The organism is Actinomadura opuntiae, from assembly GCF_030283205.1.
Taxonomy (GTDB): Bacteria; Actinomycetota; Actinomycetes; order Streptosporangiales; family Streptosporangiaceae; genus Spirillospora.
On the sequence record NZ_JASNWF010000010.1, the window covers coordinates 1 to 56,516 of the forward strand.

Annotated in this window: 49 protein-coding genes, 3 tRNA genes, 1 rRNA gene and 1 pseudogene (1 of these 54 running past the window's edge); 27 read left to right on the forward strand and 27 right to left on the reverse strand. The window is 74.0% G+C overall.

The genetic code is table 11. From position 1 onward, the window contains the following. Both rrf and QP089_RS49130 read left to right on the forward strand, forming a co-directional pair. Positions 1-75 (forward strand): 5S ribosomal RNA (rrf, locus tag QP089_RS49035); the annotation flags it as partial. A gap of 181 nt (positions 76-256) precedes the next feature. After that, positions 257-586 carry a hypothetical protein gene (locus tag QP089_RS49130; protein ID WP_512699682.1) on the forward strand — a complete coding sequence of 110 codons (330 nt, stop codon included), beginning with the start codon at positions 257-259 and terminating at the stop codon, positions 584-586. On the opposite strand, the gene QP089_RS22175 is transcribed toward QP089_RS49130, so the two are convergent. Together QP089_RS22175 and QP089_RS22180 are read right to left on the reverse strand one after the other, a co-directional pair. Next, positions 501-1,334 (reverse strand): SCO6745 family protein, encoded by an 834-nt coding sequence (locus QP089_RS22175; protein ID WP_285913667.1) that lies wholly within the window; start codon positions 1,332-1,334, stop codon positions 501-503. The two genes, QP089_RS49130 and QP089_RS22175, sit on opposite strands and share 86 nt — an antisense overlap. Positions 1,335-1,919: 585 nt before the next feature. Next, positions 1,920-2,219 carry a YciI family protein gene (locus tag QP089_RS22180; RefSeq protein WP_285913668.1) on the reverse strand — a complete coding sequence of 100 codons (300 nt, stop codon included), beginning with the start codon at positions 2,217-2,219 and terminating at the stop codon, positions 1,920-1,922. A gap of 55 nt (positions 2,220-2,274) precedes the next feature. Between QP089_RS22180 and QP089_RS22185 the strand changes: the two genes are divergently transcribed. Both QP089_RS22185 and QP089_RS22190 read left to right on the forward strand, forming a co-directional pair. Continuing rightward, positions 2,275-2,535 carry a methyltransferase domain-containing protein gene (locus QP089_RS22185; protein WP_285913669.1) on the forward strand — a complete coding sequence of 87 codons (261 nt, stop codon included), beginning with the start codon at positions 2,275-2,277 and terminating at the stop codon, positions 2,533-2,535. 18 nt (positions 2,536-2,553) lie between these two features. Beyond that, positions 2,554-2,697, forward strand: coding sequence for a hypothetical protein (locus QP089_RS22190; RefSeq protein WP_285913670.1), 144 nt, complete (start codon positions 2,554-2,556; stop codon positions 2,695-2,697). A 15-nt stretch (positions 2,698-2,712) separates the two neighbouring features. Here QP089_RS22190 and QP089_RS22195 read toward each other — a convergent pair whose 3' ends face one another. Then, complete coding sequence (locus QP089_RS22195) at positions 2,713-3,324, reverse strand: TetR/AcrR family transcriptional regulator (protein WP_285913671.1); 612 nt, start codon at positions 3,322-3,324, stop codon at positions 2,713-2,715. 99 nt (positions 3,325-3,423) lie between these two features. Between QP089_RS22195 and QP089_RS22200 the strand changes: the two genes are divergently transcribed. The 5 genes from QP089_RS22200 to QP089_RS22220 all read left to right on the forward strand — a co-directional run bounded on the left by QP089_RS22200 (position 3,424) and on the right by QP089_RS22220 (position 10,371). Then, the gene (locus QP089_RS22200) at positions 3,424-5,319 is read left to right on the forward strand and encodes an acyclic terpene utilization AtuA family protein (protein ID WP_285913672.1); all 1,896 of its coding nucleotides are present in this window, start codon (positions 3,424-3,426) and stop codon (positions 5,317-5,319) included. Between the two features lie 56 nt (positions 5,320-5,375). Beyond that, positions 5,376-6,908 (forward strand): acyl-CoA carboxylase subunit beta, encoded by a 1,533-nt coding sequence (locus QP089_RS22205; RefSeq protein ID WP_285914039.1) that lies wholly within the window; start codon positions 5,376-5,378, stop codon positions 6,906-6,908. 4 nt (positions 6,909-6,912) lie between these two features. Then, a complete protein-coding gene (locus QP089_RS22210) occupies positions 6,913-8,913 on the forward strand; it encodes an acetyl/propionyl/methylcrotonyl-CoA carboxylase subunit alpha (protein WP_285913673.1) in 2,001 nt (666 codons plus the stop codon). Next, positions 8,910-10,064 (forward strand): acyl-CoA dehydrogenase family protein, encoded by a 1,155-nt coding sequence (locus tag QP089_RS22215; protein WP_285913674.1) that lies wholly within the window; start codon positions 8,910-8,912, stop codon positions 10,062-10,064. Before QP089_RS22210 ends, QP089_RS22215 begins: the two co-directional genes overlap by 4 nt. Before the next feature lie 112 nt (positions 10,065-10,176). Beyond that, complete coding sequence (locus tag QP089_RS22220) at positions 10,177-10,371, forward strand: hypothetical protein (protein ID WP_285913675.1); 195 nt, start codon at positions 10,177-10,179, stop codon at positions 10,369-10,371. Between the two features lie 100 nt (positions 10,372-10,471). Here QP089_RS22220 and QP089_RS22225 read toward each other — a convergent pair whose 3' ends face one another. From QP089_RS22225 to QP089_RS22245, 5 genes are all read right to left on the reverse strand, one after another. Further along, complete coding sequence (locus tag QP089_RS22225; protein ID WP_285913676.1) at positions 10,472-11,035, reverse strand: P-loop nucleotide/nucleoside kinase family protein; 564 nt, start codon at positions 11,033-11,035, stop codon at positions 10,472-10,474. Continuing rightward, positions 11,035-12,102 (reverse strand): enolase C-terminal domain-like protein, encoded by a 1,068-nt coding sequence (locus QP089_RS22230; RefSeq protein WP_353070605.1) that lies wholly within the window; start codon positions 12,100-12,102, stop codon positions 11,035-11,037. The genes QP089_RS22225 and QP089_RS22230 overlap by 1 nt, the downstream gene beginning before the upstream one ends. A 109-nt stretch (positions 12,103-12,211) precedes the next feature. Next, complete coding sequence (locus QP089_RS22235) at positions 12,212-13,729, reverse strand: LCP family protein (RefSeq protein ID WP_285913677.1); 1,518 nt, start codon at positions 13,727-13,729, stop codon at positions 12,212-12,214. Positions 13,730-13,839: 110 nt separating this feature from the next. Continuing rightward, a complete protein-coding gene (locus QP089_RS22240; protein ID WP_285913678.1) occupies positions 13,840-15,210 on the reverse strand; it encodes an LCP family protein in 1,371 nt (456 codons plus the stop codon). 135 nt (positions 15,211-15,345) lie between these two features. After that, positions 15,346-16,782, reverse strand: a complete 1,437-nt coding sequence (locus QP089_RS22245; protein ID WP_285913679.1) for a GuaB1 family IMP dehydrogenase-related protein — start codon at positions 16,780-16,782, stop codon at positions 15,346-15,348. A 719-nt stretch (positions 16,783-17,501) separates the two neighbouring features. On the opposite strand from QP089_RS22245, the gene QP089_RS22250 reads away from it, so the two are divergent. Further along, a complete protein-coding gene (locus QP089_RS22250; RefSeq protein ID WP_285913680.1) occupies positions 17,502-18,413 on the forward strand; it encodes an Lrp/AsnC family transcriptional regulator in 912 nt (303 codons plus the stop codon). 42 nt (positions 18,414-18,455) lie between these two features. On the opposite strand, the gene QP089_RS22255 is transcribed toward QP089_RS22250, so the two are convergent. The 5 genes from QP089_RS22255 to QP089_RS22275 all read right to left on the reverse strand — a co-directional run bounded on the left by QP089_RS22255 (position 18,456) and on the right by QP089_RS22275 (position 24,047). Beyond that, a complete protein-coding gene (locus QP089_RS22255; RefSeq protein ID WP_285913681.1) occupies positions 18,456-20,048 on the reverse strand; it encodes a Na+/H+ antiporter in 1,593 nt (530 codons plus the stop codon). Positions 20,049-20,124: 76 nt separating this feature from the next. Continuing rightward, on the reverse strand, positions 20,125-21,012 hold the full coding sequence (locus QP089_RS22260; protein ID WP_285913682.1) for a LysR family transcriptional regulator: 888 nt from the start codon (positions 21,010-21,012) through the stop codon (positions 20,125-20,127). Positions 21,013-21,083: 71 nt separating this feature from the next. Next, complete coding sequence (locus QP089_RS22265; protein ID WP_285913683.1) at positions 21,084-22,670, reverse strand: MFS transporter; 1,587 nt, start codon at positions 22,668-22,670, stop codon at positions 21,084-21,086. 46 nt (positions 22,671-22,716) lie between these two features. Then, positions 22,717-22,947 carry a ubiquitin carboxyl-terminal hydrolase 14 gene (locus tag QP089_RS22270; RefSeq protein ID WP_285913684.1) on the reverse strand — a complete coding sequence of 77 codons (231 nt, stop codon included), beginning with the start codon at positions 22,945-22,947 and terminating at the stop codon, positions 22,717-22,719. A 65-nt stretch (positions 22,948-23,012) separates the two neighbouring features. Continuing rightward, positions 23,013-24,047 (reverse strand): GDP-mannose 4,6-dehydratase, encoded by a 1,035-nt coding sequence (locus QP089_RS22275; protein WP_285914044.1) that lies wholly within the window; start codon positions 24,045-24,047, stop codon positions 23,013-23,015. 242 nt (positions 24,048-24,289) lie between these two features. On the opposite strand from QP089_RS22275, the gene folP reads away from it, so the two are divergent. Further along, a complete protein-coding gene (folP, locus tag QP089_RS22280) occupies positions 24,290-25,132 on the forward strand; it encodes a dihydropteroate synthase (RefSeq protein WP_285913685.1) in 843 nt (280 codons plus the stop codon). Between the two features lie 176 nt (positions 25,133-25,308). Here folP and QP089_RS22285 read toward each other — a convergent pair whose 3' ends face one another. Next, a complete protein-coding gene (locus QP089_RS22285) occupies positions 25,309-25,866 on the reverse strand; it encodes a CGNR zinc finger domain-containing protein (protein ID WP_285913686.1) in 558 nt (185 codons plus the stop codon). A gap of 264 nt (positions 25,867-26,130) precedes the next feature. On the opposite strand from QP089_RS22285, the gene QP089_RS22290 reads away from it, so the two are divergent. Then, a complete protein-coding gene (locus QP089_RS22290; RefSeq protein ID WP_285913687.1) occupies positions 26,131-27,708 on the forward strand; it encodes a Na+/H+ antiporter in 1,578 nt (525 codons plus the stop codon). A gap of 18 nt (positions 27,709-27,726) precedes the next feature. On the opposite strand, the gene QP089_RS22295 is transcribed toward QP089_RS22290, so the two are convergent. Then, the gene (locus QP089_RS22295; protein ID WP_285913688.1) at positions 27,727-28,299 is read right to left on the reverse strand and encodes a hypothetical protein; all 573 of its coding nucleotides are present in this window, start codon (positions 28,297-28,299) and stop codon (positions 27,727-27,729) included. Between the two features lie 328 nt (positions 28,300-28,627). Here QP089_RS22295 and QP089_RS22300 point away from each other — a divergent pair. The 3 genes from QP089_RS22300 to QP089_RS22310 all read left to right on the forward strand — a co-directional run bounded on the left by QP089_RS22300 (position 28,628) and on the right by QP089_RS22310 (position 28,914). Beyond that, positions 28,628-28,699: transfer RNA gene (locus QP089_RS22300), tRNA-Trp, on the forward strand. A 15-nt stretch (positions 28,700-28,714) separates the two neighbouring features. Then, positions 28,715-28,785, forward strand: a tRNA-Ala gene (locus QP089_RS22305). 41 nt (positions 28,786-28,826) lie between these two features. After that, positions 28,827-28,914: transfer RNA gene (locus tag QP089_RS22310), tRNA-Ser, on the forward strand. 95 nt (positions 28,915-29,009) lie between these two features. On the opposite strand, the gene QP089_RS22315 is transcribed toward QP089_RS22310, so the two are convergent. Continuing rightward, positions 29,010-30,434 carry a pyridoxal phosphate-dependent aminotransferase gene (locus QP089_RS22315; protein WP_285913689.1) on the reverse strand — a complete coding sequence of 475 codons (1,425 nt, stop codon included), beginning with the start codon at positions 30,432-30,434 and terminating at the stop codon, positions 29,010-29,012. A gap of 141 nt (positions 30,435-30,575) precedes the next feature. On the opposite strand from QP089_RS22315, the gene QP089_RS22320 reads away from it, so the two are divergent. From QP089_RS22320 to QP089_RS22335, 4 genes are all read left to right on the forward strand, one after another. Then, positions 30,576-31,502: a LysR family transcriptional regulator gene (locus QP089_RS22320; protein WP_285913690.1), complete on the forward strand. Its 927-nt coding sequence runs from the start codon at positions 30,576-30,578 to the stop codon at positions 31,500-31,502. A 251-nt stretch (positions 31,503-31,753) separates the two neighbouring features. Beyond that, positions 31,754-32,470 (forward strand): VC0807 family protein, encoded by a 717-nt coding sequence (locus tag QP089_RS22325; RefSeq protein ID WP_285913691.1) that lies wholly within the window; start codon positions 31,754-31,756, stop codon positions 32,468-32,470. A gap of 181 nt (positions 32,471-32,651) precedes the next feature. After that, positions 32,652-33,824, forward strand: coding sequence for a L,D-transpeptidase (locus tag QP089_RS22330; protein ID WP_285913693.1), 1,173 nt, complete (start codon positions 32,652-32,654; stop codon positions 33,822-33,824). A gap of 163 nt (positions 33,825-33,987) precedes the next feature. Further along, the gene (locus QP089_RS22335) at positions 33,988-35,211 is read left to right on the forward strand and encodes a L,D-transpeptidase (RefSeq protein WP_285913694.1); all 1,224 of its coding nucleotides are present in this window, start codon (positions 33,988-33,990) and stop codon (positions 35,209-35,211) included. Positions 35,212-35,273: 62 nt separating this feature from the next. On the opposite strand, the gene QP089_RS22340 is transcribed toward QP089_RS22335, so the two are convergent. After that, a complete protein-coding gene (locus QP089_RS22340) occupies positions 35,274-35,783 on the reverse strand; it encodes a mycothiol transferase (protein WP_285913695.1) in 510 nt (169 codons plus the stop codon). A 98-nt stretch (positions 35,784-35,881) separates the two neighbouring features. Between QP089_RS22340 and QP089_RS22345 the strand changes: the two genes are divergently transcribed. Next, entirely contained in the window at positions 35,882-36,325 is a 444-nt protein-coding gene (locus QP089_RS22345; RefSeq protein ID WP_285913696.1) for a phosphatase domain-containing protein, read from the forward strand. 27 nt (positions 36,326-36,352) lie between these two features. Beyond that, positions 36,353-37,465 (forward strand): DUF3533 domain-containing protein, encoded by a 1,113-nt coding sequence (locus QP089_RS22350; protein WP_285913697.1) that lies wholly within the window; start codon positions 36,353-36,355, stop codon positions 37,463-37,465. Between the two features lie 77 nt (positions 37,466-37,542). On the opposite strand, the pseudogene QP089_RS22355 reads toward QP089_RS22350, so the two are convergent. From QP089_RS22355 to QP089_RS22375, 5 genes and pseudogenes are all read right to left on the reverse strand, one after another. After that, positions 37,543-38,766 (reverse strand): annotated as a pseudogene (locus QP089_RS22355) (nitrilase-related carbon-nitrogen hydrolase); the annotation flags it as partial. Positions 38,767-38,841: 75 nt separating this feature from the next. After that, positions 38,842-39,525 carry a response regulator gene (locus QP089_RS22360; protein ID WP_285913698.1) on the reverse strand — a complete coding sequence of 228 codons (684 nt, stop codon included), beginning with the start codon at positions 39,523-39,525 and terminating at the stop codon, positions 38,842-38,844. A 4-nt stretch (positions 39,526-39,529) separates the two neighbouring features. Beyond that, the gene (locus tag QP089_RS22365) at positions 39,530-40,585 is read right to left on the reverse strand and encodes a sensor histidine kinase (protein WP_285913699.1); all 1,056 of its coding nucleotides are present in this window, start codon (positions 40,583-40,585) and stop codon (positions 39,530-39,532) included. 34 nt (positions 40,586-40,619) lie between these two features. Beyond that, entirely contained in the window at positions 40,620-41,909 is a 1,290-nt protein-coding gene (locus QP089_RS22370; RefSeq protein ID WP_285913700.1) for a sensor histidine kinase, read from the reverse strand. Beyond that, positions 41,906-42,562, reverse strand: a complete 657-nt coding sequence (locus QP089_RS22375) for a response regulator transcription factor (RefSeq protein ID WP_173091589.1) — start codon at positions 42,560-42,562, stop codon at positions 41,906-41,908. Before QP089_RS22375 ends, QP089_RS22370 begins: the two co-directional genes overlap by 4 nt. Positions 42,563-42,725: 163 nt before the next feature. Here QP089_RS22375 and QP089_RS22380 point away from each other — a divergent pair, with 163 nt between their 5' ends. Genes QP089_RS22380 through QP089_RS22395 form a run of 4 tightly spaced genes read left to right on the forward strand, consistent with a single transcriptional unit; the run spans position 42,726 to position 46,202 of the window. Then, entirely contained in the window at positions 42,726-43,262 is a 537-nt protein-coding gene (locus QP089_RS22380; protein ID WP_285913702.1) for a hypothetical protein, read from the forward strand. Then, the gene (locus tag QP089_RS22385) at positions 43,259-44,302 is read left to right on the forward strand and encodes a peptidoglycan-binding protein (RefSeq protein WP_285913703.1); all 1,044 of its coding nucleotides are present in this window, start codon (positions 43,259-43,261) and stop codon (positions 44,300-44,302) included. The genes QP089_RS22380 and QP089_RS22385 overlap by 4 nt, the downstream gene beginning before the upstream one ends. Then, positions 44,299-44,988, forward strand: coding sequence for an ABC transporter ATP-binding protein (locus tag QP089_RS22390; protein ID WP_285913704.1), 690 nt, complete (start codon positions 44,299-44,301; stop codon positions 44,986-44,988). The genes QP089_RS22385 and QP089_RS22390 overlap by 4 nt, the downstream gene beginning before the upstream one ends. Continuing rightward, a complete protein-coding gene (locus tag QP089_RS22395; RefSeq protein WP_285913705.1) occupies positions 44,985-46,202 on the forward strand; it encodes an ABC transporter permease in 1,218 nt (405 codons plus the stop codon). The genes QP089_RS22390 and QP089_RS22395 overlap by 4 nt, the downstream gene beginning before the upstream one ends. A gap of 171 nt (positions 46,203-46,373) precedes the next feature. Here QP089_RS22395 and xylA read toward each other — a convergent pair whose 3' ends face one another. Then, positions 46,374-47,531, reverse strand: coding sequence for a xylose isomerase (gene xylA / locus QP089_RS22400; RefSeq protein ID WP_285913706.1), 1,158 nt, complete (start codon positions 47,529-47,531; stop codon positions 46,374-46,376). 11 nt (positions 47,532-47,542) lie between these two features. Beyond that, positions 47,543-48,931: a xylulokinase gene (gene xylB / locus QP089_RS22405; protein WP_285913707.1), complete on the reverse strand. Its 1,389-nt coding sequence runs from the start codon at positions 48,929-48,931 to the stop codon at positions 47,543-47,545. An 88-nt stretch (positions 48,932-49,019) separates the two neighbouring features. Between xylB and QP089_RS22410 the strand changes: the two genes are divergently transcribed. Continuing rightward, positions 49,020-50,222: an ROK family transcriptional regulator gene (locus QP089_RS22410; RefSeq protein ID WP_285913708.1), complete on the forward strand. Its 1,203-nt coding sequence runs from the start codon at positions 49,020-49,022 to the stop codon at positions 50,220-50,222. Here the strand turns inward: QP089_RS22410 and QP089_RS22415 are convergent. Genes QP089_RS22415 through QP089_RS22425 form a run of 3 tightly spaced genes read right to left on the reverse strand, consistent with a single transcriptional unit; the run spans position 50,219 to position 55,127 of the window. Next, the gene (locus QP089_RS22415) at positions 50,219-51,742 is read right to left on the reverse strand and encodes a glycoside hydrolase family 43 protein (RefSeq protein WP_285913709.1); all 1,524 of its coding nucleotides are present in this window, start codon (positions 51,740-51,742) and stop codon (positions 50,219-50,221) included. The genes QP089_RS22410 and QP089_RS22415 overlap by 4 nt on opposite strands. Beyond that, positions 51,739-54,057, reverse strand: coding sequence for a glycoside hydrolase family 3 N-terminal domain-containing protein (locus QP089_RS22420; protein ID WP_285913710.1), 2,319 nt, complete (start codon positions 54,055-54,057; stop codon positions 51,739-51,741). Before QP089_RS22420 ends, QP089_RS22415 begins: the two co-directional genes overlap by 4 nt. Next, on the reverse strand, positions 54,054-55,127 hold the full coding sequence (locus QP089_RS22425; RefSeq protein ID WP_285913711.1) for a LacI family DNA-binding transcriptional regulator: 1,074 nt from the start codon (positions 55,125-55,127) through the stop codon (positions 54,054-54,056). The genes QP089_RS22420 and QP089_RS22425 overlap by 4 nt, the downstream gene beginning before the upstream one ends. 237 nt (positions 55,128-55,364) lie before the next feature. Between QP089_RS22425 and QP089_RS22430 the strand changes: the two genes are divergently transcribed. After that, a protein-coding gene (locus QP089_RS22430; RefSeq protein WP_285913712.1) for an extracellular solute-binding protein crosses the window boundary here: on the forward strand, positions 55,365-56,516 show its 5' portion. The gene runs 150 nt beyond the window's last position; only the first 1,152 of its 1,302 coding nucleotides appear in the window; it begins with the start codon at positions 55,365-55,367; the stop codon falls past the right edge of the window.

The following is a 56,516-nucleotide window of genomic DNA, read 5'->3' on the forward strand; positions in this document are numbered from 1 at the left end:
AACCCGGAAGTTAAGCCCTTCAGCGCCGATGGTACTGCATGGGAGACTGTGTGGGAGAGTAGGACACCGCCGGACTCATATTATGGAAGGCCCCGCCGAATTTCGGCGGGGCCTTCCGCATTTCTAGGCTCTGCTGTCGGCCCGTATATTCGGGTTGCTTACCTTCGGCAGGGGTATCAGCAACTCGCATTAGCCGGCCCGGGGTAGAACGGTTCGAGGCATCCCAAGGATCGGTGGCCGGCAAGCTGCCGGCCGGATGGCCTTGACGACTGTCCAGGGCCTTCATGGCAAGGTCGGCAGCAACGATGTGCTCACCGACGTCCCCGTGCTGGCTCTCGACCTTGTTGAGAGCCAGCACGGCGGTCGTTGCCAGTTTCGATGGACCATCGTGCTGTATCGCGGTGGCGCCTTCGGTTTTGCCGTGCGGGTGATCCCGCGCGATGACCTGCTCAGCTCGGTGGCCGAGCTGTGGGTCGTGGCCGTCGCCCGCATGCGCTCGCTCAGTCGACGGCCGCGACCGCGGTCTCGACCGCGGCGGCGATCGGCTCGAGGCCCGCGATCAGCTCGTCGAGCTCGGCCGCGCTGAGTACGTCGTACGGCGGCGCCGCCAGCTCGTCGGTGAGGGCCTCGATCCGCTCTTTGGTCTCCCGCCCGGCATCGGTGAACCCGCCCGCGGCGTCTACGAGACCGCGGCCGCGCAGCCCGTCGATCACAGCAGCCAGCTGCGCCTTGGGCAGGTGGTGGATCCGGCCGAACTCCTCGGCCCTCATGTCGAGGGAGAGGGCGAGGAGGACGTGGGCCTCGGTGCCGCCGATGCCGTGGGCGACCAGGGCGGCGTTGTGGCCGTCCCCGCGGTACTCGCGCAGCAGCGTCGTCGCATGCCAGAGCCTGGCCACCGGCTCCTCGGGAACCTCGAGCGCCCGAAGCCCGGCGTACAGCGCTCGGCCCTCGGTCGGCGCACTGACCGCTGCTCGGGCGGCAAGGTCGGCGACCTGCGCCAGAGCGGGGGAGTCGGCGAGCTCCCCGATCATCTGCCGCAGGGCGGTGGCGCTGCTCCGCTCGCGCACGGCGATCGCCTCCTGCGGGGTGATCTTCCCCCAGACCCACGGGATGTGGCGCGCCACCTCGCCGTCGGCGAAGTTGTAGAAGACCGCGTGGACCACCTCGGCCGGTGCCAGTCCCAGCGGCGCGGCCCGGCCTGCGAAGTATCCGTCCCAGTAGTTGCGCATGCCGAGTGCCAGGAACGCCTCGTTCGGCACCTCGGAGAAGGTGACGGTGGCGATCGGCTCGATGAGCTCGAACATGCGGTGGACCTTGGCCTGTGGGTGCGGCATCGGTCGGCACCTCCTGTGGTCGCGGCCGCGCCCTCGTGGGCGGCCTCTCACTCTTGCTACGAACAGCGCGGCCCGGATCCGACAACTCTCGTCGATTCTGTCTGGAAGCCTCGGGGTGCCACACGGACTCGGTCGCCGCTCGGCCGCCGTGATCTGGTTGGTGGCTGGGCCAGACTCGGTTCCTGCCCACATCGCGGATCCCCGGATCCGTACTGACCGACCACATGGGGGAGTGCCACGCGACCGCGGTGCCCGACGACGGGTACATGATCGACATGTTCACGCGCGAGGTGGTCGCTTCGGGCGCGCCCAAGATTGCGCCTGCTGGCCTACACCCACCGTTCGACCGCCGGGTGCAACGTCGCGGACCGATTTGATGTCCTGCCTGATCGTGCCCCTGCTCGGAACGCTGGATCGCTGACTAATTACTGGACCAGGAGTCGGAGCGCTTGGCGGCTGACGGCTATGACCGTGCTTGCTATCCCATTGGGACCTGGCGGTAGGTACCCGCTTCGCCGAAAGGGCTTTAGAGCCAGGGTGCGGTGAATCGCCGGGCCGGTGGGAGATGTACCGGAGATTTGGTGGTCATTTTGGTGGTAGGAGGTCGGTGAGGGCTGGGTGGGTGCGGGCGGGGGTGATCGTGGTGATGGTGTAGCGGCCGACGCCGGCGCGTACGAACGGGTCCTCGGCGGAGATCTTTTCGGCGGTGGCGCGGTCGACGCCTGCTGCGATGATGAGGCCGCCGTCGTCGGACGGGACCGTCTGGCCGGAGACCAGGAAGGTGCCGACCGCGTGGTGCCGGTCGAGGAACGCCACGTGATCCTTGATGTGGGGCTCGGCCGCCTGCTCCGACTCCGTGTACTCCAACCGCAGCAGATGCAGCATTCCTGTCCTTTCCGTGTGGTGTATCGGGACCGCCATGATGCATTACGGTCGGGCCATGCCGCCGCTCTCTCCGCGTCTCGCCGCGCTCGTGGCGGCTTTGCCGCTCGCGCCGGACATGTGGGTGCTGGAAATCGGCTGCGGGCCGGGCGCGGCGGCGCGCGCTGTCGCGAGCAGGCTCGACACCGGCCATGTGGTGGCGATCGACCGGTCGGCGAAGGCGGTCGCGCAGGCACGTGCGGCGTCGTCCGCCGAGATCGTGTCCGGGCGGATGAGCGTGCGGCAGGCGGCGATCGAGGAGTTCGTGCTGGGGCCTTAGGAGGCGCCGTTCGACCTGGTGTTCGCGGTGCGGGTCGGGGCGCTCGACGGCCGCGATCCGGAGGCCGGCCGTCAGGCCGTGCGCCGGATCGCCGCCGTGCTGGCTCCGGGAGGCCGCGTCTTTGTCGATGGCGGTGACCCGCTGCGGGAGCTGGCGGTGTGATCCTGGCGCGGGGTTTCAGCGGGAGGCGAGGGCCATGTCGAGGGTTGTCGCCCACTGGCGGAGCAGGCGGGTGCGGCGCGCGGAGTCGTCGGTGAGCAGGTCGGCGAGGCCGAGGCCGCGAACGAGGTCGAGGGTGGCCTGGACGGTCTCGCGGACGCCGGGGACCGACTCGTCCGCGCCGAGCGCCTCGACGGTGAGGCGGTGCGCCTCGCGGCCGACGCGGGCCTCGAGCGGCAGGACCTGGGCGCGCAGCTGCTCGTCGGAGCTGGCCGCGACCCAGAGCTGGAGGGCGGCCCGGAACAGCGGCGTGGTGTACATCTCGCCGAGCAGCGTCACGACGTCGAGGGTGGACGGGCGGCGGTCGGCGAGGGCGTCCAGCCGGTCGCGCATCTGGTCCATGCGCACCTCGGTGCCGTATTCGACGGCGGCGGTGACGAGTTCCTCGCGGGTCCTGAAGTGGTGCTGCGCGGCGCCGCGGGAGACGCCGGCGCGTTCGGCGACGACGGCGACGGTGGTGCGGGCCCAGCCCATGGACGCCAGGCAGTCGACGGCCGCCTCCAGGAGGCGCTGCCGGGTGGCCCGGCTGCGGTCCTGTTGCGGTTCGCGGGGAGCGGCCTGCGTCGTCATCGTGTCCTCGGGATCGGTGGGACTGTCCAGTCAACCAAAGCGGCACTGAAACAATCAAGCGCGATTGATTTTTTCAGGGCGGGCTGGCAGGGTTCAGCCATGAGCCAACCGCTGCGGGTCGGCAACGCCTCCGGCTTCTACGGCGACCGCTTCTCGGCCGTCCGCGAGATGCTGGAGGGCGGGCCGCTCGACGTCCTCACCGGCGACTATCTCGCCGAGCTGACGATGCTGATCCTGGGCCGGGGCAGGCTGAAGGACCCCGGCGCCGGGTACGCCTCCACGTTCCTGCGGCAGATGGAGGAGTCCCTCGGGCTCGCCGCCGAGCGGGGCGTCAAGATCGTCACCAATGCCGGCGGGCTGAACCCGCGCGGGCTGGCCGACCGGCTGCGCGAGCTGGCCGGACGGCTCGGCGTCGAGGTCCGGATCGCGCACGTCGAGGGCGACGACCTGCTGCCCCGCGCCGGTGAGCTGGGGCTTTCCGATGCGCGGTACGGCGATCCGCTCACCGCGAACGCCTACCTGGGCGCGTGGGGGATCGCCGAATGCCTGCGGGCCGGTGCGGACGTGGTGGTCACCGGGCGGGTGACGGACGCGTCGCTGGTCGTCGGCCCGGCGGCGGCGCACTTCGGGTGGGCGCGCGACGACTGGGACGCGCTGGCCGGCGCGGCGGCCGCCGGGCACGTCCTGGAGTGCGGCGCGCAGGCGACCGGCGGCAACTACGCCTTCTTCGAAGAAATCTACAATGTAAAGCCACTGGGCTTTCCGCTCGCCGAGATCCAGGCCGACGGCTCCAGCGTGATCACCAAGCACCCCGGGACGGGCGGTGCGGTGACCGTCGAGACCGTCACCGCGCAGCTGCTCTACGAGATCGGCGCGCCCGCCTACGCCGGCCCGGACGTGACCACCCGCTTCGACACCGTCCGGCTGGCGGAGGACGGCCCCGACCGGGTGCGGATCAGCGGGGTCGAGGGCTCGCCGCCGCCCGCCACGACAAAGGTGTGCCTGAACCACCTCGGCGGCCACCGCAACGAGATGACGTTCGTCCTCACCGGGCTCGGGATCGAGGCCAAGGCCGCGTTCGCGCGCGCCCAGCTGGAAGCGGCGTTCGGTGACGCGCCGCCTGCCCGCGTCGAATGGACGCTCGTCGGCGGCGCCAAGCCCGACCCCGCCACGCAGGGCGAGGCGACGGCGCTGCTGCGATGCGCCGTGCTCGACCCGGACGCGGAAAAGGTGGGGCGTCGGTTCAGCGGCGCGGTGGTGGAGCTGGCGCTGGCCGGATACCCCGGGTTCACGATGACGTCGCCGCCCGGCAAGGGCAGCCCGTACGGGGTGTACAAGCCGGCGTTCGTGCCGAATGGGGAAGTCGAGCACGTCGCCGTCCTGCCGGATGATGCGCGGGTACCGATCCCTCCGGCTCCGGTGGTCGCGGAACCGGACGTTGACGTTGCCGAGAAACAACCCCCGCCCGCCCAGGGGGGCGACCCCACTTCCAGTGTCCAGCCCGCAGGTCAGGGCGCGGAAGGCGAACCACGTTCTGTGGAAAACCCGCCCTCCCGGCTCGCGGCGCAAGGCGAGGTCCCGGTGCCTGCTGCGGCTTCGCCCGGAAGCGAGGTCCGGGTGCCGTTGGGACGGGTCGCCGGGGCGCGGAGCGGGGACAAGGGCGGGGACGCCAACATCGGCGTCTGGGCCCGCACCGACGCGCAGTGGCGGTGGCTCGAGCCCTTCCTGACCGTCGAGCGACTGAACGAGCTGCTGCCCGAGACCCGCGACCACCGCGTCCACCGCCACGTCCTGCCGAACCTGCGCGCCGTCAACTTCGTCATCGAGGGACTGCTCCAGGAGGGCGTGTCCGCGTCAACCCGGTTCGACCCGCAGGGGAAGGCGCTGGGGGAGTGGCTCCGGGCCCGCCTCGTCGACGTCCCCGAATCCGTTCTCGGCCAGGAGGACACGACCGCGGCCTCGGAGAGCACCCAGAAACCGGAGGGAGTCCGTTGACGCTCAAGAGCACGCTCGATACCGGCGGCCCGGAGTACCGGGAGCGGCGCGCGGCCATGCTGGAGAAGCTGGCGGCGCTGGACGCCGAGCACGCCAAGGCCCTCGAAGGAGGCGGCGAGAAGTACCTCACCCGGCACCGCAAGCGCGGCAAGCTGCTGGCCAGGGAGCGCATCGAGCTGCTGCTCGACCCCGACTCGCCGTTCCTGGAGCTGAGCCCCCTCGCCGCGTGGGGCAGCGACTTCCCCGTCGGCGCGAGCGTCGTCACCGGCATCGGCGTCGTCGAGGGCGTCGAATGCATAATCGTGGCGAACGACCCGACGGTGCGCGGCGGATCCAGCAACCCGTGGACGGTGAAGAAGAGCTTCCGGGCGTCCGACATCGCGCTGGGGAACCGGCTGCCCGTCATCAACCTGGTCGAGTCGGGTGGCGCGGACCTGCCGACGCAGAAGGAGATCTTCATCCCGGGCGGCCGGATGTTCCGCGACCTGACCCGGCTGTCGGCCGCGGGCATCCCGACGATCGCGCTGGTGTTCGGCAACTCCACCGCCGGCGGCGCGTACATCCCGGGGATGTGCGACCACGTCGTCATGGTCAAGGAGCGCGCGAAGGTGTTCCTGGGCGGGCCGCCGCTGGTGAAGATGGCGACCGGCGAGGAGGCCGACGACGAGGAGCTCGGCGGCGCCGAGATGCACGCCCGCACGTCCGGCCTCGCCGACTACATGGCGGCCGACGAGGCCGACGCCCTGCGCATCGGCCGCCAGATCGTCAAGAATCTCAACCACCGCAAGCTCGGCCCCGCGCCCGGCCCGGTCCGCGAGCCGCTGTACGACGCCGAGGAGCTGGCCGGGATCGTCCCCGAGGACCTGAAGGTCCCGTTCGACCCGCGCGAGGTGATCGCCCGGATCGCTGACGGCTCGGAGTTCGACGAGTTCAAGCCGCTGTACGGGACGAGCCTGGTGACCGGCTGGACGCGCGTCCACGGCTACCCCATCGGGATCCTCGCCAACGCCCAGGGCGTGCTGTTCGGCGCGGAGGCGCAGAAGGCCGCGCAGTTCATCCAGCTCGCCAACCAGGCGGACACGCCGCTGCTGTTCCTGCACAACACCACCGGCTACATGGTCGGCAAGGAGTACGAGCAGGCCGGCATCATCAAGCACGGCGCCCTGATGATCAATGCGGTGGCGAACAGCAAGGTCCCGCACATCACCATCGTCATGGGCGCCTCGTACGGGGCGGGCAACTACGGCATGTGCGGCCGCGCGTACGACCCGCGGTTCCTGTTCACCTGGCCGAGCGCGAAGTCGGCGGTGATGGGGCCGCAACAGCTCGCGGGCGTGCTGTCGATCGTCGCGCGGCAGGCCGCCGAGGCCCGCGGCCAGGCCTACGACGAGGAGCAGGACCGCGCGATGCGCGAGCTGGTCGAGGCGCAGATCGAGGCGGAGTCGCTGCCGTTCTTCCTGTCCGGCCGGCTCTACGACGACGGGGTGATCGACCCGCGCGACACCCGCACCGTCCTCGGCCTGTGCCTGTCCGTTGTCCACAACGCGCCCGTGCGCGGAGCCGACGGCTTCGGCGTCTTCCGGATGTGAGCTGATGATCAAGACTGTGCTGGTCGCCAACCGCGGCGAGATCGCCCGCCGGGTCTTCCGGGCCTGCCGGGACCTCGGCATCGGGACCGTCGCCGTCCACTCCGACCCCGACGCCGGCGCGCCCTACGTCCGGGAGGCCGACGCGGCGGTGCGGCTGCCCGGCGCGTCGCCCGCCGAGACCTACCTCGCGGCCGGGACGGTGGTGGACGCGGCGCGCCGCGCCGGCGCCGACGCCGTCCACCCCGGCTACGGGTTCCTGTCGGAGAACGCCGCGTTCGCGCAGGCCGTCGTCGACGCGGGCCTGACCTGGATCGGACCGCCGCCCGTCGCGATCGCCGCGATGGGCTCCAAGATCGAGGCGAAGAAGCTGATGGCGGCGGCCGGGGTCCCGGTGCTGCCCGAACTGGACCCCGCGCAGGTCACCGCCGCGGACCTGCCGCTGCTGGTGAAGGCGTCCGCGGGCGGCGGCGGACGCGGCATGCGGGTCGTCCGGGCCCTCGACGAGCTGCCGGACGCCGTCGCCGGCGCCCGCCGCGAGGCCGAGTCGGCGTTCGGCGACCCGACCGTGTTCTGCGAGCCGCTGCTGGAGAACGCCCGCCACATCGAGGTGCAGGTCATCGCGGACGCGCACGGCGCCGTCCGGGCGATCGGCGAACGCGAATGCTCCATCCAGCGCCGCCACCAGAAGATCGTCGAGGAGGCGCCCTCTCCGGCGGTCGGCGACGAGCTGCGCGACGCGCTCTGCACGGCGGCGGAGAACGCGGCCCGCGCCATCGAGTACATCGGCGCCGGGACGGTCGAGTTCATGCTCGCGCCGGACGGCCGGTTCTTCTTCCTGGAGGTCAACACCCGCCTCCAGGTCGAACATCCCGTCACCGAGTGCGTGTACGGGGTGGACCTCGTCCGCATGCAGATCGAGTGCGCCGAAGGCGCGCCGCTCGCCCGCAACGACCTGGAGCCACGCGGCCACGCCATCGAGGTCCGCCTGTACGCCGAGGACCCGGCCAACGACTGGCGCCCGGCGAGCGGCACCCTGCACACCTTCGAGGTGCCGGGCGTGGACGCGGAGTTCGCCGTCCCCGCCGCCCACGGGGAGACCGACCAGGTGCTCCCCGCCCTCTACGGGCTGCGGCTCGACAGCGGAGTGGAGAGCGGGAGCGAGGTCGGCGTTCACTACGACCCGATGCTCGCGAAGGTGATCGCCTGGGGCCCGACCCGCGCGGCCGCCGCACGCCGCCTGGCGGCGGCGCTGCGCGGCGCCCGCGTCCACGGCCTCACCACCAACCGCGACCTGCTGGTGCGCATCCTGGAGGAGCCGGCGTTCCTGGCCGGCGACACCGACACCGGCTACCTCGACCGGGTCGGCCTGGACGTCCTCGCCGCGCCGCTCGCCGGCGAGGAGACCGTCGCGCTGTCCGCGCTGGCCGCCGCGCTCGCCGCCGCCGTGCGGGAGCGGGCGTCCGCCGGGGTGCTCGGCGGGCTGCCGTCCGGGTGGCGCAACGTCCGCTCGCAGCCGCAGCGCCGGTCGTTCGACGGCCCGCACGGCACGATCGACGTCGACTACCGCCTCGGCCGCGACGGCCTGGTCAGCGAGCTCTGCCCGGGCACGGCGCTGGTGAGCGCCGAGCCGGGCCGGGTCGTCCTCGACCGGGACGGATTGCGCGAGACCTTCACGGTCACGACCGCCGGAGACGGCGTGTTCGTCGACTCGCGGCTCGGCCCCGTGACGCTGCGGGCCCTGCCCCGCTTCACCGACCCCAGCGCGCAGGTCGCGCCCGGCTCCCTGCTCGCCCCCATGCCCGGGACGGTCGTGCGGGTCGAGACCGAGCCCGGCGCCGCCGTCGCCGAGGGCCAGACCCTGGTCGTCCTGGAGGCGATGAAGATGGAGCACCGCATCGCCGCCCCCGCCGCCGGGACCGTCGCCGAACTGAACGTCGAGGCCGGACGGCAGGTCGAGTCCGGCGCCGTCCTCGCCGTCATCTCCGTGGAAGGAACCCCCGAATGAGCTTCGTCGAGACCGAGGAACGGCAGGCCCTGCGCGCGGCCGTCGCCGAGCTGGGCGCCAAGTACGGCGCCTCCTACTACGTGGAGAAGGCCAAGGCCGGGCAGAAGACCGACGAGCTGTGGGCCGAGGCCGGACGGCTCGGCTACCTCGGCGTCAACGTCCCCGAGGAGTACGGCGGCGGAGGCGGCGGCATCGGCGACCTCGCCGCGGTGTGCGAGGAGCTCGCCGCGGCCGGCTGCCCGCTGCTGCTGATGGTCGTCTCCCCGGCGATCTGCGCGACGATCATCGCCCGGTCCGGCACCGAGGCGCAGCGGAAGCACTGGCTGCCGCGGTTCGCCGACGGGTCGGTGAAGATGGCGTTCGCGATCACCGAGCCGGACGCCGGGTCCAACTCCCACCGCATCACCACCACCGCGCGCCGCGACGGCGACGGCTGGGTCCTGAACGGGCAGAAGACGTTCATCTCCGGCGTGGACGAGGCCGACGCGGTCCTGTTCGTCAGCCGCACCGAGGACCAGAAGGGCAACCTGCGGCCGTCGCTGTTCATCGTCCCGACGGACACGCCCGGCTTCACCTTCACGCCGATCGACATGGAGATCGTGTCGCCGGAGAAGCAGTTCATCTGCCACCTCGACGACGTCCGGCTGCCCTACGACGCGCTCGTCGGCGACGAGGACGGCGGCCTCCTGCAGCTGTTCGCCGGCCTCAACCCCGAGCGGATCATGGCGGCGGCGATGGGCGCCGGGATCGGCCGGCTCGCGCTCGGCAAGGCCATCGCCTACGCCAAGGACCGGCAGGTGTTCAGGACGCCGATCGGCGCGCACCAGGGCCTCGCGCACCCGCTCGCCGCCGCCAAGATCGAGCTGGAGCTGGCCCGGCTGATGGGGCAGAAGGCCGCCTGGCTGTACGACGAGGGCGACGACATGGGCGCCGGCGAGGCCGCGAACATGGCCAAGTACGCGACGGCCGAGGCCGCGATCCACTGCGTCGACCAGGCCATCCAGACCCACGGCGGCAACGGCCTCACCACCGAGTACGGCGTCGGGATGCTGGCCGGGGTCGTCCGGCTGATGCGGATCGCCCCGGTCAGCCGGGAGATGATCCTGAACTTCGTCGCGCAGCACTCGCTGGGCCTGCCCAAGTCGTACTGACCCGGCCGGCGCCGCACACTTTGCCCACTTATGGTGATAGCTGAGTTACATGGAGTCACGGGACGGGGACCAACGCGAGGCGACCGCCGCATAACGAACGAAAGGGATGATCATGCGGAAGCTTCTCTCGGCTCTGATCCTGACCGCCGCCGCGTTCCTCGCCGGCTTCTTCGGCCTCACCTCGGCCGCGTCGGCCACCACCGCGTCCGCCACGTCCGCCGCCGCGCCGATGGCGCTCGCGGGGGGCTGCCACCACTGCTGCGGTGACAACGACAACACCAACATCAATATCAACGTGAACGACTGAGGCCGCGCCGCGTCCGCCCGCCCGTCCGTCCAGGGCGCGGCGGACCGCGGCCAGGCCTCCCGGCGGGGACCGCGCGGTCCCCGCCGGACCGGCCCGTCCTTCAGGCGAGCAGCGCGTCGAGCTGGGACTCCAGCGAGCGCGGAGCCGCCAGGCGGTTGTCGACGGCCGTGTGCGGCACGGGCGGCGGCTCCTCCGGGCGCATCCGGGCGACGAACGCCTCGAACCCGGCGAGCTTCCCCGCGTCGCGGGGCAGGCCGCGCTCCTCCAGGCGGTGCCGGAGCGTGGCGGCGTCCGTGCGGATCCACAGCAGCCGCACCTGCGGGCCGCCGAGCGCGTCCACCCACTCCGCCCAGCGGGCGGGGGAGCGGATCTGCCCGGTGAACGGCGCGCTCAGCAGCACCGGGCAGCCGTGGCCGCGGATCTCCCGCGCCGCCGCGGTGAGCCCGGCGTACTCGTGCCGCTTGACGTGCTCGTCGTACCAGGGGCCCTCGCGCTCGCCCGGGTCGCGGCCGTGCGCCGCGAGCGTCGCCGCGACGAACGGGCCGAACAGCGTGTCCTTGTCCAGCAGCGCCGGGACGGGACGCAGCCGCGCCAGCAGCAGGTCGCACACCGTGGACTTGCCGCCGCCCGGCGGGCCGGCGACGATCCAGACGGCCGCGGGCATCAGGCCGGCAGCCGCATCCGCCGGGTCGCCAGCCGCTCGATGCGCGCCTCGTCGATCTCGTGGCCGAGGCCCGGCTGGGTCAGCGGCACCCCGACGACCCCGCCGGACGAGCGGACCGGCGGCGTCACGAACACCGGGCCGCCCGCGGGATCCGACACGTCGCTCGGCAGCGTGCAGCCCGGCAAAGCCGCCAGCGCCACCGCCGCCGCCTGCCCGATGCCGAACGCGCCGCACCCGCTGCACCACACGTCCCAGCCCGCCGCGTACGCCAGGTCGTGGGCGCTGCGCGCCGCCGTCAGCCCGCCGAGCCGGTCCAGCCGCAGGTGCAGCGCGCGGCCCGCCTCCAGCGTGATCGCCGCGTCCAGGGTCTCCAGGTCGCCGACCGCCGGGGCGACCGCCGCGCCGACCCGCAGCTGGAGCCGGGCGTGCGCGGCGAGGTCGCCGGCGGCGAACGGCCGCTCGATCGCCACCGGGCCGTAGGCGTCCAGCGCCTCCAGCACCGCCATGTGCTCGGGGGAGTCGGTGTAGGCGTGGCCGGCGTCGGCGACGAGCGCCAGCGCCGGATAGGCCTCCCGCAGCGCCCGGACGGGCTCGATGTCCCAGCCCGGCCGGATCGCCAGGGTGACGCGGGTGTGGCCCGCGCCGACCGCCTGGTTGGCGCGGCCCGCGACCGTGTCCAGCATCGGTTCGGGGCTGAGCCGCGCGCCGGTGACGATCGACGTCCGCGTCCCGCCGAGCGCGTGCGCCAGCGGCAGCCCCTTCGCCCGGCACCACAGGTCCCAGCAGGCGACGTCGATCGCCGCGGCCGCCTCGTTAGCGCCGAGGTCGGCGGCGGCGCGCACGTCCTCGGGACGGTCCCAGTCCAGCCCGATCAGCGCCGGCGCCATCCGCGTCTCGATGTCGGCCCAGCCGGGGCCGGGGTTCGCCGTCCCGGTCGGGACGGCCATCTCGCCCCAGCCCGCCGCGCCGTCGCCGCCGGACAGCCGGACGAGAATGCTCTCCGGCCGCCGCCCGCGCGGCATCGCGACGCGGAAGGCGTCGCAGCCAAGGATCCGGGGCACCCGCATCCGCCCTCTCGTGGTCGGAAGTGTTCTCCCCTCAATGATCCCCCCTCGCGGGACCTGCCAGAACACCGCCGGGCCGCCGGGTCGCCGTCGGCGCGGCGGGAAGGGCGGGTCAGGACGGGCAGGTCGCCGCGAGGGACGTCGGCTTGCTCTCCGGCGCGGGCGAGCCCGACGGGCTCGGCGAGCCGCCCGCGCTCGGTGTCGCGCTCGGCGAGCCGTTGGCCGCGAGGTTGGACGAGCCGGTCGGGTTCGGCGAGCCGGACGGCGACGGCGAGCCGGACGCGCCCGCCTGCTCGGGGCCGACCGCCTTGGCCGCGAGCCTGCGGATCAGCGCGAAGTCCGGGTTCCCGGTGTTGACCAGCGGCGGGACGAACTGCAGGCTGTTGATCTGCGCGCCGTCCTTGACCTTGCCGGACAGCTTGATCAGCGCGGGCAGCAGCTCCTGCGGCAGGTCGGTGGACAGCGTCCGCTTGGCCGCCGCGGCGAGCTTGTCGAAGCTGGTGAGCACGGTCTGCGGGTCGGCCTGCTGCGCGATCGCCCGCATCAGGCACTTCTGCCGGCCCATCCGCACGTAGTCGTCGCTGTCGGTGCGCGAGCGCCCGTACCAGAGCGCCTCCTTGCCCTTCAGCGTCCGGTAGCCGGGCTGCAGCACCTGGCCCTCCAGCCCGTACGGGATGGGCTGGGTGACCTTGATCCGCACGCCGCCCATCGCGTCCACGATGTCGGCGAAGCCGAACATGTCGACCAGGATGTAGTAGTCGACCCGCTGCCCGAGGATCCCGGCGATGGTGGCCTTCAGCAGCTCGGGGCCGCGGCGGCTCCGGGGCACGCCCGGCACCACGTCCGGGTGGTTCTCGGCGTACTCGTACACCTCGTTCAGCAGCCCCGGGTTCTCCGGGCCGTCGCCGGTGAAGCCGTAGGGGAAGCGGTCGCGGGCCGGGCCGGGCGGCATCTGGAACTTCTCCAGGTTGCGCGGCAGGCTGAGCAGCACCGTGTCGCCGGTCTTGGTGTCGACGCTGGCGAGGGTCATGCTGTCGGTGCGCACCCCGGTCCGGTCGGCGGCCGAGTCGCCGCCGAGCAGCAGGATGTTCACCCGGGGCTGCCCGTCCCACGGGTCGGAGGTGTCGATGTGCCGGCCGTTCTGGCTGCCGGTGCGGAAGATGCTCGTCAGCGCGTCCCGGTACACGTAGGTGCTGTGCGCGCCCCACGCGACCGGCACCGCGACCGCGAAGCACATCACCGCGACCGCGGCGGCGCCGAGCGTCCGCGCGCTGATCGACTGCCGGACGGGACGCAGCACCAGGTAGGAGCGGATCACCACGGCGACCCACACCACGCCCAGCACGATGATGCCGCCCGCCAAGGACTGCAGCTCGTCCGGCCGGACGGCCAGGTGGACGAGGCTGGAGCGGTACACGGTGACGGTGACCAGCACGGTCGCCGCGACCACGACCCACAGGCCGAGCAGCAGCGCGCCGGCCAGCCGGCGGCCCGCGACCAGGTGCGCGACGCCCCAGACGAGCGCGGACGCCAGGGTCAGCGCCAGCGCGCGCGGCAGGCCTCCCGCGCCGCCCGGGGAACGGTCCGCGTCCTCTGCCGGGGCGCGCCGGCCCGCCGATGGACTCGACATGTAACGCTCCGTCCCCCACCCATGGTGAATTAAGCCCCTGGCTCACATTATGGACGCGCAGAACCGGGCAAAGGTTGCGTGGGAGTCGACCGCATGCGAGCTGGTGTCGATCAGTTGCAGCTCACGCTCAGGATAGGCAATCCGGCCGGGGCGCGGGACGGCGGCACCGGGTCGCCGGGCGCGCGGGCGGCCAGGGCGCGCAGCGCGGGGTGGTCGGCGCGGCCCGCGAACGCCCTGCCCGGCGCGGGTCGCAGGCTCGTGATCTCGGCTTTCTCGATCTTGGCGGCGAGCCCGGCGAGCGGCGGGAGCAGCCGGCGGGGCAGGTCGGTGTTTACCGAATTGATGAGAACCCGGGCGAGCCGCTGGTAACGCTTCAGCACCGTCAATGGCTCAGCTTCCCGAATATTTGCCCAAAAAGGGCATCCTTTCTTGGCAGTCGCGCCGCCGGAACGCGTTCCGGCGAGTTCGGCGGCCCCCCGCGCGTCCATCTTCATGTAGTAGGGGACGTCCTGGCCGATCATGTGGGCGACCGTCCGCTTCAGCAGCTCGGCGCCCGGATCCCGGACGCGCCCGCCGGCCGCGAGCAGCTCCGGGTGCGCGGCGCCCTCCCGGTAGACGGCCGCGAGGGTGCGTCCCGGCGGGAACGGCACCGGCCCCGCGCCCGACCACACCGGGACGTGCCGCAGGCCGCGCGGCAGGCCCAGCAGCGTCGTGTCCCCGGTCCGGGTGTCGACGCCGGCCAGGGTGACGGCGGCGACGCGGTCCGGTTCCCGCGGGGGACGGGGGGCGAAGCGGATGAGCAGCACGTTGAGGCGGGCCGTGCCCGGCCACCCGGCCGCGTCGCCCGAGCGCGCGGCCGCCTGGACGGCGGCGGACGGCACCGGCGCGTCCCGGAAGACCGTCCGGACCAGCTCGCGCTGCACGTAGCCGTACTGGGCCAGGCTCAGCGGCGGCACGATCACCAGCAGGCACAGCACCGAGACGGTCGTGCCGCCGGCGAGCCGCCACAGCGGGGCGAGACCGTCCGGGGCCAGCACCGCGTACGAATGGGCGATCAGCAGCGCCCACAGCCCCGCCACGACGACGCAGGCCGCCACCAGCACCAGCAGCCAGGACGGCCGCACCGACAGCTCCAGGAACAGGGCCCGGTAGCGCCCGCTGACGAGCGCGACCGCGGTCAGCGCGGCCGCCTGCGCGCCGAGCAGCGCCCCGCCCAGGCGGACCCGCCCCGCGCGCAGGTGCGCGATCCCGGGCAGGACCGGCGAGACGGCCGCGATCAGCAGCGCCTCCGCCATCCGCCGGGGCCCGATCCAGCCGCTCCGCCGCTCCCGCCCGGCCCGCGCGCCCCCGCCGTACTGGCCTGTGCCGCCGTACTGGCCTGTGCCGCCGTACTGGCCTGTGCCGCCGTACTCGTCCGTGCCGCTGTACCCGCCCGACCCGTCGGATCCGCCTCGTGCGGCGGCCGGATCCTCCACGACCATGCTGCGCCCCCTCCGGGACGGCGGACCCCGCATCCGCCGCCCAGGGACAAGAGCGTGCAGGTCATGGCCGTGATCGTGAGGCGGATCCGGGGTCGTGTCCCGTAAATCCGGCACCCCGTCCCGGTCAGCGGCGGGTCACCAGCTGGTGGACAGCGGCATGCCCTCGGCGTAGCCGGACGAGCTCTGGATCCCGACCGTCGCGCGCTCGTGGAACTCCTCCAGCGTGCGCGCGCCCGCGTAGGTGCACGAGCTGCGCAGCCCCGCCACGATCGAGTCGATCAGGTCCTCGACGCCGGGCCGCCGCGGGTCCAGGAACATCCGCGAGGTGGAGATGCCCTCCTCGAACAGCGCCTTGCGGGCCCGGTCGAACGGCGAGTCCTCGGCGGTGCGCAGCCGGACGGCCCGCGCCGAGGCCATGCCGAAGCTCTCCTTGTACATCCGGCCGTCGGGGGCGTGCTGCAGGTCGCCCGGCGACTCGTAGGTGCCGGCGAACCAGGAGCCCACCATCACGTTCGCCGCGCCGGCCGCGAGGGCGAGCGCGACGTCGCGCGGGTGCCGGACGCCGCCGTCCGCCCACACGTGCCGGCCGAGCCGGCGGGCCTCGGCGGCGCACTCCAGCACGGCGGAGAACTGCGGCCGCCCGACCCCGGTCATCATCCGGGTGGTGCACATCGCGCCCGGCCCCACGCCGACCTTGACGATGTCGGCGCCCGCCTCGATCAGGTCGCGGGTGCCCTCGGCGGTCACCACGTTGCCCGCCACCACCGGCACCGACGGGTCCAGCCCGCGGACCGCGGCCAGCGCGCTGATCATCTTCTCCTGGTGGCCGTGCGCGGTGTCGACCACGAGCAGGTCGGCGCCCGCCTCCAGCAGCGCCTTCGCCTTGCCCGCCACGTCGCCGTTCACGCCGACCGCCGCGGCGACGCGCAGCCGCCCCGACGCGTCGACGGCGGGCTTGTAGAGCGTGGCGCGCAGCGCGCCGGTGCGGGTGAGCACGCCGGTGAGCCGGCCCCCGGCGTCCACCACGGGCGCGAGCCGGTGCCCGCGCTCGTGCAGCCGGTTGAACGCCTCGCGCGGGTCGACGCCGTGCGGCAGCGTCACCAGGTCGCGCGACATGATGTCGCGCAGCTGCGCGAACCGGTCGACGCTCTGGCAGTCGGCCTCGGTGACGACGCCGACCGGCCGGTCGTCCTCCACCACGATCACCGCGTTGTGCGCGCGCTTGGGCAGCAGCGCCAGCGCCTCGCCCGCGGTGCTGCCCGGGTCCAGCCGGATGGCGGTGTCCACCACCAGGTCGCGGCCCTTCACCCAGCCGATGACCTCCGAGACGACCTCGACCGGGATGTCCTGCGGGATCACCGCGACGCCGCCGCGCCGGGCGACGGTCTCGGCCATCCGGCGGCCGGACACCGCCGTCATGTTCGCCACGACCAGCGGCACGGTCGTCCCGCTGCCGTCGACCGTGGACAGGTCCACCTCCAGGCGGGACCCGACCGCGGAGCGGCGCGGGACCATGAAGACGTCGTTGTAGGTGAGGTCGTGAGCGGAGCGCTCACCGTTCAGCAGGTGCACGGCTGTACTACACACCAATCGCGGATCAGAGTGGCTGGGCCACCGTACATTGTGATCCATACCCGCGGGTGCTCCGGCCAAGCGCTCGCCGGACGCCCCCCGGCCCGCGCGCGGCGGCCGTCCGGCCCCGTGACCGGGGGTGATGAAGGTGTGTCCCCGGGGATCGCCCGGGTGATCTCCGGCGCTGTGTCCGCCCCCTTCCAGGCGCAACGGAAGTGTCCTACCGGACGAGGCTGAAAAAGCGTGCAACGTGGGGCTTGGCTCTCTGTAAAGTTACCTCTTGACGTAACTGCGCCCTCGATGCACTTTTCTTACATGTGCGTCACGCGGACGGCCGACCCGCCGTAGGGCGCGCACATCAGAACACCGGGAGAAGGCGCAATGCAGGTCACGCACTCGAGCCCGGTCTGCCGCACCCGTCCGCGCCGCGGGCCGCCGCGCCCGCACCGTCCCCCCGGGAGTGACCATCGCCACCCCGCGCGCCCGCCGCCCGGCCACGGAACGCGCCCGCGCGCGGGCCGGCCCCGGCCGCGTTGCGCTCCCGGACCGGTCGGCGCGGCGTCGGAAACGGCGCCGCCCGCGACCCGGCGCCGACGCTTCCACGGTCATCGGGCGGGGCGAACACGAGCAAGATCAATATTTGACGTCATACCGTCCTGAAATGGAATGATCTTGCAGTTGCCAGCAGAACGATTCACCACATGTCGAGGAGGACAGCCGTGCTGGATGCGGTCGACGCCGTGCTCGTCCGCGAGCTCCAGCGGGATGGCAGGGCGACGTTCCAGGCGCTCGCCGACCGCGTCGGGCTTTCCCGCACGGCCGTGCGGGCACGGGTGCAGAACCTTCTCGAGACCGGCGTCGTGCGCGTCGTCGGCATCGTGCACGCCGCCGTCGTCGGCGCGGAGGCGATCGGGCACGTCTCGATCACCGTGGAGGGCTCGGCCCGGGAGGTCGCGGACGCCATCGCCGGCCGCCCGGCGGTCAGCTTCACCGCGCTGACCGCCGGCCCGCACGACCTGGTCGCGCAGGTGCGCACCCGCGACGACGCCGCGCTCGCGGCCGAGGTGGACCAGCTGCGGTCCGTCCCCGGCGTGCGCTCGGCGGAGGTCTTCCGCTCGGTCTCCACCGTCCGCGACACCCACGCGGTGGTGCGGGAGCTCGGCGAGGTCACCCTCGACGACATCGACTGGCGGCTGCTCCAGGAGCTGCAGCGCGACGGGCGCGCCCCCTACACCCGGCTCGCCCACATCATCGGGCTGTCCCAGGCCGCCACCCGGGCCCGCGTGGTGCGGCTGATGCGCACGGGCGTCATCCAGGTCACCGGGCTCGCCGACCCCCTCGCCCTCGGCGCCGCCGAGCTCGGCGGGTTCGGGATCGTGGTGACCGGCGGGCTGCGCAAGGTCGCCGAGGCGGTCGCCGCGCAGGACGGCGTCCGCTACCTGGCGACGGGCTTCGGCCGCTACGACATCGTCGGGCAGGCCGAGGCCGCCTCGCGCGCGGAGCTGGTCGCCGTCCTGGACGCGATCCGGTGCGTGCCCGGCGTGACGGTCCGCGAGTCCTGGCACCACCTGGACGTGGTGAAGGAGTCCTACGCCGTCGAACTCCCCGACCGGCCCCTGAACGGGGCGTGAGGGAGGCCGCCGCGGGCGCCGTTCCCCGGCGCCCCGGCGGCGTCAGTCGCGGCTGAGCGCGACCTCCTCCAGGTCCAGCTCGTGCAGGACCCGGTTCAGCACCTCGTCGTCGATCCGGCGGTCGTCGCGCATCTGCACGAACACCCGCCGCTCCGCCGCCAGCATCTCCCGCCGCAGCCGCCGGTAGGTGGCGGTCGGCACCTCCTCGCCCTGCGGGCCCGTCCCCCCGCCGAGCCGCTCCCAGGCCCGCAGCTGCCGGTGCTCGGCCAGCTGCCGCAGCCGCTGCACGACCGCCTCGTCCAGCTCCTCGGCGGCGGTCAGCTCGTCCAGCCGCGCCAGCGCCGCGTTCGCCGCCGCGTGCTGCGCGCCCGCCTCGGCGACCGTGTCGGTGTAGCGCTCCCGCTCGCTGCCGACGCCGAGCAGCCGGATCAGCGCCGGGAACGTCAGCCCCTGCACCAGCAGCGTCCCGAGGACGGTCGTGAAGGTGAAGAAGATGATCAGGTCGCGGCCGGGGAAGGGGGCGCCGGACGCCTCGAACGGGATCGCGAACGCCGCCGCGAGCGACACCACCCCGCGCATGCCCGCCCACGAGACGACGGTCGCGCCGCGCCACCCGACGTCCTCGCGGGCGCGCTGCCTGCGCGACACCAGCCGCGGCAGCCGGGACGCGGGGAACACCCAGACGAACCGGGCCGCCACCGTCACCGCGAAGATCGCCAGGGCCCACCAGGCCAGCTCCGGCCAGCCGTGCCCGGACAGCCCGTCCACCACCGGCGGCAGCTGCAAGCCGATCAGCAGGAACACCACCGACTCCAGGACGAAGACGACGACCTTCCAGAACGAGTGCCCGATCAGCCGGGTGACCGCCGCCGACTCGGTGAACCGGTGGCCGAGGTACAGCCCGCTGACCACCACCGCGATCACCCCGGAGGCGTGCACGCTCTCGGCGATCAGGTACGCCGCGAACGGCGCCAGGACCGCCACCCCGTTCTCCACCAGCGGGTCGTTCAGCCGGGTCCGCAGCCAGTGCAGCGGCGGCCCGAGCAGCAGCCCCACCACCGCGCCCGCCCCGGCCGCGAACAGGAACCGCCAGGCCCCGTCCGCCAGCGTGAACCCGGCGCCGGTCGCCGCGATCACCGCGACGCGGAACGCCGTCAGCGCCGTCGCGTCGTTGAACAGGCTCTCCCCGACCAGCACCGTGACCATGCGGCGCGGCAGCCCGAGCCGCTGCGCCACGCTGACCGCCGCGACGGCGTCCGGCGGCGCCACGATCGCGCCGAGCACGAACGCGGCCGGCAGCGGCAGCCCCGGGACGAGCAGATGCGCCGCGTACCCGACGGCGAACGTGCTGAACAGCACCAGCCCGACCGACAGCAGCCCGATCGACCAGGCGTTCTCCCGCAGCCCGGCGTAGGAGCTCTGCCACGCCGCCGAGAACAGCAGCGGCGGCAGGAACACGTACAGGACGAACTCGGGATCCAGCTCGAACTCCGGCACGCCCGGCACGAACGAGAACAGCAGTCCGGCGATCACCAGGACCAGCGGCGCCGGCGCCCCGCCGCGGCGCGCCGCCGCGGCCACCGCCAGCGCCACGACCGGCACGGCCAGCAGCCAGAGTGCGTGCGTCGTCTCCACGCGCAGATCATGGCACGGCCGGGGCGGCGGCCCCGAACCCGAGCGGTCGGCCGGGCGGTCGGCCGGCCGTGCCGGCTCAGCGGTGCTCGCGCCCGCGCGGCTCGCGGGCGGCGTCCTTGGCGAAGGCCAGGAAGTCGCGGGCCGACGAGGGGAGCCGGCGGTGCGCGTGCACCAGCCCGATCAGCCGGGTGATCGGCGGCAGGAACGACCGGACGGCCACGCCCTCGGTGTCGTCCAGCTGGTTGCGGTACCACAGCAGCGAGCCCATCCCGGCGCGCACCCAGCCGAGCCACGCGGCGCGCTCGTCGGTCTCCACCACCGGCACCGGCTTCGCGCCGACCCGCCGCAGCACGGTGTCGATCTCCGCGCGCCGGGCGCCGCCCCGGGCCGGCAGGACCAGCCGCATGCCGTCCAGCGCGGCGGGCGGCACCGGTTCGCGGACCTTCAGCGCCGGCGGCGAGATCAGCACCAGCTCGCGCTGCTCGAACGGGTGGGCCGTCAGGTCGCCGGGCACCGGCAGGTCGGTGAGCGCGAGGTCGGCGCGCCCGGCCCGCAGCGCGGCGGCGACCTCGTCGCGGCCCCCGCAGCGCACCACCCGGACCCGCACCGCCGGCTGGTCGCGGGCGAACCGCGGGATCAGCCGGCCGGTCAGCTCCGGCTCCAGCGACGGGGTGGTCGCCACCCGCAGCTCGGCGCCCCGGCCGTCGGATCGGGCCGCCGACATCCCCTCGATCGCGTCGACGGCGTCCAGCGCGGCCCGCGCCTGCCGGACCACCTGCTCGCCGACCGGGGTGAGGACCACGCCGCGCCCCGACCGGGCGAACAGCTCCACGCCGAGCTCGCGCTCCAGCTCGCGGACGGCGCGCGACAGCGCGGGCTGCGCGACATAGAGAGCCTGGGCCGCCGACGTCATCGTGCCGTGGTCGGCGGTCGCCACGACATAGCGCAGCTGCCGCAGATTCATGGCACGACCGTATGACAACGAACCGCTCCGGTCCTGGACATAGCCGGAATCGGCCCGAGAACGGCCCGCGGTCAGGGGCGCGGCGGGGACGTCCTGGTCCCGTCCGGCGCCGGCCGGGCGGCGGGGACGGTCTCCGGCTCGGGCTGCAGCTGGGGGGCGCCGACCGAGCAGTGGCTGCGGCACTCGGGCTCGACCGGCTCCCCGGTCGGGGCGCGCAGCGCGTCGCCGGACACGGTGACGAAGGTGAGCACGGCGCCGGCGGCCAGCAGCGCCGCGCAGGACGTCATGGCGATGTGGAAGCCGTGCGAGAAGCGGGCGGGATCGTTGTAGGCGTCGCCGGTCAGCCCGGCCAGCGGCGGGATCGCCGCGACCGCCAGCAGCCCGGCGGCCCGCGCGACCGCGTTGTTGACGCCGCTGGCCACGCCCGCGTGCCGGACGTCCGCGGTCGCCAGCACCGTGGCGGTCAGCGGCGCGACGACCGCCGCCAGCCCGAGCCCGAACACCACCACGGGCGGCAGCACGTCCCGGACGTAGGCGGAGTCCTTGCCGATCCGGCCGACCAGCAGCATCCCGAGCGCGGCGACCAGCAGCCCGGCCGTCATCGGCAGCCGCGGGCCGATCTTCTGCGCGAGCGCGCCCGCCCGCGCCGACAGCAGCAGCATCAGCACCGTCACCGGCAGCAGCGCGGTGCCCGCCGCGATCGGCGAGAACCCGCCGACGACCTGCAGGTTCAGGACGAACAGGAAGAACATCACCCCCATCCCGCCGTACATGATGAACGTGACGGCGTTGACGGCGGAGAACTGCCGGGAGGCGAACACCTCCAGCGGCAGCATCGGCTGCGGCACCTCCCGCCCGGCCCGCCGGGCCCGCCCGCCGAACAGCCGCCGGCCCCGCCCGCGCGCCCGCTCCACCAGGACGAACGCGACCGCGGCGGCGACGCCCACCACGGCGGCGGCCCCGACGACCGCGGGGGCCGTGCGCCCGCCCGGCGCCTCGGTGAGCGCGTAGGTCGTCCCCGCCAGCGCGAGCGCGGCCAGCACGGCGCCGGGCACGTCGAAGCGGCCGCGGGCGCCGGGGTCGACGCTCTCGGGGACGTGCCGGACGGCGACCAGCACCACCACCGCGGCGAGCGGCACGTTCAGCAGGAACACCCACCGCCAGCCCGCCGCCTCCACCAGCCAGCCGCCCGCGAACGGGCCGATCGCCCCGGCGACGCCGCCGAGCCCGGACCAGGCGCCGACCGCGCGCGGCCGGTCGTCGGAGGCGAACGACGCCTGGATGATCGCCAGCGAGCCCGGCGTCAGCAGCGCGCCGCCGACCCCCTGCAGCGCCCGCGACAGCACCAGCATCTCGACGTTCAGCGCCAGCCCGCACAGCACCGAGGCCACCGCGAACCAGACGACGCCGACGAGGAAGACCCGGCGGCGGCCGTACCGGTCGCCGAGCGACCCGCCGAGCAGGATGAACCCGGCGAGCGTCAGCGTGTAGGCGTTGACCGTCCACTGCAGGCCCGCCATGTCGGCGTGCAGGTTCTCGGCGAGCCTCGGCAGGGCGACGTTCACGACGGTGGAGTCGAGCATCGCCACGCTCGACCCGAGGACGGTCGCCAGCAGGATCCAGCGCCCCGGCCCCGTGCCCAGCCGGACGTCCGGCATCAGTGCCTCCCGGCGGGGGACGACGCCCCGGGCCTCCCCGCCGCCATCAGACGATCAGTTCGTCGGCGAAGCACCAGCGCCAGTCCTCGCCCGGCTCGAACGACCGGACGATCGGGTGCCCCTCCTTCTGGAAGTGCGCGGTCGCGTGCCGCATGGGGGAGGAGTCGCAGCAGCCGACGTGCCCGCAGCTCAGGCAGAGCCGCAGGTGCACCCACCGGGTGCCCTGCTCCAGGCACTCCTGGCAGCCCTGAGGCGTGTTCGGGGCCGGATCCTCCACCGGGACGGACTGCACATGCTCACAAATGGCCATATGAGAATCGTGCCACGCCGGCGGTCAAGGGATCACCAGTGGTCGGGGCTGAACGGCTCGTCCTCGGGACGCGCGGACTCCGACAGCAGCCGCAGGTCGGACTCGACCATCATCGTCACCAGGCTCTCGAAGGTCACCTCGGGCTCCCAGCCGAGCTGCTCGCGGGCCCGCTTGGGGTCGGCGCACAGCAGGTCGACCTCCGCCGGCCGGGTGTACTTCGCGTCCAGGACGACGTGGTCCTCCCAGTTCAGCCCGGCGGTGCGGAACGCGAACTCGACCAGCTCGCGCACCGACTGGGTCTGGCCGGTCCCGATCACGTAGTCCTCGGGGGCGTCCTGGGCCAGCATCATCCGCATCGCGCGGGCGTAGTCGCCGGCGTAGCCCCAGTCGCGGCGGGCGTCCAGGTTGCCGAGGCGCAGCTCCGTGGCCAGGCCCAGCTTGATGCGGGCCGCGCCGAGCGACACCTTCCGGGTCACGAACTCGGCGCCCCGCCGCGGCGACTCGTGGTTGAACAGGATCCCGCTGACCGCGAACATCCCGTACGACTCGCGGTAGTTCTGCGTGATGTAGTGCCCGTAGCTCTTGGCGACGCCGTACGGGCTGCGCGGGTGGAACGGCGTCTTCTCGTTCTGCGGCGTCTCCCGCACCATGCCGAACATCTCCGAGGACGACGCCTGGTAGAAGCGGATCTGCGCGCGCCCGGGCGTGCGGGACGTGCTGATGCCCGACACCACGCGGATCGCCTCCAGCATCCGCAGCACGCCCATGCCGGTCACCTCGGCGGTGAGCTCGGCCTGCTGCCACGACATGGGGACATAGGAGATCGCGCCCAGGTTGTAGACCTCGTCGGGCTGGACCCGCTCGACCGCCGAGATGAGGCTGCCCTGGTCGAGCAGGTCCCCGGTGGTGATCTGGACGTCGCCGATGTGCTTGCGCAGCCGCGACACGTGCGGATTCGCCTGCCCCCGGACCAGGCCCCACACCTCGTACCCCAGCTCAAGCAGATGCTCGGCCAGGTACGAGCCGTCCTGTCCGGTGATGCCGGTGATGAGTGCTCGCCTGGACAGCGGATCCTCCATGGCTGATCGGTGCGGCGCGGGGCCCACCGCGGGGCGAACCCGGGCGAGCGTGAAATATGAGGTTAGCGACCCCGCGGGGATGCTGACGAGGGAGGGCGCCGTTTGAACCGAATTTGCTTCTGGTTCAGCGGCCCGGTCGAACACCGCCGCTCGCGGCGCCGTCCGGGGTGCCCGCCGGCGCCGTGCCGCGTGGCGCCCGGGGCCCCGCGTGTGCCACGGTGTGGGACATCATGACCACTCCCGACGCCGCGCCGCTGCGGCTGAACGGGCGCGACCTCGGCCGCCACGCGATCATGGCCGTGGTGAACCGGACGCCCGACTCGTTCTTCGACAGGGGCGCGACCTACGGCTTCGGCGCCGCGCTGGACGCGGTGGACCGCGCGGTCGCCGAGGGCGCCGACATCATCGACATCGGCGGCGTGAAGGCCGGCCCCGGCGAGGACGTCGGGGTCGCCGAGGAGCTGCGCCGGGTGGTGGACCTCGTCGCCGCCGTCCGGGACCGGCACCCCGGTGTGGCGATCAGCGTCGACACCTGGCGGGCGGAGGTCGGGTCGGCCGTCGCCGAAGCGGGCGCCGACCTGCTGAACGACACCTGGGGCGGCCCCGACCCCGCGCTGGCCGAGGTCGCCGCCGCGCACGGCGTCGGGCTGGTCTGCGCGCACGCGGGCGGCCTGGACCCGCGCACCCGGCCGCACCGGATCGGCTACGGCGACGTGGTCGCGGACGTGGTGGCCCACGTCACCGCCGAGGCCGAACGGGCGCTCGCGCTCGGCGTGCCGCGCGAGTCGATCCTGATCGACCCCGCGCACGACTTCGGCAAGAACACCCGGCACTCGCTGGAGATCACCCGGCGGCTCGGCGAGCTGGCCGCGACCGGCTGGCCGGTACTGGTCGCGGTGTCCAACAAGGACTTCATCGGCGAGACCCTCGGCCGGCCCGTCGACAGGCGCGGCGTCGGCACCCTGGCGGTGCTGGGCGTCTCGGCGCTGCTGGGCGCCCGGGTCTTTCGCGTCCACGACGTCGCCGCCGCCCGCCGCGCCCTCGACGCCGTCGCCGAAGTCGCCCCCGAGTAAGGCCGGACCGGACGACGGAAGGCGCCCCGGCCCCCACGCGAGCGCGCTATCTGACCGGTGGGGGCGAAGCCGAAGGCGAGCCCCCACCGGGAAGCTCGCGAAGCGAGGCCGCGCTCGCCCAAGACCGGTCAGAGGGTGAGCCGCTAGGCGAGCCCTCTGGGCCGGGATTGCAAAATTTACAGCGCCGCCTCGCGCTGGCGGGCGCGGTAGGCGGCCACGTGCATGCGGTTGCCGCAGGTGCGGCTGTCGCAGTAGCGGCGGCAGCGGTTGCGCGACAGGTCCACCAGCACGCGCGAGCAGTCGGGCGCCTCGCAGGTGCGCAGCCGGTCCAGCTCGCCGGCGGCGACGACGTACGCCAGCGCCATCCCGCAGTCGGCCGCCAGGTGCTCGCCGACCGGGGCGCCCGGCGCGAAGAAGTGGACGTGCCAGTCGTAGCCGTCGTGGTCGGTCAGGTGCGGGGTGGCGCGGACCTCGCCGACGATCTCGTTGATCAGCCGGACCGCGGCGGGCACGTCGGCGGTGCGGAACACCGCGTGGAACCGGTCGCGCAGCGCCAGCACCCGGGCCAGGTCGGCCTCGGTCAGCGCGCCGACGTCGCTGAACGCGCTGCGCTCGACGAACGCGCGCAGCTGCGGCAGCCCGCCGAGCCCCTCGGCGCCGGACGCGGCGCCGCCGGTGTTGATCAGGTCGACGACGACGGCGAGGGCGTGCTCGGTGTCATGAGTGAAGATCACAATCGCTCCAGTCTCGGGGGACCGGGGTCGTACTGCTCCTGGGGGGCGACCCCCAGACCGCCCCGCCGGGGGCGGGACGGTCGTGCGCCCGGCAGCGCCGCCGGGGCCGGAACGCGGCCCGGCCCCCACCCTACGACGCCGGACGGCCCCGTCCGCGCCGACCCTGCCGGCACGCCGTAGCCGGTTCCGGCCCCGCTGCCTGCGGGAACGTTCCACGATCGGTCCGGGGCGCGTACCGCGCCGCGATCCGGAGAGGATCACGGCGTGGAGGGGGACCGGCTGTTCATCGTGTTCCTGGTCGTCGCCGTCGTGGTGCTGGCGGCCCGGGCGCTGGCCGGGCGGCTGCGGCTGCCGGACGCGATCGTGCTCGTGCTGCTCGGCATGGCGGCCGGGTTCGTGCCGGGGCTGCCCGCCGTGGTCGCCCCGCCCGAGCTGGTGCTGATGGGGTTCCTGCCGCCGCTGGTCTACCACGCCGCCTTCTTCACCGCCCCGCGCGAGGCCCGCGCCGACGCGGTGCCCATCGTCACGCTGGCGTTCGGGCTGACCGCCGTCACCACCGCGGCCGTCGCCGCCACCGTGCACGCGCTGCTGCCCGGCCTCGGCTGGGCCGCCGCGCTGGCGTTCGGGGCCGCGGTCGCGCCCACCGACGCGGTCGCCGCCACCGCGGTGCTGCAGCGGCTCGGCGCGCCCGCCCGGCTCGTCACCATCCTGGAGGGCGAGAGCCTGATCAACGACGGCGTCGCGCTGACGATCTTCGGCCTGGCGACCGAGGCGCTCGGCACCGGGTTCGCGTTCGCGCACGGCGCCGGCCGGCTCGTCCAGGTCGTGCTCGGCGGCATCGCCTACGGGCTGGTGCTCGGCGTGGTGATCCGCCGGATCCGGCGCCGCATCCAGGACCCGATCAGCCAGGTGATCGTGTCGCTGGTCACCCCGTACGTGGCGTTCATCCCCGCGGAGAACCTCGGCGCGTCCGGGGTGCTGGCGACCGTCGTGGCGGGCTTCTCCATCGGCACGCACGGCGAGGGCGTGCTGCAGCCCGCGTCCCGGCTGGCCGGCACCACGTTCTGGCGGATCCTGACGTTCCTGCTGGAGTCGGCGCTGTTCGTGCTGCTCGGCCTGGAGATCCGCGAGATCATCCGCGAGCCCGGCGGGCACTCCTGGCACTCGGTGCTGCTGACCACGCTCGCGGTGTCGGCCGTGGTGATCGGCGTCCGGCTGCTCTGGGAGCTCGGCAACGGCCCGCTCGCCGGGCTGGTGCCGGGCGGCCGGCGCAGCCAGGAGGGCCTCGGCTGGCGGCAGCGGCTGGTGATCGGCCTGGGCGGGATGCGCGGGGCGATCTCGCTGGCGATCGCGCTGTCGCTGCCCGCCGCGGTCGGCCCCGACCGCGGCGTGCTGGTGCTGCTCACCGCCCTGGTGGTGCTGATCACGCTGATCGGGCAGGCGCCCCTGCTGCCGCCGCTGCTGCGGAGGCTCGGGCTGATCGAGTCCGACAAGCACCGCCTGGAGGTGATGACGGCGCGCAAGGCCGGTCTGCAGGCCGCCCTGGCCCGGCTGGACGAGCTGGCCGAGGACGAGGAGGTCGACGACCAGACCGCCGAGGCGTTCCGGCAGATGCTCGAGCTGCGGCTGGAGCGCGTCCGCTACTTCCTGGACGAGGAGGAGGCCGAGAGCGGCGCCCCGCCGCCCAACAGCCGCAGGGTGCGCGGCGAGCTGGTCAAGGCGCAGCGCGCGAAGCTGACCGGCCTCTACCGCAAGGGCCGGATCGGCGCCGGAACCCTGCGCCAGATCAGCCGCGAACTCGACTTCGAGGACCCGATCGTCATCCGCCGGACCCGGTCGTGAACCGGCCGGGGGAGGGGGTCAGCGGGCGTAGTGGGGGTCGGCCACGACCGGGTAGTAGGCGTCCGCGTGCTGCAGCCGCATGGTGACGACCGACCCCTCCAGCGAGTAGTCCGCCTTCACCTGGCGGAACATCGAGTCGCTGGCCCACGGGTTGTAGAGCCGCCCGACGGTCGCGCCGTACCGCAGGTGGACGACGTCGTAGCCGCCGGACGGCATCGCCTCCAGGGCGAGCCCGTCGGCGAGGGACACCGGGAAGCGGAACTCCGAGGGGGCGTCCGGGCCGTGCACGACCGTGAGCAGCCGCACGCCGTTGTCGGTCGTCTGCGCGACGATGTCGGTGTCGACGTCCACGCCGACGAACACCCGCAGGCTGGGCCGCAGCACCTGCGCGACGGTGTCGGCCGCCGCCACGTCGATCCCGAGATGGATGCGCTGCCCGTCCTTGGTGGGCACCCACACGCCGTCACGCGCGCGCTGCCCCCAGGCGACGTCGGGGTTCTCCATCTCCTGGGGCTCGTTCTTGCCCCGGGCGACGAGAATCCTCGAGGCGGCGCCCATCGCCGCGGCAGCCCCGTCCCGTGCGTGCCTCATGGCGGGCCCCCTCGCCTTCTTCTTTCATCACGTACGTGACATCACGCTTGTCCTGGGTCGACCACGGGTCCGCCCGCCAGGAAGTCCCTCGACCTGCCTGCCACTGCCAACGGCGGGTTCGCGGTGTTCGCCCCGTGCGTCGTTGGACCTTACACCACGCTTATACGTGCCGTACCGGCGCATATTGATCGTTTCTCTCCGTGCCCGGACCGTCGCATACCGCGCCCGGCGGAGACGCGCTCCGGCGGGGCGTCCGACGCCCGATAAATGCTTTGCCGCGGTCCCGTGGAAAGGCGCATCATCGAAACACGTCGAACGGACGGCACGAAGGGGCGAGCCACCGGTTGGGCGGCCGGTCTCCAAAACCGGCGGAAAGTGGGTTCGACTCCTACCGCCCCTGCTGAGCACGCTCGATGGGCCTGTGGTGCAACGGCAGCATGCTTCCCTTGCAAGGAAGCGATCAGGGTTCGACTCCCTGCCGGTCCACGCGGTTCCGGCCGCCGCCGGGCGCTCCCCCGCCCGCGCGAGGAGGGTTGGCCGAACGGTAAGGCAGCAGTTTCGAAAACTGACGTCGAGGTGAAACTCGAAGGGGTTCGACTCCCTTACCCTCCGCCATTCATCGGTAACGCCGCGGGCGGGGTGGCCGGGCCCGGCCACCCCGCCCGCGGCGTTACCGGAGCGGTTCCGCCTCCGCGCGGAGGCGGCCCCCGTCAGGCGAGCGCGGCCCGCCCCGCCCGCGCGGTCTCCCTCAGATCGCCGAGCACCTCGGAAAGGCGGTCCAGGCCGCCGGCGATCCAGGGCAGCGACGCCGGGTCGGGGGAGGCGAGCGCGGTGAGGCGCTGCTCGTCGGTCTCCCCGTACAGCAGGCTGGGCGCGACCCGCAGGCGCAGCTCCCCGGGCGGCTCGCCGAACGAGCTGCCGGGCAGCACGCCCACCCCGTAGCGCTCCAGGAGCAGCCCGGACAGCTCCGCGGACGTCCGCACGCCGTGGCCGCCGCGCAGCTCCTCCCGCAGCGGGTCCAGGTCGGGGTAGACGTAGAAGGCGCCCTGGGGACGGGGCACGCGGGCGCCCGCGGCGGCGAAGCGGTCCGCGACCGCCCTGGCGATCGCCGCGTGCAGCCGGCGGCTGCGATCGATGTGCTCGACCAGCTCCGGCGGCTCCGCGAACGCGTACGCGGCGGCGTGCTGCATCGGGGCGGGCGCGCTGGACCAGATCTCGCTGGCGGTCCCGAGCACGCCGGCGCGCAGCGCCGCGCCGAACGGGCCGTCGGGCAGCCGCGCGACCCCCAGCCGCCAGCCGCCGGCCGCGAGGCTCTTGCTCAGCGCCGTCGTCACCACGGTCCGCTCCGGCGCGTACCGGGCGGGGGACGGCACCGCGCGCGCGGGGTCGTGCACGAGGTCGCGGTAGATCTCGTCCGAAATGATCACCAGGTCGAGGTCGCGGGCGGCCGCGCACAGCCGGCGGACGGTCTCCTCGGAGGCGAGCGTGCCGGTCGGGTTGTCCGGCAGCGTGACGATCACCGCGCGGACGGTCCGCCCGGCGGCCCGCGCGCGGACGACCGCGTCGGCGAGCAGCGCCGGGCTCGGCACCCCGCCCTCGCCCGGCGGGGTGGCCACCCGGACCGGCCGCACCCCGGCGAGCGGCGCCTGCGCGGCGTAGCTCACCCAGCTCGGCGCGGGCACCACCACGTCCCCGCCGAGCGCCATCAGCAGCGCGAACAGCAGCGGCTTGCTGCCCGGGCCGCACAGCACCGTGGACGGGTCGGTCGGCAGCCCGCGCCGCGCCCAGTAGCCGGCCGCCGCGGCGCGCAGGGCCGCCGACCCGGCGACGGGGCCGTACCCGCCGCGCCCCGCGGCGGCGGCGAGCTCCCGCGTCAGCGCGGGGTGGATCGGGATGCCGGCCTCGCCGAAGCCGAGCGGCAGGACCCGCACCCCCTCCCGGCGCTTGCGGGCGAGCGCCTCGTTCACCGCGAGCGTCGGCGACAGCGGGACGGGGCGGGGCGCGAAGGACACCGGCCGGGCCGGGCCGCAGGGCGCGGACGGGCCGGAGGGTCTGGAGGACGCGGCGGGCTCGGAGGGGCCGGCCGAGCCGCCGCCGGCCGGGCGATCGTGCGCGGGCAGGTCGTGGGCAGCCATCAACGCTCCAAAGGGCATGGTGAAATAACGGTGGGTGTCGGAACGATCCCCCTGTGCGACCCGGCCGGGCTGGTTCAATGCTTTCCCGCATTCAGCATCATCACAAGCGAGTCTCAGCGATGGTGACCGTAAGCTGGAGTGATGCTGGAGCTGCGCCGCCTGCGGCTGCTCGCCGAGTTCGCCCGCCGCGGCAGCATCGCCGCGACCGCCGCCGCCCTCGGGTACACCCCGTCGGCGGTCTCCCAGCAGCTGGCCGCGCTGGAGCGGCAGGCGCGCGTCCCGCTGCTGGACCGCACGGCCCGCAGCGCGGAGCTGACCGACGCCGGGCGGCGCCTCGCCGCGCGCGCCGAGGAGATCCTCAGCCTGGTCGAGACGGCGGAGGCGGAGCTGTCCGCGCAGGCCGACGCGCCGATCGGGCGCGTGGTGGTCACGGCGTTCCCGACGGCCGCCGTCGCGTTCGCGCCCGCGCTGGCGCGCAGCCTCGGCGAGCATCCCGGGCTGACCTTCGTGCTCCGCCAGACGCGTCCGGGCGACGGCGTCCGCCAGGTGCAGAACGGCGAGGTCGACATCGCGCTGATCGACGACTGGACGGGCAAGGTCCCCGACCAGTCCCCGGCGGTGCTGGAGTTCTTCCATCTGCGCCGCGACCCGCTGGTGCTGGTCGTCCCGGCCGCGCACCCGATGTCGGATCCGGGCCGCCCGGTGGACCTGCAGCAGCTGCGCGAGGAGCCGTGGATGGCGGCGCCGCCCGGCGAGCCGTCCCGGCAGGCCGTCGAACGGCTGCTGGACACCGTCGGCGGCGCCCGTCCCGTCCCGTGGGAGTTCGAGGGCTTGCACACCATCCTCAGCCTGGTGGCGCGGGGCATCGGCATCACCGCGGTGCCCGCGCTGGCGCTGGCCGCCGGCGACCGGGGCGTGGCGGCGCGGCGGATCCCGGAATGCACGCTGGCCAGGGAGGTGTACGCGGTGACGCGGCGGGCCAGCGTGCGGCGGCCGTCGGTGGCGGTGACGCTGCGCGCGATCTACGCCGCCGCCCGCGACGTCCAGCCCGCGCCGCCGGACGCCTGACCGCTTCCGGTCGCGGCCGTCCCAAGAGCGGGAGAAATCCGAACTAAGAGACAAAACACCTCAATAGATCGCTCTGTGCTGGGAAGTCGCAGGAGGAGAGAGCAATCCGGCGAACGGTCTGAACACGGACGCCCCCAGGTTCGTCAAAACGGGAAGATGCGCGCGGATCATCACGTACGGTGGTGCGAATCGTGAGGGCATCCCAGGCCATGCATCAGTCCATGCACACCGATCGGGGAGCGCAGCACTCGATGGAACGACCAGCGACGACGCCGGCCGCGACGGCGGCCGGGCCCTCCGGCGCGACGGCGGTGGCCGTGGTCGCCGAGGGCGGCGGGCACCACTTCGAACTGCCGCGGATCCGGGCGCTGCTGTTGCACGCGCTCCCGCGCTTCGTCGAGGGCGTGATCGCGCCCGTCGCGGTCTTCTACGCCGCGCTGGCGCTGCTCGGGCTGAACGGGGCGCTGGCCGCGGCGGTCGCGTGGGTGTACGGCGGCATCGTCTTCCGCTACCTGCGCGGGCACCCGGTCTCCGGCATGTTGCTGCTCGCCGCGGTCGGCGTGACCGTGCGGGCGGTCCTGGCGGCGGCCACGCACAGCGCCGTCGTCTACTTCCTGCAGCCGACCCTCGGCACGCTGATGGTGAGCATGGCCTTCCTCGCCTCCGTGCCGCTCGGCCGGCCGCTGGCGATGAAGCTCGCCCGCGACATGGTGCCGATCCCCGAGGCGTTCTTCCGCCACGACAAGGTGCACCAGTTCTTCCTGCGCATCTCGCTGCTGTGGTCGATGGTGCTGTTCGTCAACGTCGGGCTCAGCCTGTGGATGCTGTTCAACGAGTCGATCGGCACCTACCTGTGGCTGCGCACCAGCATGGTCGCCGGCCTCGGCGCCCTGGGCGTCGCCGTCTCGGTGATGGGGTTCAAGCGGCTCCTGCGGCACGTGAACCGCGAGCCCGCCCCCGCCGCCTGACCCCTTCCTGCCCCCTCCCGACCCCGGTCCGGCCCTCGGCCGAGCCGGGGTCCGGCCTGTTGCGGACCGTCCTGAGCTGCGAATCCCCGGCATCCGCGCGAACTTTTCCGGCTTCGAGCCCATCTCCCTTTTCGCAGGCATTCACCGAAGACGGGTGAGTCTTGGGACTTGGGGGAGTTTCGTGGCTATCAACGGGCGGCCGGCACTGGCGGCGACCGGGATCGCGGGCGCCGTGGCGGTGCTCGCGGCGGGATGCGGCATCGGCGGCACGGGCGTGCTGTCGGCGGGCGAGTCCGACACCACCGTGACGATCACACCGGCGACCGGGGCGCGGGCGGTCAAGCCGGACGCGGTGATCGAGGTCAAGGCGTCCGGCGGGAAGCTGGCGAAGGTCACCGTCCAGGGGAGCAAGGGGTCGGCCGTCACCGGACGGCTCACCGGCGGCGGCAAGACGTGGCGCTCGACCCGGACGATGACGCCCGGGGCGTCCTACACCGTCACCGCGCAGGCCAAGAGCGGCGGCAAGCTGCGCACGGTGACCAGCGCGTTCACCACGCTGACCCCGGCGCGGACGCTGTCGATCACCGACGTCACGCCGAACCTCCCGGGGGAGAAGGTCGGCGTCGGCATGCCGATCATCCTGCAGTTCGACCGCCCGGTCGCCGACAAGGCCGCGGTGGAGAAGGTCCTGCACGTGACCCCGGACAAGCCGGTCGAGGGCGCCTGGCGCTGGATCGGGCCCCAGGAGGCCGTCTACCGCACGAAGACGTACTGGCAGCCGCACCAGACCGTCCGGTTCCGGGCCGACCTGGCCGGCGTGAACGCCGGGGGCGGCGTCTACGGGGCCGCGGACGCCGCGGCGACGATCAGCATCGGCGCCGCGCAGATCACCACCGGCGACATCGGCGGGCACCGCATGACGGTGACGCGCGACGGCCGCAGGCTGCGGACCGTCCCGTTCAGCGCGGGCAACGGCCAGACCCGCGAGTTCACCACCACCAGCGGCGTCCACCTGCTGATGGACAAGGGCAACCCGGTGACGATGACCTCCCCGGGCCGGCGGCCCGGCGACCCGGGCTACTACCAGCAGGTCGTCGACTACGCGGTGCGCTTCTCCAACAGCGGCGAGTACGTCCACTCGGCGCCCTGGTCGGTCGGCTCGCAGGGGTCGGAGAACGTCAGCCACGGCTGCCTGAACGTGAGCCCGGCCAACGCCGAGTGGTTCTACGGCATCGCCCAGCGCGGCGACGTGCTCAAGCTCACCGGCACCGCCCGCGAGGTCGAGTGGGACAACGGCTGGAGCTTCTGGCAGCTGCCGTTCGCCAAGTGGAAGGAGGGCGGCGCCGTTGACTGACCGCGGGGCGCACCACCGGGGACGGGCACGCACCGTTGCCCGGTTGCAACGCTTTGATCTCGGAGCGCGGCCAAAACCCCGGGTCGTGGCATGATCGCGGGTTTTTGTCGCTAATGTCTCTGAGAGAGACGGCGGGGTTCTGGAGGTTTAGGTGCAGCGGAGGGTGTCCGCGGGTGTCCGGGCCGGTGCGGGGATGGCGGGGGCCGTGCTGCTCCTCACGACCGCCTGCTCGGGCGGCGAGAAGGAGCACGGCGTCCCGGTCGGTGAGAAGGGCGACGCCGCCGTCCCGCAGGTGACGATCAATCCGGGCAACGGCAACGGCAAGGCGGCCCCGGAGGACGGCGTCACCGTCACGGCGGCGGGCGGCACGCTGCAGCAGGTCACCGTGACCCGCAAGGGCAAGCCGGTGGACGGCGCGATGTCGGCCGACAAGAGGTCGTGGAAGTCGCGCACGCTGCGCCCCGGCTCGCAGTACCAGGTGGCCGCGGTCGCGACCAGCCCCAAGGGCAAGTCGACCACCGTCAACTCCACCTTCAAGACGCTCAAGGCGGCCAACGAGCTGGAGGTCACCGACGTCAGCCCCACCAAGGGGGAGACGGTCGGGGTCGGCATGCCGATCATCGTCACCTTCAACCGCGCGGTCGGCGACAAGAAGGCCGTCGAGCAGGCCCTGGAGATCAAGTCGACCAAGCCCGCCACCGGCGCCTGGCACTGGTCCGGCGACACCCAGGTGATCTTCCGGACGCAGAACGGGCACTACTGGCAGCCCAACCAGAAGGTCAGCTTCACCGCCAAGCTCTCCGGCGTGAAGGCGGGCAAGAAGACCTACGGGATGAGCGACTTCAGCCGCAAGTTCAGCATCGGCGACTCGCACATCATCACCGCCAGCACCAAGACCCATCACCTGACCGTCAAGAAGAACGGCAAGAAGGTGAAGAGCTGGCCGATCAGCGCCGGCCGCGGCGGCCGCGTCGTCAACGGGGTGGACACCTACTCCACCACCAGCGGCATCCACCTGACCATGGGCAAGGAGAATCCGGCGATCATGACGTCGGAGTGGATGGGCGTCAAGCCGGAGGACAAGGCGAACGGCGGCTACAAGGAGGTCATCCCGTTCGCGGTGCGGATCTCCAACAGCGGCGAGTACATCCACTCGATGGCCTCGACGGTGTGGGCGCAGGGCCACCAGAACGTCAGCCACGGCTGCGTGAACTCCCCGCCGTCGGCCGCCCGGTGGTTCTACAAGTTCTCCTACCGCGGCGACCCGGTGATCATCACTGGCAGCGACCGGAAGCTCGAGCCGATGAACGGCTGGAGCTTCTACCAGATGTCGTGGAAGAAGTGGGTCAAGGGCAGCGCCCTCGACCGCACCGTCACCACCGGCTGAACCCCGCGCCCGCGCGGCGCCATGGCGGCGCTCCCCGTTCCGGGGGGCGCCGCCCGCGCGTTTCAGGTGCGGTCGGTGAGGCCGCGGAGGTAGGCGGCCTGGCCGGCGTGCTGGAGGTCGTCGGAGATCACGCTGATGAGGCGGACCGCGAGCGTGACGGGCGGGTCCCAGTTCGCGTCGACGATCCGCTCGAGGTCCTTGTCGGTCAGCGCGGCGACGTACTCGACGGTCCGGTCGTGGACGGCGTCGTGGTAGCCGGTGAGCAGGTCCGCCGACTCGACCCGGACGGCCGCGACCTGGTCCGGGTCGTGGCCGTAGCCGGTCTCGGACGGGGCGAGCGGCAGCGCGAACCGGTCGGCCCAGCCGTCGGACGTCCAGACCTGGGCGCTGCCGGCGGCGTCGGCGATGTGGTCGTCCTGGACGCGGGTCAGGTGCCAGACGAGCCAGGCGATCGAGTTGGCCCGGGCGTCGGGACGGAAGGCGAGCCGGTCCGGCCCGAGCCCGTCGGCGGCCTCGTGGACCACCTCCTGGATCCGGTCGAAGGCGTCGGTGAGCAATTGCGCACTGGTCATTTCCCCGACGCTACCCGCGCGTGTCCGCTCGAAGCGGAACGCGTCCGCTCAAAGCGGAGAACCGGGCCGGGGCGGCGGGGGCGCGTCAGGATGGGGCGATGGTGAGCACACGCCTCGAAGGCGCGACCGAACTGCCGGGCGGCCCACTCGTCAGGGGCCGGGGGCTGCGGCGGCCCGCGCCGGGCGGCGCCGCGCCCGACTACGGCCTGTACCTCGGCTCGGATCGGCTCCGCGGCCGCCATGACGCCGCGCTGGCCTGGCCGCACGACTGGATCGACTGGCCGGACTTCCTGCTGCCCCGCGACAGGGACGGCGCCGTCGCGCTCATCCGCGGCCTGCACGCGCGGGCCGGTGCGGGCGAGCGGGTCGAGGTCGCCTGCGGCGGCGGCGTCGGACGCACCGGCACGGTGATCGCCTGCCTGGCGGTGCTGTCCCGGGTTCCGGCGGAGCGCGCCGTCGCCTGGACGCGGGAGAACTACCACCGCAAGGCGGTCGAAACGCCCTGGCAGCGGCGCTGGGTGCTGCGCTTTCCCCGCGAGTAGCCGCCGCTGAGCGGGTACGTCACCGGCATGAGCACACCGGCGACCGGACGGAACGGGGCGGCGCCCGACCGCGGCTTCGCCGGGGAACTGCGCGACGCGGTGACGCTGCGCTCGTTCACCCTGGTCCTCGGCGTGCTGATCCTGCAGCTGGCGTTCATCCTGTCCTACATCGGTGCGTTCCACTCGCCGACCCCGCACCGCATCCCCGTCGCGGTCGTCGCGCCAGGGCAGGCGGCGGGGCAGGTGGCCGCGCAGCTGAACGCGCTGAAGGGCACCCCGCTCAAGGCGCGGACGGCCCCGAGCGAGCAGCGGGCCCGGCACCTGATCCTGGACCGGACGATCGACGCGGCGATCCTCGTGGACCCGCACGGCGGCACCGACACGCTGCTGGTGGCGTCCGCGAGCGGTCCCGCCGTCTCCAGCACCACCCAGCAGATCGCGGCGGGCATCGAGCAGTCCCGGCACCGGCAGGTGCGGACCGTCGACATCCGCCCGCCGGCCGCCGGGGACGGCCGCGGGCTGTCGTCGTTCTATCTGGTCATCGGCTGGATCGTGGGCGGTTACCTGGCGGCGGCGATCCTCGGCCTGGCCGGCGGCGCGCGCCCGGCGAACCTGCGCCGCACGATCATCCGGCTGGGCGCGCTCGCGCTGTACGCGATCGTGTCCGGGCTCGGCGGCGCGATCATCGCCGGGCCGGTCCTCGGTGCCCTGAACGGGCATTTCTGGGCACTGTGGGGCATCGGCGCGCTGGTCGTCATGGCCGCCGCGGCGACGACCGTGGCGTTCCAGATCCTGCTCGGGATGATCGGCATCGGGCTGGCGATCCTGGTGTTCGTCGTGCTCGGCAACCCCAGCGCGGGCGGCGCCTACCCGATGACCCTGCTGCCGGCGTTCTGGCGGGCCATCGGGGACTGGCTGCCGACGGGAGCGGGGACCACCGCCGTCCGCAACACCGTCTACTTCTCCGGCCACGCCACGGGGCAGGCCCTGGGCGTGCTGGCGGGTTACGCCGTGCTCGGGTCGGCGGTCGCCGTCGCCGCGTCCGCCGCCCACCTGCGGTACATGAGGCTGGTCCCGGACGGTCCGGCGATGAGCAGCAGCAGGCAGAGCCAGGCGAACCAGTCACCGAAACGCGAGTAGACCGTCCGGACGCCGTGCGCGGGGAGCGTCGCGCTGACGGAGGTGAACCCCGCGCCGCCGGTGGCGCGCCCGGCGAGGACCCGGCCGTAGGGGTCGCTGACCAGGAGCGTCCCCGCTCGGGCGGCCCGCGCGATGGTCAGACCGCTCTCGACGCCGCGGACGAGCGCCATCCGTCCGTGCAACCGGCCGTCGCCGGTGAAGTCCCAGGCAGGCGCGTACAGCACCGTCGCGCCGCGGGCCCGGTAGGCGCGGACGAGACCCGGGAAGTCCAGGTCCTTGCAGATGACGAGGCCGTGACCGGGGGAGAGGAACGCCAGCTCGGCGCCTGGGTCCAGGTCGTCCTCAAGGCCGGGGATCAGGTGGTGCTTGGCGTAGCGGACGGGCGCGCCGCCATCCGCGCGGATCCCGAGCGCGACGTTGCGTGCGGTGCCCGCGGTGGTCAGGACGAGCCCGACGACGATGTCCTCGTGGCGTTCGGTGGCCAGTCGCGCCAGCGGCCCAGTGAGCGCGGGAAGTGTCGTCTCGTTCGCGGCGAAGGTCTTCTCCGGCAGGACGACCGTGCCTGCGGGCGGTGTCGCGCGGATCGCTGCGAGGTAGCGGCGCAGCAGGTCGCGGCCCTGCGGCGTGGCGAGGTCGATCGTGTCGTCGGGACGGTCGGTGTCGAGCAGCGTGACGGTCGCCCGCGAGGGGTCGTGGGGCTGCCGGAGCCGCCAGCCGCCGTAGGCCAGCGGAAGGGCGAGGACGAGCGCGCCCGCGAGCAGCACCCGCCACCGCCGCGCGGTGCCGGGCGCGGCGGCCGCCGCCACGGCCGCGGGGACGCCCATGACGAGGAACGTGATCCCCCACGGGCCGGTCAGCGACGCGGTCTGCACGACGGGCGGGACGTCCGCCTGCGTGTAGGCCAGGCTCAGCCACGCGCCGTGCGGCGCCGCCACCGACAGCGCGTACTCCAGCGCCGCCCACCCCGCCGGGACGGTCAGCGCCGCGACGAGCGGGAACCCGCGCAGCAGCAGCCGCCGGAAGACCAACGCGAGCAGGCCGAACACCAGCGCGGTGCCGATGATGATCCCGGCCGCGGCCGGCGGCGGCATCTGCAGGGTGCCGAGGTAGTAGGGCCACATGCGGCTCTGCCCGGCGAGCCAGGCCAGGGACGCGGCGGCGAACGCGGCCCGTCCGCCGACCCGCGGCGCGAGCCACAGGACGGGCAGCGGGCCGAGCCAGGTGAGCCAGGCCACGGGGTGCAGCCCGGTGCCGAGCAGCAGCAGGACGGACGACAGCAAGGTCGAAGCGATCACGGTCATGGTCCGAGCGTCGGCCGCGTGGGCCTCCCGCCGCGTCGCCGGGACGAGTGAAACCGCGCCTCACTCCCGCGGGCGTCAGTCCGCGGGGTCGCCCGGGACGACCAGCCCGGACTCGTAGGCGAACACGACCGCCTGCACCCGGTCCCGCAGTCCGAGCTTGCCCAGCACGTGGCTGACGTGCGTCTTCACGGTGTGCTCGGTGACGACCATCGCCTCGGCGATCTCCGCGTTGGACCGGCCCCGCGCGACCTGCCGCAGCGTCGCGGCCTCCCGCTCGGTCAGCCCGGCGAGCCGCGCCGCGAGCCGCGGGACGACGCCGTGGCCGGGGCGCCGCACCAGGTCCTCGACCAGCCGCCGCGTCACCGCCGGCGCGAGAAGCGCGTCGCCGGAGGCGACGATGCGGACGGCGTCCGCCAGTTCGTCGCGCCGGATGTCCTTCAGCAGGAACCCGCCCGCGCCCGCCCGCAGCGCGTCGTAGACGTGCTCGTCGGAGTCGAACATCGTCAGCACGAGCACCCTGGCGGGCAGCGTCGCGCAGATCCGCTCCGTCGCCTCGATCCCGTTCATCACGGGCATCCGCACGTCCATCACGACGACGTCGGGCCGCAGCTCCTCGGCGGCGCGGACGGCGGCGGCCCCGTCCGCGGCCTCCCCGACGACGGCCATGTCCGGTTGCGCGTCCAGGATCATCGTGAACGCGGCGCGGAAGAGGTCCTGGTCGTCGGCGACGAGGACGCGCAGGGCCTTCTCGTCCGTCACGGGCTCATCCAACCGGAAGCCGGGCCAGGACCGTGAACCCGCGCGGGCCGGGCCCGGCGCGCACCGTGCCGCCGCAGGCGGCGGCGCGCTCGCGCATCCCGGCCAGCCCGTGCCCGGACGCGGCGGGCTCGCCGCCCCGCCCGTCGTCGGCGATCTCGATCACCAGCGCGTCCCGCCAGCGCACCGCGACGGTCACCGCGCTCACCGGTCCGGCGTGCTTGCGGACGTTGGTGAGCGCCTCCTGCACGATCCGGTACGCGGCGACGCCGGCGTCCGGCGCGACGGGGCGCGGCTCGCCGTCCACGGTCAGCGCGGCCGGCAGCCCGCAGTCGCGCACGAGGTCGGGCAGCGTCGCGAGGCCCGGCTGCGCGCCGCCCGGCGCCGCGTCGTCGCGCAGCGCGTCCAGGATGGCGCGCAGCTGGGCCAGCGCGCCGCGTCCGGTGTCGGCGATCCGCCCGAACGCCTCGTCCGCCCGGTCCGGGCCGGCCAGCGGCGCCGCCTCGGCCTGCACCACCATGAGCCCGACGGAATGGGTGAGGACGTCGTGCATGTCGCGGGCGATGCGGGCCCGCTCGCCGGCGGCGGCCGCCGCCCGCTCCTGCTCCAGCCGCCGCGTCCGCTCGGCGTGCTCGGCGGCCTGCGCGCGGCGGGCCTGCTCGGCCGTCCCGAGCGCGAACGCGGCGGTGAACGCGGTGCCGAGCAGCGGGTAGACGTCGGAGTCCTCGCCGGGCAGCACGATCGAGACGTACACGACGGCGGCCAGCAGCGGGACCGACAGCAGCCGCAGCACCGGCCGGCTCAGCGCGGCGATCGTGTAGACGGCCACCAGCGGCCCCCACGGCAGCAGCAGCGGCTTCTGCCAGACGACCAGCGCGGTCATCGCCAGGCCCACGACGAGGCCGACGCAAAGCGGGGCGTGGCGCCGCCACAGCACCGGGACGGACGCGAGCAGCGCCAGCGCCACCACCCACCACGGCCGTGCCGCCCACAGCGCCGGCGCCACGGTCGCGGCGGTGACGGCGGCGGCCACCGCCCGGTCGGCGGTCCTCGCGTCGGGCATGCCGCCAGTGTCGGGGATCGGGCCGCCGCGCACCTCACTCGCGCGAGTGAGACACCGCCTCGTCCCCGCGGAGAAGCCCGTGAACACCGTGCGCGGGAATCGGGACGGGCCTGCGGGACGGGAGGCGGGCGGTGACGACCAGGCCGCCGCCGGGACGCGGTTCGGCGGTCACCGTCCCGCCGTGCGCGGTCGCGATCGCGCGGACGATCGACAGGCCGAGCCCGGAGCCGCGGTCCGAGCGCACCCGGTCGTTGCCCAGCCGGCGGAACGGCTCGAAGATCGTCTCGATCTCGTAGCGCGGCACGGCCGGACCGGTGTTGGCGACCTCCACCTCGGCCCAGCCGTCCCGGCCGCGCGTCGACACCCGCAGCTCGCCGCCGTCGCGGTTGTGCCGGACCGCGTTCTCGACGAGGTTCTGCACGAGCCGCTCCACCAGCACGGGGTCGCCGGTCGTGGGCGCGGGGCCGAGCCGCCGGTCCGGGGTGACGCCGTGCTCGCGGGCCTCGGCCGCGGCCTGCTCCAGGACGTGCCCGGCGACGTCCGCCAGGTCCAGCGGGTCGGTGCCGGCCACGGCGTTCTCGGTCCCGGCGAGGGTGAGCAGCCCGTCGATCAGCCGCTCGTGCCGGGTGTTGACGACCAGCAGCGACTCGCCGAGCCGCTTGACGTCGTCGGTCGCGTCCGGGCGCCGGACCGCCACGTCCACCAGCGTCCGGTTGATGGCGAGCGGGGTGCGCAGCTCGTGCGAGGCGTTGGCGACGAACCGCCGCTGCCCGTCGAAGGCCCGGGCGAGGCGGCCGAGCATGGTGTCGAAGGCGTCGGCGAGTTCCTTGACGTCGTCGCGCGGCCCCTCGTAGCCGATCCGCTCGCTGAGGTCGTGGCTGCGCGCCACCCGCCCCGCCGTCTCGGTGATCTTGTGGACGGGGCGCAGCGCCCGGTCGGCCAGCAGCCAGCCGAACCCGAGCCCGGCCGCGCCGACCAGCCCGAGCGCGATCCCGCCCTGCGTCAGCAGCGCGTTCAGCGTGTCGTGCTTGTAGTCGCGTTTCGCCCGCACCAGCACGCCCTGCAGCTCCCCCGGCGTCAGTTCCTTGCCGGCGGCGCCGGGCGGGACGGCGCCTGCGGGGCCCTGCGTGTACACCTGGTCGGCGGGGCCGCCCTCCCGGGAACCGCTGACCTCCATGGGACCGGCCTGTTGCGCGAGGTTGTTCTGCACGAGCAGGTACGTCAGCCCGAGCAGGACGACCCCGGCGCCCAGGAAGAGGCCGGTGTACAGCAGGGTGAGGCGCATCCGGATGGTGGGGCGGACGCGTTCGGCGAGGCGCTTCACGGGATCCGGTACCCCGCTCCCGGGACGGTCTCGATGACCTGCGGTTCACCGAGTTTGCGGCGCAGCTTCATCAGCGTCACCCGGACGGTGTTGGTGAACGGGTCGGTGTGCTCGTCCCACACCTTCTCCAGCAGCCGCTCGGCCGACACGATCGTCCCGTCCGCGCGCATCAGCTCGGCGAGCAGCCCGAACTCCTTGCGCGCGAGCCGCACGTAGCGGCCGTCCCGCACGACCTCCTGGCGGGACGGGTCGAGCCGGATGCCCGCGCGTTCCAGCGCGGGCGGCGCCGCCGGGCGGGCCCGCCGGCCCAGCGCCAGGATCCGCGCGACCAGCTCCTCGAACGCGAACGGCTTGGTCAGGTAGTCGTCGGCGCCGATCCGCAGGCCGTCGACGCGCGCCGGGACCGCCGCCGCGGCGGTCAGCATGAGCACCCGTACCAGCGCACCCGACTCCACCACCGCGCGGCACACGTCGTCGCCGTGCACCACGGGCAGGTCCCGGTCCAGGACGAGGACGTCGTAGTCGTTGACGCCGAGCCGCTCCAGCGCCGCGTCCCCGTCGTACACCACGTCCACCGCCAGCGCCTCGGCCCGCAGGCCCTCGGCGATCGAGTCGGCGAGCATCCGCTCGTCCTCGGCGACCAATACGCGCACCGTGCCGTCCTCCGCCTCGCCCTGACCGTCCGGCGCCCAGACTCCGGCATCGGGCGTAACGCCGGCATAACGAGTTCCGGTTACGGCGGGGTTACCGGCCGCCCGCTGGACTTTGCGCACGCGGCCGGCGTCCGTCCGGCGGCGACCATGAGGAGACCGACCGATGAGACGACAGACGTTCGCGGCGCTGGCCCTGGCGCCCGCGCTCGTGCTCGGCCTGCAGGCGTGCGGCGGCGGTTCCGGCGGCGGGACCGGCACCGGCAAGGCCGCGAGCGACGAGGCGAAGATGCGCAAGTTCGCCCAGTGCATGCGCGACAACGGCGTGGACATGCAGGACCCGAAGGACGGCAGGGTCGAGATCAGGTCCAGCGCGCAGCCCACCGCGCGCGGCGGCCCGCAGCGCACCGACCCGAAGATCGAGGCGGCGCAGAAGAAGTGCGCGCACCTCATGCCGAACGGCGGCAAACCGCGCAAGCCCTCCACGCAGGAGCTGGCCAGGATGCGCGCGTACTCCAAGTGCATGCGCGACCACGGCATCACCGCTTTCCCCGACCCGAGCTCGGACGGCGGCATCCAGATCAACGCGGGCCCCGGCACGGGGATCGACCCGGAGAGCCAGACCTTCAAGGCCGCCGACCAGGCCTGCAAGAAGTACCAGCCGGGCCGCGGGCCCCGCGAGTCCGGCGGAGGCGGCAGGTGAATCGCAGGCGCACGGCCGTGCTGGGCGCGGCGGGCGTGGTGGTCGCCGGCGGCGCCGGCCTCGCCACCGCCGGCCTCGGCGGCGGCAGCGGCCCGTCGGCCGAGCACAGCACGCTGCCGCCCGCAACCGCGACGGTCGAGCGGACGACGCTCGTCGAGACCCAGAAGGTGGACGGGACGCTCGGCTACGGCACGTCCCGCTCGATATCCGCTTCAGGCCGCGGAACGCTGACCTGGCTGGCGGGCGAAGGGGCCGTGGTGACGCGCGGGCAGCCGGTCTACCGGGTCGACAACAAGCCCGTACCGCTGCTGTACGGCAAGCTGCCCCTTTACCGGACCCTCTCCGACGGGACGGAGGGAACCGACGTCCTGCAGTTCGAGAAGAACCTCGCCGCGCTCGGCTACACCGGGTTCACCGTCGACAAGGAGTACAGCTCCGCGACCGCCGCGGCCGTCAAGCGCTGGCAGGACGACCTCGGCGTGGACGAGACCGGCACGGTCGCGCCCGGGTCCGCGGTCGTCGCGTCCGGCCGGATCCGCGTCGCCGACCACAAGGCGCAGGTCGGCGACAAGCTCGGCGGGCCGGTGCTCACCTACACCGGCACCACCCGGGTGGTGGGCGTCGAGCTGGACGTGAAGTACCAGCGGCTGGCCAAGAAGGGCGCCCAGGTCGAGGTGGTGCTGCCCGACGACACCACGACGAGGGGCACGATCACCTCGGTCGGCAAGGTCGCCACCCAGGGGCAGGGCGACGACCCGGCCACCGTCCACCTCACCGTCGCCGTCCAGAGCCGGCGCTCGCTCGGCTCCTACGACAAGGCGCCCGTCAGCGTGGACCTCATCGCCGGCCGGCATCCGAACGTGCTGGCCGTGCCGGTCGCGGCGCTGCTGGCGCAGGGCGACGGCGGGTACGCGGTGCAGGTCGTCCAGAACGGGGCCGTCCGCACCGTCGCGGTGGAGACCGGCGTGTTCACCGACGGCAAGGTCGAGGTCTCCGGATCCGGCCTGTCGGAGGGCATGAAGGTCGGGGTGCCCGCATGACGGCGGTCGTCGAGCTGCGCGAGGTCACCAAGAGCTATCCGGGCGGCGTCACCGCGCTGGACGCGGTGTCGGTCACCGTGCAGGCGGGCGAGCTGCTGGCGATCGTGGGCCCGTCCGGCTCCGGCAAGTCGACGATGCTGCACCTGCTGGGCACCCTCGACCGGCCCAGCGCCGGGGCGGTGCTCGTGGAGGGCCGGGACGCGTCCGCGATGAGCGACCGCCGCCTGTCGGCGCTGCGCGCCCGCCGCATCGGCTTCGTGTTCCAGCAGTTCCACCTCGCCGCCGGGGTCAGCGCGCTGGACAACGTCGCCGACGGCCTGCTGTACGGGGGCGTGCCGCTCGCGCAGCGGCGCCGCAGGGCGCGCCGGGCGCTGGAGCGCGTCGGCCTCGGGCACCGCCTCGACCACCGGCCGCACCAGCTGTCCGGGGGCGAGAAGCAGCGGGTGGCGATCGCCCGCGCCGTCGTCGGGGAACCGGCGCTGCTGCTGGCCGACGAGCCGACCGGCGCGCTGGACTCCGCGTCCGGCGCCGGCGTGCTCGACCTGCTGCGCGAGCTGGCCGGCGCCGGCACCACCGTCGTCCTGATCACCCACGACCGCGACATCGCCGCGTCGATGCCCCGCCAGGTCCGGATGCGCGACGGCCGGATCGTGCACGACGACGCCGGACTGGAGGCCGCGCGATGACCCTCACCGCACCGCCGCCGCGGGGCGGCGACGTCCCGGCGCGGCTCGGCCCGTCCGACGTCGTGCGCGTCGGCGCCGCCGGGCTGCGCGCCCGCCCCCTGCGGGTGTTCCTGTCCGCCCTCGGCATCGCGATCGGCATCGCCGCCATGATCGCCGTGGTCGGGATCTCCACCTCCAGCCGCGCCCAGCTCCAGGCCACCCTGGACAAGCTCGGCACCAACCTGCTGACCGTCGCCCCCGGCAAGGACCTGTTCGGCGCCGACAGCGAGCTGCCCGAGCAGGCGACCGGCATGGTCGGGCGGATGACCGACGTCGAATCGGCGTCCGCCACCGGCAAACTGGAGGACACCGACGTCTACCGCAACGACCACATCCCCGAGGGCGAGACCGGCGGCATCTCCGTGCTCGCCGCCCGCCTCGACCTGCCCCGCACCGTCGGCCTCACGATGGCAGCCGGGACCTGGCTGAACGCCGGCACCGCCCGCTACCCGGCGGTCGTCCTCGGCTCGGAGGCCGCGACGGCGCTCGGCGTCTCCACCGTCAACGTCCAGGTCTGGCTCGGCTCGCAGTGGTTCACCGTCGTCGGGATCCTCGACCCCAACCAGCTCGCCCCCGAACTGGACAACGCCGCCCTCGTCGGCTGGGACGCCGCTGCGACCCACCTCGGCTTCGACGGGCACCCCACCACCGTCTACGCCCGCGCCCGCAAGGACGCGGTGGAGCGGGCCCGGACCCTGCTGGCCGCCACCGCCGACCCCGAATCGCCCACCGAGGTCGAGGTCAGCCGCCCGTCCGACGCGCTCGCCGCCGAGAACGCCACCGACAAGACGTTCACCGCGCTGCTGCTCGGCCTCGGCGGCGTCGCCCTGCTGGTCGGCGGCGTCGGCGTCGCCAACACCATGGTGATCTCCGTGCTGGAGCGCCGCGCCGAGATCGGCCTGCGCCGCTCCCTGGGCGCCACCCGCGGCCAGATCCGGCTCCAGTTCCTCACCGAGTCCCAGCTGCTCGCCGGCCTCGGGGGCGTCGGCGGCGTCGGCCTCGGCATCGCCGTCACCGCCGTGTTCGCGGCGACGCAGGGATGGCCGACGGTCGTTCCGGTCTGGGCGATGGGGGGCGGAGTACTCGCCACCCTCCTCATCGGCGCCGTCGCCGGCCTCTACCCGGCGATCCGCGCCGCCCGCTTGGCCCCCACCGAGGCTCTGGGGGCCGTCTAGCTGTGTTTGCCCAGGGGGGCGAACCCCTGGAACCCCCGTCAACGGTCGAGAGGCTGTTTCCCGCTCCGCTGGCGCTCCGCGGGAAACAGCCTCTCGACCGGCGGGCGGGCCCGCTCCGCTCGCTGGCGCCCGCTCCGCGTGCCCGCCCGTGGGGCGTCTGGGGGTGTTGCTTTATCGCACGCCGTAGAGGTGTTCCAGGGCCAGTTGGTCGAGGCGTTCGAAGGCGGCGCCGCGGGTGGCGAGGGCCTCGATGTCGGGGGAGGCGTCGCGGACGGAGCGCCAGTCCTCGCCCTCGGCGAGGGTCGGGACGGCCAGCTCGTCGAGCTTGGCGTCACGCAGGGCGTCCTGCACCTCGGGGTCGGCGCGGAAGGCGCGGGCCTTCTCGCGCAGGATCAGCCAGTTGCGCATGCAGGCCTTCGCCGACTCCCAGACGCCCTCGTCGTCCTCGGTGCGCGGCGGCTTGAAGTCGAAGTGGATCGGGCCGTCGTAGTCGGACTGCTCGATGAGGTCGACGACCCAGAACGCGCCGCGCGCGTTGCCCGCGCCGAAGCGCAGGTCCTGGTCGTAGCGGGGGCCGTGCTGGCCGTTCAGGTCGATGTGGAACAGCTTGCCCTGCCACAGCGCCTGCGCGAGGCCGTGCGCGTAGTTGAGGCCCGCCATCTCCTCGTGGCCGACCTCGGGGTTGAGGCCGACGTTCTCGGAGCGTTCGAGGGTCTGGATGAACGCGAGGGCGTGGCCGATCGTGGGCAGCAGGATGTCGCCGCGCGGCTCGTTCGGCTTGGGCTCGATGGCGAAGCGCAGGTCGTAGCCCTGGTCGGCGACGTAGTCGCCGAGGACGTCGAACGCCTCTTTGTAGCGGTCCAAGGCGGCGCGGACGTCCTTGGCGGCGCCCGACTCGGCGCCCTCGCGGCCGCCCCAGCACACGTAGGTCTTCGCGCCGAGCTCGGCGGCGAGGTCGAGGTTGTCCATCACCTTGCGCAGCGCGAACCGGCGGACGTCGCGGTCGTTGGAGGTGAACGCGCCGTCCTTGAAGATCGGGTGGGAGAACAGGTTGGTGGTCGCGGTGGTGACGACCAGGCCCGTCTCGTCGAGCGCCTTCCTGAACGCGTCGATCTTCTCCTGGCGCTCGGCGGGGGAGGCGTCGAAGTCGAAGACGTCGTTGTCGTGGAAGTTGACGCCGTGGGCGCCGATCTCGGCGAGCTTGCGGACGGCGCGGTCGGCGGGCATCGGCGGCCGGGTGCCGGGGCCGAAGACGTCGACGCCCTGCCAGCCGACCGTCCAGATGCCGAACGAGAACCGGTCCTCCGGTACGGGCGTGTAGTCGCTCATGGGTCTTCCTCTCAGATCTGCGGGGCGGCGTCGCGCAGCGCGGCGTAGCGCGCGCGGACCGGCTCCGCGTCCGCCGCGCGGTCGGTGGTGTGCTCGGTGGCGGGCGGTGCGGGCCAGCGCGGTGGCTCCGGCGTCCCGGCCAGCGCCCAGGCCGCCTGGCGGGCGGCGCCGACCGCGACGTACTCGGCGGGCTCCGGCACGGTGACCGGCGTACCCAGGATCGCGGGGGCGAGCGCGCGGACGGCGTCCGAGCGGGCGCCGCCGCCGATGAGCAGCGTGCGGCGGGGCGTGACGCCCTGCGCGGCGAGGTGGCCGACGGCGTCGGCGAGCGAGCACAGCAGCGCCTCCACCGCCGCCCGCGCGATGTTCTCGCGGGTGGCGTTCGCCGTGGTCAGGCCCGCGAGGACGCCGGTCGCGTCGGGACGGTCCGGGGTGCGCTCGCCGTCGAGGTAGGGCAGCAGCGTCAGCCCGCCCGCGCCCGGCTCGGCGGCGAGCGCGAGCGCCGACAGCTCGTCCAGGCTCGCGCCGGTCATGGACGCGGCGGCCGTCAGGATCCGGGCCGCGTTCAGAGTGCAGACGAGGGGCAGGAACCGGCCGGTCGCGTCGGCGAACCCGGCCACCAGGCCGGACGGGTCGGCGGCGGGCGTGTCCGCGACCGCGAACGCGGTCCCGGACGTGCCGATCGACACCACGACGTCGCCGGGCTCCAGCCCGAGGCCGAGCGCGGCGCCCATGTTGTCGCCGGTGCCCGGTCCGAGCGCCGCGCCCCAGGACGTCTCGCCGACCGCCTCGCCGGGCCCGGCGACGCGCGGCGGCTCGGCGTCGTGGCCGAGCGCGGCGCGCAGCAGGTCGGGCAGGTAGGCGCCGGCGGCGGGGGACCAGTAGCCGGTGCCGGACGCGTCGCCCCGGTCGGTGACCGGTTCGCTCGCGCCGAGCCGCCACGTCAGCCAGTCGTGCGGCAGCATCACCCGCTCGGTGCGGCGGGCGTTGTCCGGCTCGTGCTCGGCCATCCAGCGCAGCTTGCCGACGGTGAACGAGGCGAGCGGCACGCTGCCGGTCCGCTCCGCCCACGCCTGCGGTCCGCCGAACTCGGCGACCAGCGCGCGGGCCTGCGGCGCCGAGCGGGTGTCGTTCCACAGCAGCGCGGGCCGCACGACCTCGCCGGCGCCGTCGAGCGCGACCATGCCGTGCTGCTGCGCCGCGACGGCGACCGCGTCGGCGCGTTCCAGCAGGTCGCGGACCTGCGACAGCGCGTCCCACCAGTGCCGGGGGTGGCATTCGGTGCCGTCCGGGTGCGGCGCCGACGCCTGCGCGACCACGGCGCCGTCCGCGGCGCGGCACAGCACGACCTTCGTCGACTGCGTCGACGAGTCGACGCCCGCCACCAGGCTCTCCGTCATCCGCCCTCTTTCGTAAAGACTCTGGACTAATTAACGTAGCAGATGGTCTCCGCCCTGCCCAGAGAGCGGATTGAATTAGGGTTGATCCATGACGAAGTCCGGGAACGCCCCCGTCCGGCACGCGACGATGCGCGGGCGCAACCTCGCCGTCGTGCTGGAGCACGTCGCCCGGCACCAGCCGGTCACCCGGGCCCGGCTCGCCGAGCTGACCGGCTTCACCAAGACCACGGTCTCCAACCTCGTCGGCCTGCTGGAGGGCGCGGGCCTCGTCCGCGACGGCGCGCCCGTCCACGAGGGGGAGCGCGGCAGGCCCGGCGTCGGGGTGTCGATCGCCGGGGACGGCGCCGCCGGGCTCGGGCTGGAGGTGAACGTCGACTACCTGGCCGCCTGCGTGCTGGACCTCGGCAAGCAGGTCCGGTACCGGCACGTCGTCAGCGCCGACAACCGCGGCCGCCCGCCCGCCGCCGTCCTCGCCGCGCTGTCGGCGCTCGCGGACGAGGCCGTGGCCGCCGCGGCGGGCCAGGGCCTGGCGGTCGCCGGCGCCGCCGTCGCGCTGCCCGGCCTGCTCGACCGCGAGCACGGCATCGTCCGGCACGCCCCCAACCTCGGCTGGACGGACGTACCGGTCGCCCTGCCGGCCGGCGCCGCGCCGCTGCCCGCCGAGTACGACAACGAGGCGAACCTCGCCGCGCTCGGCGAACTGTGGTTCGGCGGCGGCGCGCGGCTCGGCGACTTCGTGCACGTCTCCGGCGAGATCGGGATCGGCGCCGGCATCGTCGTCGACGGCCGGGTCTTCCGCGGCGCGCACGGCTTCGCCGGCGAGCTCGGGCACCTGGTCGCCGACCCGTCCGGACCGGCCTGCTCGTGCGGCGGCCGCGGCTGCCTGGAGCAGATCGCCGGGCAGGAGGCGATGCTGCGCGCCGCCGGGATCCCGCAGGCCAGGACGGTCACCGGCCCGGACGGCTCGGTGAACGCGCTCCTCGACCGGCTGAACGCCGGCGACGCCGCCGCGCTCGCCGCCGCCGACCGCGCGGGCCGCGCGCTCGGCGGCGCGCTCGCCTCCGTCGTGAACCTCCTCGACCCGGACGCGATCGTCCTCGGCGGCGTCTTCTCCCCGCTCGCCGAATGGATCCGGCCGCCGCTCCAGGACGTCCTCGCCGCCGGCCCCGGGTCGTTGCGGCGCGGCGCCCCGCCCGTCGAGGTGTCCGGGCTGGCCGAGGGCGCCGCCGTCCTCGGCGCCGCCGGGCTCGTCATCGAGCGCGTCATCGCCGACCCGGCGCTCCTGCTCTAGAGCGGGGTGTACTCGAAGCAGTCGAAGTCGGCGTGGTTCGCGCTGGGCCGTCCGTTGGAGGTGGCGTAGAGGCCGATGAGGACGCCGGTGAAGCCGCCGGCGACCTGGCTGGACAGGACGTCGCCGTCGATCGGGTCGCCCAGCGGCGTCCAGTGCCCCGGCCGTGGCGAGTAGGACGCCCGGTACCAGCGCCCGTGGGCCTCGAACCCGAGCCCGACCGCCCCCGGCACGGCCGGTGCCTCGGCCAGGACGGTCATGATCCCCTGCTCCCGCTTGGCCAGGCGCAGTCCCCGTTCCGTCGCGGCCAGCACGATGTGGAAGTCGTTGTTCTGCATGAGCGCGAGCCCGGCCTCCTCGTCGTCGGCGGGAGTGAAGTCGAGGCTGGTGAAGGCGGCGAAGTCCGGGTGCTGCTGCCGCCGTCCGACGAAGGACGGGTTGGCGACGTCGGCGAGGCTCTCCGGGCGCAACCGCAGCCGCAGGTGCCCGGGACGGTCGGTCAGGCTCCACCACCGTTCGCGCGGCGTCCGCAACATGGTCCAGGACGGGCCGAGTTCGGGTGCGTCGAACTGGTCGCACGCCGGGACGGCGGGCCACGGATGCTCCGGCAGCGACGGCACCGGAAGGCTCTCCTCGACCCGTCCGCCGGTGACCGGCCAGCCGTCCTCCCACGTCACCGGGGCCAGGAACGTCTCCCGGCCGAGGACGCAGCGGTCGCCGTGGTGCGGGCGCATCGCGAGCAGGACCGTCCACCACTCGCCGTCCGGCGTCTCCACCAGGTCGGCGTGCCCGGTACCGACGATCGGGTGGCCGGAGCCGAGGTCGCGGTGGGTCAGCACCGGGTTGCGGGGGTTGCCCTCGTAGGGGCCGGTGACGCGGTCGGCCCGCGCGATCACCACCGCGTGGTCCAGCGCGGTGCCGCCCTCGGCCGTCAGCAGGTAGTACCGCCCGCCGATCCGGTAGAGGTGGGAGCCCTCCGACCAGATCGCGCCCTTCAGCGCCCCGTCCCAGATCACGTGCTCCTCGCCGGCGAGGGACAGGGACGCCGGGTCGAACTCGCGCAGCCAGATCTCGGTGTGCCCCTCGTACCGCCCGGTCGGCCGGGTGCCGGTGCACCAGGCGCGGCCGTCGTCGTCGAAGAACAGGGACGGGTCGATGCCGTCCCCGCCGAGCCGCACCGCGTCCGACCACGGCCCGGACGGGTCGTCGGCCGTCATCACGAAGTGGCCCGACCAGTCCGGCCCGTCCACGAGGGTGCAGATCAGGTAGAAGGTGCCGTCGTGGTGCCGCAGCGTGGGCGCGTACAGCCCGCTCGACGCGGGGACGCCGTCGAGCGGCAGTTGCTCGGGCCGGTCGAGCGCGTGCCCGATCGGCCGCCAGTGCACCAGGTCGCGGCTGTGGTACATCGGCAGGCCGGGGAACCACTCGAACGTCGACGTCACGAGGTAGAAGTCGTCGCCGACACGGCAGATCGACGGGTCGGGGTGGCAGCCCGGCAGCACGGGATTGCGGAACTGCTTCACAGCGGTGTCACCACCACGGGGACCGTGAGGACGCGGTCCGGGCCGGGTTCGCGGACCGGGCCGTCCAGCGTGAACGAGCCACGCAGCGGCAGGTCGGCGCTGGAGCGCCCGACGGCCACCTCGATCATCCCCGGTTCGACGATGCGGCGCAGGTCCGGGCCGGTGAACGAGGTCCGGTCGGCGTGCACCTCGAACTCGACGCGCGCCGCCTCGCCCGGCCCCAGCCGGACGCGGGCGAACCCGGCGAGCCACCGTTCCGGCCGCACCACCGACGCGACCGGGTCGGACAGGTACAGCTGGACGACCTCCGTCCCCGCGCGTTCCCCGGCGTTGCGGACGACGGCGCCGACCCGGACCGTCCCGTCGGTGCCGGCGCGCTCGTCCACCCGCAGGTCGCCGTACTCGAACCGCGTCCAGGTCAGGCCATGCCCGAACGGGTACAGCGGTGCGGGGTCGACGGCGCTCCAGTCGTGCGGGCCGTCCATCGGGGAGCGGAGGTAGAGGACTGGCGGGCCGGACGCGTGGCGCGGCACGCTGATGGGCAGCCGCCCCGACGGTTCGACCCGTCCGGACAGGACTCCGGCGACCGCCGCCCCGCCCTCCTCGCCGGGGAAGAACGCCTGGACGACCGCGGCGGCGCGGTCGGCGATGCCGTCCAGCGCGTAGGGGCGACCGGTGAACAGCACGACGACGGCCGGAGTGCCGGTGTCGAGGACCGCTCGGGCGAGGTCGGCCTGGCGGCCCGGCAGCGCGAGGGTCTCGACGTCGCTGCCCTCCCCGGACGTCCCGCGGCCGAACAGCCCGGCGCGGTCGCCGAGCGCGAGCACGCACACGTCCGCGTCCCGCGCGGCGTCGGCCGCGGCCGCGATGTCGGCGTCGCCGGGCACCAGGACGTCCGCGCAGGCGGTCACGCGCAGGTCGGCCCCTTCGGCGCGCAGCGCCTCCGCGAGGGTCGGGATCTCCACGCCGAGCGGGACGTCCGGATGGCTCCGGCCGACGTGACTCGGGAAGGTGTAGGCGCCCAGCATCGCGAAGGGGTCGTCGGCCAGCGGCCCGACCAGCGCGACCCGCGCGCCGGACGCCAGCGGGAGCACGCCGTCGTTCGCCAGCAGCACCACCGACTCCTCGGCGACGAGCCGTGCGAGCGCCCGGTGCGCAGGCGGATCGAGATCGGGCACGGCCGCGTCGGCGGCGGGCGGTCCGTCCAGCAGCCCGAGTTCTGCCTTGAGGGTCAGGACGCGCTCGGCGGCGCGGTCGAGCAGTTCCTCGGGGACGGTGCCGCGCCGGACCTCCTCGATCAGCGGCGCGCCGTAGCAGCGGACGGTCGGCAGTTCCACGTCCACGCCGGCGCGCAGCGCGGCGGCGGCGGCCTCGCCCTGCGAACCGGCCACGCGGTGGCGGGTCTGCAGGAACGAGATCCCGAAGTAGTCGGCGACGACGACGCCGGTGAAGCCGAGCTCGTCGCGGAGCAGGCCGGTCAGCAGGCGCTCGTCGGCGGCGGCGGGCATGCCGTCCACGTCGGTGTAGGAGTGCATGACCGACCGGGCCCCGCCGTCGCGCAGCGCCATGACGAACGGTTCCACGACGACGTCGGCGAGCTCGCGCGGGCCGATCGGCGCGGGCGCCATGTTCCGGCCCGCGCGGGAGGCGGAGTAGCCGGCGAAATGCTTGAGCGTCGCGACGAGGCCGGACCGCTCCAGCGCCCGCACGTACGCGGTGCCGAGGACCCCGACGAGGTACGGGTCCTCGCCGATGCACTCCTCCGTCCGCCCCCAGCGGGGATCGCGGACGACGTCGAGCACCGGCGCGAGCCCCTGGTGGACGCCCGCCGCCCGCATCGCCGAACCGATCGCCGAGGCCATCTCGCCGACCAGAGCGGGGTCGAACGTGGCGCCCCACGCCGGCGGGCTCGGGAACACCGTCGCGCCCCACGTCATGAAGCCGTTCAGGCACTCCTCATGCGCGATCGCCGGGAGGCCGAACCGGTTGCCGGCGGCGAGGCGGCGCTGCAACTCCGCCAGCCGCGCCGCGCCCTCGGCCGCCGGGACGGGCGTGGTCCCGAACACGCGGGTGAGCTGCCCGAGCCCGCGGCCGAGCACCTCGTCCAGGTCCGGCGCCGTCTCCTGCGAGTCGTCCTCCATCGGGGCGACGGGGTCGCCCGGCTCGGCGGGCATCGCCCAGAAGCCGGCGAGCTGCCCGGCCTTCTCCTCCGGCGTCATCCGGGCCAGCAGGTCGGCGACCCGCGCGGCGGCCGGCAGCCCGCGGTCCCGCCAGGGCTCGCGGGCCGCGCGCGCGGCCGGGACGGCTTCGGTCATCGTTCCTCCGTGGGGGCCGGCGGGGCGGGGGGCGGCGGGGCGGTGGAGGCGCGGACGCGCAGGTCGGTGGCCAGCTCCACGCGCGGGGTCAGCGGCGGCCGCCCGTCCAGCAGCTGGAGCAGGGTGCGGGCGGCGACGCGGCCCATCTCCTCCAGCGGCTGCCGGACGGTGGTCAGCGGCGGCGACAGCCACTCGCAGGTCGGCAGGTCGTCGAAGCCGACGACGCTGAGGTCCTCGGGGATGCGCAGGCCGGCGAGCCGGGCCGCCTGGTAGGCGCCCATGGCCTGCTCGTCGCTGCCCGCGAAGATCGCGGTCGGCGGATCGGGCAGCTCCAGCAGCTCGCGGCTGCGGGCGAAGCCGCCCCGGTGGTGGAAGTCGCCGTAGCGGACCAGGTCCTTGTCGACCTCGATCCCGGCGCGCTCCAGCGCCGTCCGGTAGCCGTCCACGCGGGCCTGCGTGCACAGCATGTCGGCGGGCCCGCCGATCACCGCGATGCGGCGGTGGCCGAGCCCGATCAGGTGCTCGGTGGCCGCGAGGCCGCCCGCCCAGTTGGTGGCGCCGACGCTGGCGATGTCGGTGTCCGGCAGGTTCACCGGGTCGACCAGCACCAGCCCGACGCCGGCCTTCTCCAGCTGGGCGCGCTGGCGGTGCGTCATCCGCGACGTCACCAGGATCACCCCGTCGCTGTGGTGCAGCGCCGGCAGGTTCTGCCAGCTCGGCGGGCGGGCGTCGTCCTCGCGGACGAGCGAGACCACGACCCCGGTGCCGTGCTCGGCGCACTCGGCCTCGACGCCGCGCAGGATCTCCACCGCCCAGGGGCTGTCCAGCCCGGCGAGCACCAGGTCGATCAGCCCGGACCTGCGGGCGCGCCGGGCGACGCCGCCGGGGCCGGGGTAGTGGTGGGTGCGCAGCAGCGCCTCCACCCGCTCGCGGGTCGCGGCGGCGACGTCGGTCCGGCCGTTGAGGACCTTGGACACCGTGGCGGGGGAGACCCCCGCCTCGGCGGCGATGAGCGCCAGCGTCGGCCGGGACGGCGGTTCGGGCAACGCGTCGGTGGTGCGCACGGGCACGCTTCTCTCCTCCCCGAGGAAACGATTGCGAACAGTATCGCAATGTTTCGGTCTCTCCTAGTGCGGCGGTACCGGAACTCTGGCGCGCGGAATGCGGCCAACTGCCCCGGAGGTCTTGACCGGGCGGGGGTGCGTTCTTAGAGTTCCACGGCAACGGAGCCTCGAAGACTTTCGAAATGTTTCGAGCGGATCGCCCTCCGCTCCGGCCGTCGCCCGCCCCCCATCCAGGAGACCACCATGGGCATCCCACACCTGTCGCGCCGCTCGTTCCTCACCGCGGTCTCCGCGGGGGCGGTGGCGGTCACCGCCGCGCCGCTGCTCGCCGCCTGCGGCGGCGGGGACGACTCCGGATCGGGCGGCAAGGTGACCATCGAATGGATGGACATCGCCACCACCGAGCCGTCCAAGACGCTCTACCCGAAGATCGCCAAGGCCTACGAGGCCGCGCACCCGAACGTCCGGATCAAGCTCACCAACCTGGAGAACGAGGCGTTCAAGTCGAAGATGACCGCGCTCACCGCCTCGGGGAAGCTGCCCGACATCTTCGTGACCTGGGGCGGCGGCGTGCTCAAGCAGCAGATCGACGCGGGCCTGGTCAAGGACCTCACCTCCGACGCCTCCGGCCTGCTGAACACCATCACCCCCGTCTCCCAGAAGGCCTACCAGTTCGACGGCAAGACCTACGCCGTCCCGTACGACATGGGCATGGTCGGGTTCTGGTACAACAAGCGGCACTTCGACAAGGCCGGGATCAAGGCTCCTCCCAGGACGTGGGCGGAGTTCCTGGACGACGTCCGCAAGCTGAAGTCGGCCGGCATCACCCCCATCGCCCTCGGCGGCAAGGACAAGTGGCCCGGCATGTACTACTGGGCCTACCTCGCGATGCGCATCGGCGGCATGCCCGCCATGCAGCAGGCCGCCAAGAGCAACGACTTCGGCGGGCCCGCGTTCGTCGGCGCCGGGCAGCACCTCAAGGAACTCGTCGACCTGCAGCCCTTCCAGCCCGGCTTCCAGAACGCCGGCTTCGACGCCCCCGGCGGGGAGGCCGCGACCGTCGGCGCCGGCAAGGCCGCCATGGAGCTGATGGGGCAGTGGGCGCCGACGGTGGAGAAGGACGCCTCCGGCAAGGGCATCGGCGCCGACCAGGGCTGGTTCCCGTTCCCGGCCGTCGACGGCGGCCAGGGCGTCCCCACCGACGTGTTCGGCGGCGGCAACGGGCACGCGCTGAGCAAGAACGCTCCGAAGGAGGCCGTGGACTTCCTCGCCTTCCTCCTCAACAAGGAGAACGAGCAGGAACTGGTCTCGTCCGGCGCCTTCATGCCGGTCGTCAAGGGCGCCGAGAACACGCTCACCGACCCCAACCGCAAGCAGGTCGCCGAGGCGCTCGCC

Coding starts and splice junctions, on each gene's coding strand:
- QP089_RS22200 (WP_285913672.1), top strand. CDS start 3,424: ATGAGCCAACCGCTGCGGGTCGGCAACGCCTCCGGCTTCTACGGCGAC.
- QP089_RS49130 (WP_512699682.1), top strand. CDS start 257: ATGGCCTTGACGACTGTCCAGGGCCTTCATGGCAAGGTCGGCAGCAAC.
- QP089_RS22420 (WP_285913710.1), bottom strand. CDS start 54,057: ATGACCGAAGCCGTCCCGGCCGCGCGCGCGGCCCGCGAGCCCTGGCGG.
- QP089_RS22390 (WP_285913704.1), top strand. CDS start 44,299: ATGACGGCGGTCGTCGAGCTGCGCGAGGTCACCAAGAGCTATCCGGGC.
- QP089_RS22235 (WP_285913677.1), bottom strand. CDS start 13,729: ATGTCGAGTCCATCGGCGGGCCGGCGCGCCCCGGCAGAGGACGCGGAC.
- QP089_RS22395 (WP_285913705.1), top strand. CDS start 44,985: ATGACCCTCACCGCACCGCCGCCGCGGGGCGGCGACGTCCCGGCGCGG.
- QP089_RS22350 (WP_285913697.1), top strand. CDS start 36,353: ATGAGCACACCGGCGACCGGACGGAACGGGGCGGCGCCCGACCGCGGC.
- xylA (WP_285913706.1), bottom strand. CDS start 47,531: ATGAGCGACTACACGCCCGTACCGGAGGACCGGTTCTCGTTCGGCATC.
- QP089_RS22320 (WP_285913690.1), top strand. CDS start 30,576: ATGCTGGAGCTGCGCCGCCTGCGGCTGCTCGCCGAGTTCGCCCGCCGC.
- QP089_RS22230 (WP_353070605.1), bottom strand. CDS start 12,102: ATGCGGGTGCCCCGGATCCTTGGCTGCGACGCCTTCCGCGTCGCGATG.
- QP089_RS22260 (WP_285913682.1), bottom strand. CDS start 21,012: ATGAATCTGCGGCAGCTGCGCTATGTCGTGGCGACCGCCGACCACGGC.
- QP089_RS22225 (WP_285913676.1), bottom strand. CDS start 11,035: ATGCCCGCGGCCGTCTGGATCGTCGCCGGCCCGCCGGGCGGCGGCAAG.
- QP089_RS22265 (WP_285913683.1), bottom strand. CDS start 22,670: ATGCCGGACGTCCGGCTGGGCACGGGGCCGGGGCGCTGGATCCTGCTG.
- QP089_RS22380 (WP_285913702.1), top strand. CDS start 42,726: ATGAGACGACAGACGTTCGCGGCGCTGGCCCTGGCGCCCGCGCTCGTG.
- QP089_RS22325 (WP_285913691.1), top strand. CDS start 31,754: ATGGAACGACCAGCGACGACGCCGGCCGCGACGGCGGCCGGGCCCTCC.
- xylB (WP_285913707.1), bottom strand. CDS start 48,931: ATGACGGAGAGCCTGGTGGCGGGCGTCGACTCGTCGACGCAGTCGACG.
- QP089_RS22220 (WP_285913675.1), top strand. CDS start 10,177: ATGCGGAAGCTTCTCTCGGCTCTGATCCTGACCGCCGCCGCGTTCCTC.
- QP089_RS22205 (WP_285914039.1), top strand. CDS start 5,376: ATGCTGGAGAAGCTGGCGGCGCTGGACGCCGAGCACGCCAAGGCCCTC.
- QP089_RS22340 (WP_285913695.1), bottom strand. CDS start 35,783: ATGACCAGTGCGCAATTGCTCACCGACGCCTTCGACCGGATCCAGGAG.
- QP089_RS22295 (WP_285913688.1), bottom strand. CDS start 28,299: ATGAGGCACGCACGGGACGGGGCTGCCGCGGCGATGGGCGCCGCCTCG.
- QP089_RS22185 (WP_285913669.1), top strand. CDS start 2,275: ATGCCGCCGCTCTCTCCGCGTCTCGCCGCGCTCGTGGCGGCTTTGCCG.
- QP089_RS22180 (WP_285913668.1), bottom strand. CDS start 2,219: ATGCTGCATCTGCTGCGGTTGGAGTACACGGAGTCGGAGCAGGCGGCC.
- QP089_RS22195 (WP_285913671.1), bottom strand. CDS start 3,324: ATGACGACGCAGGCCGCTCCCCGCGAACCGCAACAGGACCGCAGCCGG.
- QP089_RS22345 (WP_285913696.1), top strand. CDS start 35,882: ATGGTGAGCACACGCCTCGAAGGCGCGACCGAACTGCCGGGCGGCCCA.
- QP089_RS22315 (WP_285913689.1), bottom strand. CDS start 30,434: ATGGCTGCCCACGACCTGCCCGCGCACGATCGCCCGGCCGGCGGCGGC.
- QP089_RS22365 (WP_285913699.1), bottom strand. CDS start 40,585: ATGCCCGACGCGAGGACCGCCGACCGGGCGGTGGCCGCCGCCGTCACC.
- folP (WP_285913685.1), top strand. CDS start 24,290: ATGACCACTCCCGACGCCGCGCCGCTGCGGCTGAACGGGCGCGACCTC.
- QP089_RS22210 (WP_285913673.1), top strand. CDS start 6,913: ATGATCAAGACTGTGCTGGTCGCCAACCGCGGCGAGATCGCCCGCCGG.
- QP089_RS22410 (WP_285913708.1), top strand. CDS start 49,020: ATGACGAAGTCCGGGAACGCCCCCGTCCGGCACGCGACGATGCGCGGG.
- QP089_RS22215 (WP_285913674.1), top strand. CDS start 8,910: ATGAGCTTCGTCGAGACCGAGGAACGGCAGGCCCTGCGCGCGGCCGTC.
- QP089_RS22240 (WP_285913678.1), bottom strand. CDS start 15,210: ATGGTCGTGGAGGATCCGGCCGCCGCACGAGGCGGATCCGACGGGTCG.
- QP089_RS22175 (WP_285913667.1), bottom strand. CDS start 1,334: ATGCCGCACCCACAGGCCAAGGTCCACCGCATGTTCGAGCTCATCGAG.